We start from the raw sequence: 55382 nt of genomic DNA on the forward strand, positions 1-55382 counted from the left end.
TGCCGGCCGTTGGCCGACGCCTCCTCCTTGATTTCGTCCCCAGGGGTCCCCGCATCCGGCCCACCAGGCGTTCGGCGCTTTTCATCGAAAAGCTTTCCTTGCCGCGGCTCGGTTCGTCTCGCGAGCCGTGGTGCGCTGGCCATCGTCCGGAACCCTGGCGCGTCCGCGAAGCGCCACCGCTCCGTGTCCGGAAGCCGAGACGCGGCCTGGCCGGGGAGTCCCTGCAGCGAAATCAAGGAGGAGGCCTTCGCCGCAGGCGGAGGCCGGGGGACATTCGCGGAAGGGATTCCCCGGGCAGGCCGCGGCCCCAATGACGGCGCATGAACCGGGCACGGCCCATGCGCCCACCTCCACGCCTACCACGGCAGAAACGCTCAGCCGCGCGCGATCTCCACGCGCTTGCCGTCCGCCTTGGCCGAAGCGAACGCCGCGTCGACCACGCGCAGGTCGCGCAGGCCTTCCTCGCCGGGCACGCGCGGCGCGGTGCCGCCGATGATCGCCAGCGCGTCCTGGTCCATCTGCTCGGCCTGCATGCGCGGAAGCTTGCCCAGCTGGGGTTCGAACACGGTGCCGTCGCTGGCGCGACCGGCGTTGCCGTCGTAGCCCTGGAACGGGGCCATCGTGTACCAGCCGCGCTCGCAGTCCACCTGCAGGGTGTTGAGGTTGCGGCCGAAGCTGGTCACGCATTCGGCGACGATGTCCTCGGGAAACTCGAGGCGGAAGCGCATCGTCTCGTCCACCCCCTTGAACAGCTCGCGGCGCGCGGTCTCGTCCCAGGCCTGCACCGCGACGGGTTCCATGCCTGTGCAGTAGCGCGCCGCGTTGATGCAGTACACGCCCATGTCGTACATCGCGCCGCCGCCGCGCACCGGGTCCAGGCGCCAGGCATCGTCGGCGCCGTCGCGCCAGCCGAACCACCCCGCATCTGCCCGCAGCTTGATGATTTTCCCGAACGGCCGCTCCTTCGCCATCGCCATGAAGCGGCGCGTATTGGGCTCGTGCTGCATGCGGTAGCCGACCGCCAGCTGCACGCGGTTGTCGCGGCAGGCCTGGATCATCGCCTCGCCCTCGGCCGCGTTCATCGCCATCGGCTTCTCGCACCACACGTGCTTGCCGGCCTTGGCCGCGACCAGGGCCAGGTCCTTGTGCAGGTGGTTGGGGGTGGCGATGTAGACCACGTCGATCGCCGGGTTGTCGGCGATGCGATGGAAATCCTCGTAGGAGTACACGTTGCCATCGGGGATGGCGTACTTGCCCTGCCATTCGCCGAGCTTCGACGGGGTTCCGCTGACCAGGCCGGTGAGCCGGCAGTGTTTGGTCAGCTGCAGCGCCGGGGCCAGCAGATGCCCTGCGTAGTATCCGAGCCCGACCAGGGCCACGCCGATCTTGCGGTCCTGCGCCAGGCCGCGCGGTGTCCACGCCGCCGCCGCACCCGCCACCGCCATCGACTGCAGCGCTGCGCGCCGGGTCCAGCCGTTGCTGCCTTGCTTGCCCATCGTGTACTCCCTCCTCCCGGGTGTCGCCTGCATGTTAGCGCTCACCCGGGGCGGCCGGGGCCACGCGGCGGGCGATAATGCGCGCATGCATGGCCTGCACCCCCGTCGCGTCGCGGTGGTCGGCGGCGGCCCGGCCGGGCTGATCGCCGCCGAGCGCCTGTGCGCGGCCGGGCTGGCGGTGGACCTGTACGAGGGCAAGGGCTCGGTCGGGCGCAAGTTCCTGATCGCGGGCAAGGGCGGGCTCAACCTCACCCATTCCGACCCGCCCGGCCCGTTCGCCCGCCGTTACCGGGAGCGCGAGGCGGAGGTCTCGCGCTGGCTGGCGCGGTTCGACGCGCAGGCGTTGCGCGCGTGGGCGCGCGGCCTGGGCGTGGACACCTATGTCGGCACCTCGGGCCGGGTGTTTCCGCTGGACCGCAAGGCCGCGCCGCTGCTGCGCGGCTGGGTGCGGCGCCTGCGCGAGCAGGGCGTGGCTTTCCACGTGCAGCATCGCTGGCGCGGCTGGGACGCGGACGGGGCACTGCGCTTCGACACGCCCGACGGCGAGCGCCGCGTGGTGGCGGATGCCGCAGTGCTGGCGCTGGGCGGGGCCAGCTGGCCCGAACTGGGTAGCGACGGCGGCTGGGTGCCCGCGCTGGCCGCCCGGGGGGTGGAGGTGTCGCCACTGAGGCCGGCCAACTGCGGTTTCGATGTGGGCTGGTCGGCGCATTTCGCCCAGCGCCATGCCGGCGCGCCGCTCAAGCCGGTGATCGTGCACTGGACCGACCCCCGGGGCCACCCGCAGGCCCTGCAAGGCGAATGCGTGGTGACGGAAACCGGGCTGGAAGGCAGCGTGATCTACGCCATTTCAGCGACGTTGCGGGAATTGATCGAACGCGACGGGCACGCCGACCTCGCCCTGGACCTTGCCCCCGGGCGCGAACAGCCGGCCCTGCGCCAAGCGCTGGCGCGATCGCGCGGCGGCCGCAGCCTGTCCGAGCACCTGCGTCGCACGGCCGGGCTGCAGGGGGCGAAGGCGGGGCTGCTGCGCGAAGTGCTGGGTGCGGACGACATGCAGGACCCCGCGCGCCTGGCGGCGGCGATCAAACGGCTGCCGCTGCGCCTGCTGCGCCCCCGCCCGGTGGCCGAAGCGATCAGCAGCGCCGGCGGCGTGCGCCTGGAAGCGCTGGACGAAGGGCTGATGCTGCGCGCGCTGCCGGGCGTGTTCTGCGCAGGCGAAATGCTGGACTGGGAGGCGCCGACCGGCGGCTATCTGCTGACGGCCTGTTTCGCCAGCGGCCTGGTCGCGGCCGAGGGCGCACTGGCCTGGCTCGGCACTCCTCCGGGGTGACCCGGGCATCGGGCCGCGTGCGCGCGGACCGGGTGGCCTGATCCGCCGACGGTGGGCCGCTCAGCGCCTGCCAGGAGTTCTCAATGCGTGGTAGCGCTCGACCGCGTGCTCGAGTTCGGCATCGAGCGAGGCGCGCTCTTCCTGCTGCTGGCGCATGATCGCCTGCTGGCGCAGCAGGTCGACGTGCTGGGCGCGGATATTGCCGGCCAGGGTCTTGCCCACCGGCTTGCCCTGCAGCTCGAGGTCGTTGGCCTGGCGCAACAGCGACACCAGGCTCTGGCGCAGGTTGGTCACGCCCATGCGCGAGGTTTTCAGGCCTTCGTCCACCAGCACGATGCGGTCGTCGAAGGCGCGGCGCAGGTCTTCCTCGGTGTCGTAGGAGCCGGCCATCGCCAGCTCGCGGCGCAGCCGCGCGGCCTCGGCATTGGCGGCGATGCGGGCCTGGTGCTCGGCCTCCTCGGCGGCGGCCCGCTGCTCGGGCGTGAGCTGCTCGCCCAGCCGGGCCAGCGGCCGGCCGCTGCTGGCGCTCAACTCGGTACGGGCGGCATCCACCGCATCGGCGGGCAGCGCGTCGCCACAGACCTTGCGGCCGTTCTCGTTCCAGCAGTAGAGCTTCTTCTCGGCCTGTGCGGGCCGGTCCTGGCGGGCCTGCGCGGCCAGGGGCAGGACCGACAGCGCGGCGAGCACGAGCGTTGCCTGGATCTTCATCGAACGCCGCCCCCCGCGGCCCGAATCAGCGATGGATGTCGCGGACGCCATATTGCACCCGATAAGCCTGCAGGCGGGTGCGCTCGTCGGCAAGCGCGGCGCTTGCGTCGGCGAAGTCGAGCAGGTCGCCCAGGCTGGCGACGGCGATCACCGGAATCCCGGCCTCGCTCGCCACCGCCTGCGCGGCGGACTGGGTCTGGCCTTCGCCGGCGATCTCCTGGCGGTCCAGGGCGATGACGATGCCGGCCGGCGTGCCGCCGGCGGCGTGGATGGTGGCCAGCGCCTCGCGAATGGCGGTGCCGGCGGTGATCACGTCGTCCACCACCAGCACGCGACGGCCGTCCAGCGGCGCGCCGATCAGATGGCCACCCTCGCCGTGGGTCTTGGCTTCCTTGCGGTTGAACGCCAGCGGCAGGTCGCGCCCGCGCCTGGCGTATTCGCAAGCCAGCGCGGTCGCCAGCGGAATGCCCTTGTAGGCCGGGCCGAACAGCAGGTCGAACTGCGTGCCCGCCTGGTCCAGTGCATCGGCGTAGCAAGCCGCCAGCGCCGACAGCGCCGCCCCGGTATCGAACAGGCCGGCATTGAAAAAGTACGGGCTCACCCGCCCGGACTTGAGCGTGAACTGGCCGAAGCGCAGCGCCTGCGCCTGCAGGGCCAGTTCCAGGAAGCGGACGCGGTGGTCGTTCATGCGGCGCATTCTCCCACAGCCCTTGCGGGTCCCCGTCAACGGCTTGATCGCGATCAATGTCGGACCGGGCGCCGCGCGCTGCAATGGTGCCGGACCCGATCGACGACGAGGTGCGGCATGCGCTGGCAGAAAACGGGAATCGCGGCAGGGCTGGCACTCGGCCTGGCGGGCGCCGCAGGGCTGGCGCTGGGCCTGGCGAGCGCGGCCGCGCACGCGCAGCAGGGCGATGCGCTGCAGGCGACGGCCCGCGCGCTGTTCGGCGCGATCCCGGCAACCGTGGACCAGGTGCGCGGCCGGCCGCTCGACGCCGCCCAGGTCGAGCTGGGCCGCATGCTGTTCTTCGACCCGCGCCTGTCGCGCAGCCATGTCATCAGCTGCAATACCTGCCACAACCTGGGCACCGGCGGCGCCGACAACGTGCCGACTTCGATCGGCCACGGCTGGCAGAAGGGGCCGCGCAATTCGCCGACGGTGCTCAACTCGGTGCTCAACATCGCCCAGTTCTGGGACGGGCGCGCGGCCGACCTCGCCGAACAGGCCAAGGGTCCGGTGCAGGCCAGCGTCGAGATGAACAACACGCCCGCGCGCGTGGTCCAGACCCTGACCAGCATGCCCGAGTACGTGCGCCGGTTCGGCGAGGCGTTCCCGCGCGATGCCGATCCGGTGAGCTTCGACAACATGGCGCTGGCGATCGAGGCCTTCGAAGCCACCCTGGTCACGCCGGACGCGCGCTTCGACCGCTATCTGGCGGGCGAGGCCGACGCGCTCGACGCCACCGAGCGCCGCGGCCTGCAACTGTTCATCGAGAGCGGCTGCGGCGCCTGCCACTACGGCCCCAATCTCGGTGGCCAGGCCTACTTCCCGTTCGGCGTGATCGAGCGCCCGGGCGCGGACATCCTGCCCGACGACGACAAGGGCCGCTTCGCCGTCACCCAGACGGCCAGCGACGAGTACGTGTTCCGCGCCGCGCCGCTGCGCAACGTCGAGCTGACCGCGCCGTACTTCCACAGCGGCCAGGTCTGGGACCTGGAGCAGGCGGTGGCGATCATGGGCAATGCGCAGCTGGGACGGGAACTCGATGCCGGCGAGGCGCGCGCGATCGCCGCCTTCCTGCGCACCCTGACCGGGCGCCAGCCGCGTGTCGAGCATCCGCTGTTGCCGCCGAGCACCGCCGCCACGCCCCGTCCCGAGTAAGCGCCGACGCGGAGCGGGATGAGACAATGGCCGGCCCCGCCTGAACCAAGGAGTCCGGATGTCCGGCCTGCCCGCCTGCCCCCAGTGCGCATCCACCTACACCTACGAGGACGGCGCGCTGCTGGTCTGCCCGGAATGCGCGCACGAATGGTCGCCGGCCGAACTGGCCGAGCAGGCCGCGGCCGACGCCCGCGCCGCCCAGGTCTGCGATGCCAACGGCACGCCGCTGGCCGATGGCGACAGCGTGGTGGTGATCAAGGACCTGAAGGTGAAGGGATCCTCGCTGGTGGTGAAGGTCGGTACCAAAGTGCGCAATATCCGCCTGGTCGACGGCGACCACGACATCGACTGCAGGATCGACGGCGTTGGCCAGATGGGCCTGAAGTCGGAGTTCGTGCGCAAGGCCTGAAACCGGGCCCGCGCCAATGCCATCCATGCCACGGGCGCATGCCTGCCCGCGGGAGCGGCCTTGGTCGCGAAAGCTGTTCGCGCGCAAGCGCGCTCCCACAGCAGCGCCAGGCTGCGGGTGCTGTGCGGCCTGCCCGTGGCCGCGGTCCGTGGGAGCGGCCTTGGCCGCGAACTGCCCGTTCGCGCGAGCGGGTTTCCCGCGGACAGGCGCTGGGTTGACCGGCACCCGCCCGGCCGCGGGCGGCCACCGCGATTTCGGCTAGGCTTGCGCGACGTTTTCCCCGCAGGCCCTCGCATGCGCATCATCAGCTTCAACGCCAACGGCATCCGCTCCGCCTCGAACAAGGGCTTCTTCACCTGGCTCGAGGGCCAGCAGGCCGACGTGGTCTGCCTGCAGGAGACCAAGGCGCAGGAAGACCAGCTGACCGACCCCTGCTTCCGCCCGCTCGGCCATTGCGTCTATCGCGACGCGATCACCAAGAAGGGCTACAGCGGCGTGGCGATCTACAGCCGCCGCGAACCCGACGAGGTGCGCACCTCGCTGGGCTGGGCGCCGTTCGACGACGAGGGCCGCTACATCGAGGCGCGTTTCGGCAACCTCAGCGTGGTCTCGTTCTACATCCCGTCCGGCTCCTCGGGCGAGCTGCGCCAGGGCTTCAAGTTCGAGGTGATGGACTGGCTCAGGCCGATCCTGGACCAGTGGCTGGCCAGCGGCCGCGAGTATGTGCTCTGCGGCGACTGGAACATCGTCCGCGCCCGCAACGACATCAAGAACTGGACCAGCAACCAGAAGAACTCCGGCTGCCTGCCGCCCGAGCGCGCCTGGCTCAATTCCATGATCGCCGACGAACACGGCGACGGCCTGGTGACGCCACCTGCGCGCGGCTGGAAGGACAGCTTCCGCGTCGCCAAACCCGATGCGGTCGAATACACCTGGTGGAGCAACCGTGGCGCCGCGCGCGCCAACGACGTGGGCTGGCGCATCGACTACCAGCTGGCCACGCCGGGCATCGCCGAATCCATCACCGGCTGCGCCGTCGCGCGCGAGCCGCGCTTCTCCGACCACGCGCCCTACGTCGTGGACTACGACGCGTGAGCGCGGCCAAGCCGTCGGTCTGGAAGGCGTTCACGCAGCCGGCGGCGTGGACGATGTTCTTCTTCGGCTTCGCCTCGGGCATGCCGTTCCTGCTGGTGGCCGGCACCCTGGCCTACTGGCTCACGGAAAACGGGCTCGAGCTGAAGAACATCACGCTCATCGCCAGCGCCGGCATGTCCTACACGCTCAAGTTCCTGTGGGCGCCGCTGGTCGATCGCTGGCGGCTGCCGGTCCTGGGTCGACTGGGCCAGCGCCGCGGCTGGCTGCTGCTGGCGCTGTCCATCGTGATCGCCGGCCTGCTGCTGATGGCCCAGCTCACGCCCGACCGGCTCGCGGCCTTCGTGTGGATCACGTTGATGACCGCGTTCGCCGGCGCCACGCTCGACATCGCGGTGGATGCCTATCGCGTCGAGATCGCCCCGCGCGAATCGCAGGGCGCGCTGGTGGCGACCTATTCGCTGGGCTACCGCATCGCGCTGATCGTGACCGGCGCGCTGGCCCTGGTGCTGGCCGACCACGTCGCCTGGCCGGTGGTGTACCGGGTGATGGCGCTGGTGATGCTGGTGCCGGTGGTTGCGGTGTTCGTGGCGCGCGAGCCGGATGTGCTGCGGGTACGGGTCGAGACCTGGGCCCAGGGGCTGCGCGAGGGCGTGGTCGAGCCGTTCGCCGACTTCTTCCGCCGTTTCGGCGGGGCGCTGGCGCTGGCGCTGCTGGCCTTCATCCTGCTGGCCAAGATCTCCGACCAGTCGCTGGGCGGCGGCATCATGGCGCCGTTCTACCTCGGCCAGGGCTTCAGCAAGACCGAGATCGCGGCGGTGTCCAAGGTCTACGGCATCTGGGTGGGTATCGCCGGCGTGTTCCTGGGCGGCATCGCCGTGGCGCGCTGGGGCGTGAAATGGCCGCTGCTGGCCGGCGTGGTGCTGGGCGCGCTCAGCAACCTGCTGTACCTGTGGCTGATCGGTGCCGACGGCGATGTCTGGAAGCTCACCGTCGTGATCTCGGGCGAGAACCTCGCCCAGGGCTTCCAGGGCACCACCCTGGTGGCCTTCCTCTCGGCCCTGGTCAACCAGCGCTTCACCGCCACGCAGTACGCGCTGTTCTCGTCGCTGGTGATGCTGCCGGGCAAGGTCCTGAGCGCGGTCTCGGGCGGGATCGTCGAGCAGGTGGGTTACGGGGTCTACTTCGCCATCACCACCGCGGTGGCGGTCCCGGCGGTGCTGCTGTTCTTCTGGTTGAAACCGAGGCTGCTCCTGTCGGAGGATGGCGCCGCCACTTCGTCATCGACCTCGACATAGGGAAGCGCAGGGATGACCGACATCGTGCTCAAGGATGCCGACCCGATCCTGTTCGACCGCATCCGCCGCGTCGCCGACGCCCGCGGCTGGGACCTGCCGCACGCGCTGCACTACCTGCTCGAGCAGGGGCTGCACGTGTACGAGGGCGACGGTTCGGTGCGCTTCGACAATGCCGAGGCCGACGCGCTGCAGGCGATGATCCGCGCGCTGGAGGAAGTGCCCGACGATCCGGGCTACGCCTCGATCGGCCGGGTACAGCGACCCGACGCGGGCTGATCCGCCGCCGCGCCTGCAGGCCAGGCGGCAAGTGCGACGATTCTCGCTGTCCGACAGCGATGCCTCGACGCTGGAGAGCGTCTCGCGTCTCGCCAGCGCGACGCGCGCGATCGGGTAGGCGGCGCGCCGAAATAGTGCGCGTGCAGCGGATCGCGCGGGCCGCGAGGCTGCCGGTCTCTGGTGCAGCCTTTCTTCGACGATGCCGCAGCCGCTGTCCGCCTGCAACCGTCGGCGCACTGGCCGTATCTGCATGGTCGAGCCCTGCACACGGACCCACGCATGCCCCGCTTCCTGTTCGCCATTCTCCTGATCTGTTGCACTCTCGCCGCAACGGCCGCGGCCCAGGCGCCTGCGTCCGATGACGCGGCGCGCGCACGCGCCGTGGTCAAGGACCTGATGCGCATTCCCGGACCCGACGGGGTGCAGGAGACCTATCGCCAGCCGGTCAACGGCGTCGCCCACTGGATCAGCATCCGTGGCCAGGACCGGGCCAATCCGGTGATCCTGTTCGTGCATGGCGGCCCGGCCACGCCGACGATGCCGAGCCTGTGGCAGTTCCAGCGCCCACTGGAGGAATACTTCACGATGGTCAATTACGACCAGCGCGGCGCGGGCAAGACCTTCCGCGAGGACCATTCCGACGCCGTCGCCGGCACGCTGCGCATCCAGACCTACGTCGACGACCTGGTCGCGATCGCCGAACACGTCCGCGCGAAGCTCGGCAAGCGGCGCGTGCTGCTGGTGGGCCACAGCTGGGGGACGATCGTCGCCATGCGCGCGGCGCTGGCGCGGCCGGACCTGTTCCATGCCTATGTCGGCATCGGCCAGGTCATCAATGTGCGCGAGAACGAGCGCGTCAGCCTCGAATACGGCCTGGCCGAGGCCCGCCGTCGTGGCGATGCCGAGGCGCTGCGCGAAATGGGAGCGCTGCTGCCATACCCCGGCACCGCGCCGCTGACCCGCGAACGCATCGTCGCCGCGCGCAAATGGCCGCAGCACTACGGCGGCATGGCCGCGCACCGCGACGCCACCAACCTGTGGTTCTACGGCGCGGCCCGGCTGTCGCCCGACTACGATGCCGACGATCGCGCCGCGCTCAACGCCGGCAACCTGTTCACGCTCGAACGCGTCCTGGACGAGTTCGTCGAGGTGGACTTCAGCGACGTGCGCGAATTCGAGATTCCGGTGGTGATGTTCATGGGCCGCCACGACTACACCACGCCCTCGCAGCTCACCGCCGACTGGCTGGACGTGGTCGAGGCGCCGTTCAAGCGCGGCGTCTGGTTCGAGCGCTCGGCGCACATGGCGCCGTGGGAGGAGCCGGGCAAGACCCTGGTCAGCCTGCTCGAGGTGGTGCGGCCGCTGGTGCGCGAATAGCGCCTCCGGCCCGCGGGCCCGTGCCGGCGCGTCCTACGCCGGCGCGGCGCCGCCCAGCATCGCGGCGGCCCGCCGCTGCTCGAACTCCTGGCGCAGTTCGCGCCGGACCCGCGCGGCCGCATGGCGGCGGCACTCGTCCGGCGTCACCGGCTGCAGCGGCGGCACCGCGATGCTGTTGCCGTCCTCGTCGACCGCGACCATGGTGAAGAAGCAGCTGTTGGCGTGGCTGGCGGTGCCGGCCAGGATGTTCTCGGTCACCACCTTGATCCCCACTTCCATCGACGAGCGCCCGGTGTAGTTCACCGAGGCGAGGAAGGTGACCAGGTCGCCGACGTTGATCGGCTGGCGGAACGTCACCTGGTCCACCGACAGCGTCACCACGTAGCGGCCCGCGTAGCGGCTGGCGCAGGCATAAGCCACCTGGTCGAGCAGCTTGAGGATGGCGCCGCCGTGCACCTTGCCGGAGAAGTTGGCCATGTCCGGCGTCATCAGCACGGTCATGGACAGCTGGTGGTTGCGGGGAGGTTCCATGCCGGGATTCCGCCGGGACGTGGCGCGATGCTAGCGCAGGCCGCGCGGCCGGCTCAGGCCGGGTAGATCCCGCCCAGCACGCGCGGCCCGGCCGCGCCGGTCACGCTGGGCAGGTTGCCCGCCAGGCCTAGGAGGGTCTGGCGCGCCAGCCAGGCGAAGCCCATGGCCTCGACGTGGTCCGGGTCGAGGCCGTGCGCGGCGGTCGATTCCACCCGCGCCTCCGGCAGGCAGGCGGCCAGCGCCGCCATCAGCTGCGGGTTGTGCACGCCACCGCCGCAGGCGATCACCCGCCGCGTGCCGGGCTGGGTGGCCTGCAGGGCGTTGGCGACGGTGCGTGCGGTGAGCGCATTGAGGGTGGCCTGCACGTCGGCGGGCGCCTCGTCGCCGCGCAGCCGCGCCTCGACCCAGCCCAGGTGGAAATGGTCGCGCCCGGTGGACTTGGGCGGCGGTTCGGTGAACCAGGGATCGTCGAGCAGCCGCGCCAGCAGGTCCTCGTCGACGCGCCCGCTGGCGGCGAAGGCGCCGCCGCGGTCGAAGTCCTCCGACAGGTGGCGCAGGCACCACGCATCCATCAGCGCGTTGGCCGGCCCCGTGTCGAAACCGCGCACTTCGCCGCGCGCGGGCAGCAGGGTCAGGTTGGCGATGCCGCCGAGGTTGAGCACGGCGCGGTCCTCGTCCGGCGCGTGCAGCAGGGCGGCGTGCAGGCCGGGCAGCAGCGGCGCCCCGTGCCCGCCGGCGGCGATGTCGCGCCTGCGGAGGTCGGCGACCACGGTGATTCCGGTGCGCTCGGCCAGGGTGGAGGGATCGCCGAGCTGCAGGGTGAAGGGATAGGGCCCCCAGGGCCGGTGGCGCAGGGTCTGGCCGTGCGAACCGATCGCGCGCACGCGCGATGCGGCGATGCCGCTGTCGGCCAGCGCCAGGTTGGCGGCCTCGGCGAAGGCGCGCGCCACGCGCACGTCGAGTTCGGCGATCGCATCGAGCGAGAGCGAGGCGCCCTGCTGGCCGAGCGCGACCAGCTGCGCGCGCAGCGCGGGGTCCCAGGGATAGGTGCGGCCGAAGACCAGGCGCGCCTGCCCCTCGGCGAAGTCCACCAGCGCGGCATCGATGCCGTCGGCGCTGGTGCCGGAGATCAGGCCAAGGAAGAGGTCGGACATACCGCGATTCTAAGGGCGTACGCGGGGTGCGCGCCCGAGGCGTGCGCAGCACGGCCGTCGCGCGCAACGAGGGCGCAACCAGCGCTGTCTCCAGGGAACCAGCCCTGATCGGATGTGCTCCGTACGTGGCCAGCCCGGAGGGACCGGACTCCCGGTGCGCGGAATGACGGGCATGCCCGCGCGCGAGTGCCTGCCCCGGCGGCGGCAGTCCCAGTTGCCGCGTGACGGCCCGGCCCCAAGGGGTCGGAGCCGTAGGACCTGGCAGGGTCTGGGCGGGAGGTTCCCCGCTGTGCGCAGTTCAGCCCTTGCTGGCGCGCGGCGGTGCGACGGCCGCCACCTTCGGATCGTCCTGCGACGGCCGTGCCGGCACGGTCGCGTAGAGGATCTCCTCGACGTCGCGGATGCGCTCCAGCGCCGGCGCGGTCTGCTGGCGGAACTGTGCCAGGGCCGTGCCGCTCAGCGGCTCCGGCGGCGGCATGGTGTGCTGCAGCGGGTTGCGGTGCACGCCGTTGACGCGGAATTCGTAGTGCAGGTGCGGGCCGGTGGACAGGCCGGTCGAGCCCACGTAGCCGATCACCTGGCCCTGCGACACGCGCTGGCCGCGCTTGATCTTGGCCGTGCGCGACATGTGCGCGTACAGGGTGGTGTGGCCCTTGCCGTGGTCGAGCACGACGGTGTTGCCGTAGCCGCCCTGCCAGCCGGCCGAGACCACGCGCGCGTCGCCCGCGGCCATGATCGGGGTGCCGGTGCGCGCGGCGTAGTCCACGCCCTTGTGCATGCGCGAGGTGCCCAGCACCGGATGGCGGCGGTTGCCGAAACGCGAACTCAGGCGCGCGTACTGGATCGGGCTGCGGATGAAGCTCTTCTTCAGCGGCCGGCCTTCGGCGGTGAAGTACTCGCCCTTGCCGTCGCGCTCGAAGCGCACCGCGGTGAACGGCTTGCCCTTTGCGGTGAACACCGCCGCGGTCACCGGGCCGCTGCGGATCAGCTCGCCCTCGCGCCAGGTCTGCTCGACCACCACGCTGAAGCGGTCGCCGGAGGTGACGTCGCGGTCGAAGTCGATGTCGTACTTGAACACTTCATCGGTGAGCGTGTTGATCACCGACGGGCTCAGGCCCAGCTTGCGGGCCGAATGGAACAGCGACTTGCCGACTTTGCCGCTGATCACCGCGGTGCGCACCTCGACCGGGCGCTCGATCACCTTCTCCACCACCCGGTCGCCGGCCAGCGACAGTTCCACTCGCTGGGTGTCGTTGCGGTCGTAGCGGAAGGCGACCAGGGTGCCGTCGGCAGCGAGGTCGAAGCCCAGCTCGGCGCCGGGGCGCAGGCGGGCCAGCGCCTGGCGGTCGCTGGAGGATTCGAGCAGGCGGTGCAGGGTGGAGGCGGGGATGTTGCGCGCGGCGAAGATGGCGCCGAGGGTCTGGCCCTTCTGCACCTCGACCAGGTCCCAGGCGCGCTGCTGCGGGGCCTGGGCCCGGGGGCTGGCAGTGAGCGGCGGCAGCGGCAGCGACAGCGTGGTCAGGCCGGGCGCCTGGCCCTCCACCCGCATCGCATTGGAGAACCCGGGCACCATGCCGATGACCAGTGCGCCGAGGGTGGCGAACAGGCTGGCGTGGACCCAGTCGCGGCGGGTCCAGCGGCCATTGAACGGAAACCGGGCCGCGGCGTCGCGCGGGTCGGCGTAACGCGCTTCGTTGGCGGTGTTCTCGGCGGCAGCCCGCAGGTTCTGTTCCCGGATCGCCTGGTGCTGGACGTCATCCGGCGACATCTGGGGCGGCTGCGTCATGGTGGTGTCCAAAGGGCGTGACGGGCGCGTCAGCGCGGTACGATAAGCACATGAAATCCGAGCGTCAAACCCTTGTCGGCCAAGGCTTTTCAGTTCTTCAGCCGGTTTTACGGATATTTAATGGTTTCTTTTGACCGGAATCACATTCCGGGACATCCCTTGGACGATCCGCCCCGATGACCTCCCCCCAAGCCGACCCGACCGCCCTCGACCTGCTCGCCCGGGGCGCCGACGAGATCCTCAAGCGCGAGGACCTGGCCGCCCGCCTGGCCTCGGGCCGGCCGCTGCGGGTCAAGGCCGGTTTCGACCCGACCGCGCCGGACCTGCACCTCGGCCACACGGTCCTGCTCAACAAGATGCGCCAGTTCCAGGACCTGGGCCACCAGGTGGTGTTCCTGATCGGCGACTTCACCGGGATGATCGGCGACCCGACCGGCAAGAACGTCACCCGCAAGCCGCTGACCCGCGAGGACGTGCTGGAGAACGCGCGCACCTACGAGGCGCAGGTGTTCAAGGTGCTCGACCGCGCGCGCACCGAGGTGCGCTTCAACAGCGAGTGGTTCGGGCAGATGTCCGCCGCGGACATGATCCGCCTGGCCGGCCAGCACACCGTGGCCCGCATGCTCGAGCGCGACGATTTCGCCAAGCGCTATGCGGCGCAGCAGTCGATCGCGATCCACGAGTTCCTGTATCCGCTGGTGCAGGGTTACGACTCGGTGGCGCTGCAGGCCGACATCGAACTCGGCGGCACCGACCAGAAATTCAACCTGCTGATGGGCCGCGGCCTGCAGGAGGCGCACGGCCAGCCGCCGCAGGTGGTGCTGACCATGCCGCTGCTCGAGGGCCTGGACGGCGTCAACAAGATGAGCAAGTCGCTCGGCAACTACATCGGCATCGCCGAGCCCGCGATCGACATCGTCAACAAGACGATGAAGATCGGCGATGAGCTGATGTGGAAGTGGATCGAGCTGCTGAGCTTCGACATCTCGATCGAACAGGCCGCCCGGCTCAAGGCCGAGGTGGCGGGCGGACTCAACCCGCGCGAGGTCAAGCTGCGCCTGGCGCGCGAACTGGCTACGCGCTTCCACGACGCCGCTGCCGCCGAGACCGCGATCGCCGGCTGGCAGGCCGCGGTGACCGGCCAGGGCGATACCTCGCTGCTGCCGCTGCAGGACGTCGCGGTGCCGGCCGAGGGCCTGCGCATCGTCGCCCTGCTCACCGCGGCCGGCATCACCCCGTCCAACTCCGAGGCCAACCGCAAGCTCAAGGAGCGTGCGGTGAAGGTGGATGGCGCCGTGGTCGAGGACGCCGGACTGGTGTTCGCGCCCGGTTTCGAGGGCGTGCTGCAGGTGGGCAAGCGCAACTTCGCGCGGGTGCGGCTGGTCGCCGGCTGAGACGGACGGCTCAGGCCACGCGCATCGCCGCCAGCACCAGCAGCGCGAGCGCGCAGCCGTAGCCGCCGATCCAGACCAAGCTGCGCGCCATCGCGATGTCGGCGAGGTAGAACACGCCGTGCAGCACCCGCAGCACGACGAAGGCGAGCGCCAGCATCGCGATGGTCGCGTGGCCAACGCCTGCGAGCTGCGCCATGACCACGCCGGCCGCGAACGGCGCGAAGGCTTCGAAGGCATTGAGGTGGGCGGCGTTCGCGCGCTGCACCCGGTAGTTGCCTTCCTGCTTGGCGATCCAGGCGCGCGGGTTGCGATTGTTGTACTTCGGCGCGCCGGACTTGGCGAAACCGATCCAGACATAGGGCAGCAGCGCGGCGATCAGCACGCACCAGTAGGCGGTGGCGAGGGTCATGGCGGTCTCCTGGGTGGGAGTGCAGGGTAGGGCAGGTCCGGGTCGGTGCGCTGCGGGCGCTGCGCCAGGACCCTGCGGGAGCAGCCAGGCCGCCATGAACAGGAACGGAGCCTCGCGGCGCCGTTCCCTTGAAACGCATCGATGGAACCGGGGCGCCTAGTCCAGCGCCGCCCGCTGCGCGTCGCGCGCGGCCTTGAACGGATTGCCCTCGTACCAGTTGGGCCAGCTGGTGCCGCCGGCCAGCTCCTGGCCGACCGCGTGCAGCAGCTCCAGGTCCTCGGCGATGCCGTCGAAGCGCCAGCCCTCGTGAACCTCGTCGCTGGGCTGGTGGTAGCGGCGCGCGTACTCCTCGCCCGCCGCCTTGCCCGCGTCGCTGCCGCCCTCGAGCAGGTCGCTGCCGCCCTTGGCGTAGAGCGCCGGCACGCCGGCCTTGGCGAAGTTGAAGTGGTCGGAGCGGAAGTAGAAGCCGCCGGCCGGGTTGCCTTCCTCCACCAGCGTGCGCTGCTGGGCGCCGGCGTGGGTGAACAGGATGTCCTCCAGCTCGGAGTTGCCCTTGCCGGTCACCACCACGTCGCGCGCCCGCCCGCCGACGCTCATCGCGTCGAGGTTGATCACGCCGACGGTCTTCTCCAGCGGGAACGAGGGCTGGGCCACGTAGTACTTGGAACCGAGCAGGCCGGACTCTTCCAGCGTCACCGCCAGGAACACCACCGAGCGCCGCGGCGGCGAGACCATGAACTTCTCCGCGATCTCGATGATGCCGGCCACGCCGGTGGCGTTGTCGACCGCGCCGTTGTAGATCGTGTCGCCCTCGCCCTCGTGCTTGCCCAGGTGGTCCCAGTGGGCGAGGTAGATCACCGTCTCCTCCGGCGCCTCGGTGCCGGGGATGTAGCCGATCACGTTCTGCGAGGACTTCTCGGTGACCGTGCTGCGCAGGTCGAAGGACACCTTGGCCTTGAGCGGCACCGCCTTGAAGCCGCGGCGGTTGGCGGCCGCGTACATCTCCTGCAGCTCCAGCCCGGATTCGGCGAACAGCTGGCGCGCCACGTCGCCGCTGATCCAGCCCTGCGCCGGCACGCGCGGTTCCGGATCGTCCTCGGCGCGCAGGTCGAACTGCGGGCCCGACCAGGAGTTCTTGACCACGTCCCAGCCGTAGGACGCGCCTTCGTCGTCGTGGATGATCAGCGCCGCGGCGGCGCCCTGGCGGGCCGCTTCCTCGAACTTGTAGGTCCAGCGGCCGTAATAGGTCATGCGGTTGCCGTCGAACAGCGACTCGTCGTTGGCGTGGAAGCCCGGGTCGTTGACCAGGATCACCACCGTCTTGCCCTTGACGTCGAGGCCGGCGTAATCGTTCCAGTCCTGCTCGGGCGCGTTGACGCCATAGCCGACGAACACCAGCTCGCTGTCCTTGACCGAGACCTCGGCCTGGCCGGTGCGGGTGCCCAGCACCATCTCGGGGCCGAACTTCAGCTCGCGCACCTGCCCGTTGCTGTCCAGGCGCAGCACGGTCGATTCGTCGGCGGTGGTCTCGACCATCGGCACGGTCTGGAAGAAGGAATCGTTGTCGCCGCCCGGCTTCAGGCCGATGCGCTCGTACTGGGCCTTGATGTACTCGACCGTCTTCTCCTCGCCGGCCGAACCCGGGGCGCGGCCCTCGAACTCGTCCGAGGCCAGGGTGGTGATCATGCTGCGCAGGTCTTCGGCATCGATTTCCGGCTTGAAGACGTGGTCGGCAGCGGGCGCGGGATCGGCGCCGGTGGCATCGACGGCGGGCGCGGCCGGTTCGCGACTGCATGCGGCCAGCAGCAGGCTGCCGGCGCAGGCGAGGATCAGGGGTGAACGCATGCGATGAAGCTCCAGGAAACCAGAACCGGCGATTCTACGCCGGTCGCCGGCACCGGGTTCCCGGCTCCGGCACCTGGCGCCGAAGCCCCTCGATCCACCGCAGGAGGGACAGGCCCCGGCACGCGCGCCGGGACCGGCCTGCCGGACCGGAGCGGCCGCATCGCGGCGCGCCCCGGGGCGCCGGCCTCATTCCGCCGGCGACTGCGCCGTGCTGTAGGGCAGCGGCGTGGCGCCGCTGACCTTGCCGATGCGTGCGGTCTCGTGCACGTACAGGGTGACCTCGCGCTCGAACACCAGCTCGCCCTCGACCACGGCGCCGGGGCCGATGACGATCCTGGGCTTGCGCTTGCTGACCTGTACCGGGAACCAGTTGGCCGAGGGCTTGTCGATGCGGATGCCGCCGCGCACGTGCGAGCCGACCCCCACGGTGACGTCGCCGCTCACCGTCGCGATGCCACCGGCGAGGTCCACGTCGACCAGTCCGATCGCCCCGTTCACCGTCTCGACATTGCCGCCCACGCGGCCGCCCTCGCCGAGGAAGATGCTGCCGTTGACCGTCTCCACGCTGTCGCGCACGTTGGCGCGCTCGCCGGCGCGGATGCTGCCGTTGACCGTCGACAGGCTGTGGGCGCCGATGTCGTCCGCGGCGCGGATGCTGCCGTTAACCGTTTCGGCATCCTTCACGCTGGCGCCGCTTTCGATGGTGATGCTGCCGTTCACCGTTTCCACGTCGCCGTAGGGCCGGCCGGCCTGGGCCACGATGCTGCCGTTGACCTTGCTGATGTCCTGCTGCGCGAGCACGGGCGGGGCGCACAGCAGCACCAGCAAGGCCAGGGTCAGGGAAATGCGGGTGGCAGACATGGGCGATCTCCGGAAGGGCCGCGGTTGCCGCTGCAACGGTCGCGCGGCCTGTGGCGTTGTCCGACAGCTTGCGCCCGCTTGGCTACAATCGCACCGGTCGAAAGTCACCGGGACTCCCGTCCGTGCCAGCCGCCCCCGCTTCCCGTTCCGCGCGCCCCAGGCCCGTCGTGCTGCTGATCCTCGATGGCTGGGGCCACCGCGACGATCCCGACGACAATGCCATCGCCCTGGCCAACCTGCCCACCTGGCGGCGGCTGCTGGCCGAGTGCCCGACCACGCTGATCCACACCGAGGGCCGCCACGTCGGCCTGCCGGACGGGCAGATGGGCAATTCCGAAGTCGGGCACATGAACATCGGCGCCGGGCGCATCGTCTACCAGGACCTGACCCGCATCGACGCGGCGATCGAGGACGGCAGCTTCTTCGACAACGCCGAACTCGTGGCCGCCTGCGATGCGGCGAGCGCCGGCGGCGGCACCCTGCATGTGATGGGCCTGCTTTCCCCCGGCGGCGTGCACAGCCACGAGCAGCACCTGTTCGCGATGCTCGACCTGGCCGCGCGCCGCGGCGTGCCGCGGGTGGCCGTGCATGCCTTCCTCGACGGCCGCGACACCCCGCCGCGTTCGGCCGAACCCAGCCTGCGCGCGCTGCAGGACAGGTGCGAGGCGCTCGGCAATGCGCGCATCGCCAGCGTGTCCGGGCGCTACTACGCCATGGACCGCGACCAGCGCTGGGAGCGCGTGCGCCTGGCCTGGGATGCCGTGGTCGAAGCGCAGGGCGATGCCCCGGACGCACTCTCCGCGCTGCAGGCCGCCTACGCGCGCGGCGAGAACGACGAATTCGTCAAGCCGACCGCGCTGGCCGGTGCGCAACCGATGGCCGATGGCGATGCCATCGTGTTCATGAACTTCCGAGCCGACCGCGCGCGCCAGCTCAGCGCGGCCTTCGTGGCGCCGGGATTCGAGGGGTTCGGTGCAGGCGTGCGCCGGCCCGCGCTGTCGCGCTACGTCTGCCTGACCGAATACGACGCCACCTTGCCGGCGCCGCTGGCGTTCCTGCCGGACAACCTGCCCAACACCCTGGGCGAGGTACTGGGCGCGCAGGGCCTGACCCAGCTGCGCATCGCCGAGACGGAGAAGTACGCGCACGTCACTTTCTTCCTCAGCGGCGGCCGCGAGCAGCCCTATCCCGGCGAGGAGCGCATCCTGGTGCCCAGCCCCAAGGTCGCCACCTACGACCTGCAGCCGGAGATGAGTGCGCCGGAGGTGTGCGCCAGGCTGGTGGAGGCGATCGAGGCCGAGCGCTTCGACGCGATCATCTGCAATTTCGCCAACCCCGACATGGTCGGCCATACCGGCGTGCTGTCGGCCGCGATCACGGCGGTGGAGACGGTGGACCGGGCGGTCGGCGAGATCGTGGCCGCGGTGCGTGCCAGGGGCGGCGAACTGCTGGTCACCGCCGACCACGGCAACTGCGAAATGATGCGCGACCCGGAAACGGGCGAGCCGCACACCTCGCATACCGTGGGTCCGGTGGATCTGGTCTACGTCGGCAGTCGCGCGGCGCAGCTGCGTCGCGGCGGCGCCCTGCGCGACCTCGCGCCCACCCTGCTCGACCTGCTGGGGCTGGACAAGCCGGCGGAGATGACCGGCGCGACCCTGCTGGTTCCGGAGGGATGATGCCATCGGCGCGCGTGCGGCTGGCGTGCGCGGCGCTGGCGCTGCTCGCGGCCGGCCTGGCACCCGTGCCGGACGCCCTGGCACAGCGCGACAGCCGCGAGGCCGAGCGCCGCCTGGAGCGCGTGCGCAAGGAACTCGACGACGTCGCCAGCGAGCGGCGCAGGATCGAAGGCGAGCGCGGCGACGCGGCGCGGCAGCTGCGTGCGGCCGACGAGCAGGTGGCGCGCTCGGCGCGCACGCTGCGCGAGACCGAGGCCGAACTCGCACGCCAGCAGGCCGCCCTGGCCGAACTGGCCGCGCAGCGCGACGCGCTGCAGGCGCGGGCCGATGGCCAGCGCGCGGAACTGCACGCCCTGCTGCGCTCGGCCTACGCCACCGGCAGCGCGGCCCCGCTCAAGCTGCTGCTGGCCCAGGACCAGGTGGCCGATGCCAACCGCGCGCTGACCTACCACCGCTACCTGCAGCGCCAGCGCGCCGAGCGCATCGCGGCGCTGCGCGTGGAACTGGACGAACTCGACGCGCTCGAGCGCGGCATCGCCGAGCGCCAGGCGGCACTGGAGCAGACGCGCGCGCAGCAGCGCGCCCAGATGCAGGCGCTGGAAGGCGATCGCCGCACGCACGCGCAGGCCGTCGCCCAGCTCGATCGCCGCTACCGCGACCGCAGTTCGCGCGAGCAGGCGCTGGGGCGCGATGCGAAATCGCTGGAGCGCCTGCTGGCGCGGCTGCGCGCGGCGGCGGCCAAGGCCGAAGCCGAGCGCCGCGCTGCCGCCGCACGCGCCGCGCGTGCGCCGGCCGCCACCGCGCGCAGCCCGGCGCCTGCGGCGACCCGCGCAGCGCCGATCCAGGTCGGCGGCCTCGGCTGGCCGCTGTCGGGCACGCTGCTGGCCGGCTATGGCGGGCGCATGCCCGATGGCCGCAGCAGCAGCGGTGTGCTGATCGGCGCGTCGGCGGGGACGCGGGTGCAGGCGGTGGCGGACGGCACGGTGGTGTTCGCCGAATGGATGACCGGCTACGGCATGATCCTGATCGTCGACCACGGTAACGGCACGATGAGCCTGTACGCGCATTGCGAGACCCTGCTCAAGGACGCGGGTGCGCCGGTCAAGCGCGGCGATGCGGTCGCGACCGTGGGCAACTCCGGCGGGCAGGGCCAGCCGGCGCTGTATTTCGAGCTGCGCCGCAACGGGCAACCGGTCAACCCGAACAGCTTCCTGCAGCGGCGCTGAGCCAGGCGGAGCGGCTGGGCACCCCCGCAACCTGGACCTCCGCCCCGCAGGCGAGCTCGCCGCGACACGTGACGATTCCAAGCCGATGGCGAACGAAGCGTGGCGGGCGATGCGACTAAGGCCGTCTTCCGACAGGAAAGACGGGGGAAGGACCGGCGTTCGCGCGCAGGCGCGCCCCCGCGGGAGGCCGTGGCCGTGGCAGGACCGTCGGCGGTGTCGGCGCCCGCCGGGACCTTGCACGCTGCATGTGGGCTGCGGCCCGCAGGTCCGGGGGAGTTCCTGTCCTTCGCTGTATGGCTGCAGCGGTAGGGTTCCGTCGATGGCCTGCAGCTTGGGGCCAGGATGCGAACGGCCCCGCCCGTGGTGGTGGCAGCGGCATCGTCGATCCGGCCCGGATGGTGGCGCGGCCCTTACGGCACCGGTCCGGTGGCGGACCGCAGCCGGCGGGCTGCGCTTCACGAAAATTCCGGGCGCAGCCGCATAATCGGGCGCACCCTGCGCCAGAACGCACTGGCGCCGTCCCGTTCCGGAGTTTCCTGCATGCCCGTTCGCACCTCCTCGCTGTTGCTTGCCCTGTTGCCGCTGGCGCTGGCCGCCTGCCCGGTCCAGGCGCAGGATCCGGAGTTCCAGATCCAGGCGGGACCGGGGCATGGGACGCCGGAGCGGGGGCCGGCCCAGGAAGCGCAGGTCGCCGAGCCGCCCACGCAAGCGCCGCAGTGGCCGCAACAGCAGGAACGCCAGGCCCGCCCCGAGGCCACGCAGGACGCCACGCAAGCGCAGGACCCCGGCGAACCGCAGGAAGCGCAGTCTCCGCGCGAACCGCAACTGCCGGCATCGCAGCAGTCGCAGGAGGCGCTGCAGTCGCAGGAGGCGCAGGAAACGCAAGAGGGGCAGGAGCCGCAGGAGACGCAGGAGACGCAGGACCAGGACGCGCAGCCGTCGCAGGAAGGCGTTTCCGGCCCCAGCGACGACCCGGACGCGGTTGAAAGCGCGACGACCCGCGTGCCGCTGGAGGAGATCCGCCGCTACGTCGGCCTGTTCAATGCGATCCGCGCGGGATACGTGGATCCGGTCGACGACCGCAAGCTCATGGATGCGGCCATCCGTGGCCTGCTGCTCGACCTCGATCCGCACAGCGCCTACCTGGAAAAGAGCGCCGCCGAAGCCTTCAGCGAGGGCACCACCGGCGCCTACGACGGCATCGGCGTGGAAGTGATGCAGCTGCCCGATGGCAAGGTGCGCGTGATCGCGCCGATCGACGATACGCCCGCCGCCAAGGCCGGCATCCGTGCCGGCGACACCATCGTCTCGGTCGACGGCCGCGCGCTCACGCCTGCCGATGCCGAGGGCGCCGGCCCCCTGCGCGGCCCGCCCGGCAGCAGCGTGGTGCTGGGCGTGGTGCGCGAAGGGGCCGCGCAGCCGCTGCAGATCACCGTGCGGCGCGAAACCATCCGCGTGGCCAGCGTGCGCGGACGCATGCTCGAGCCGGGCTACGGCTACGTGCGCATCAGTGCCTTCCAGGTCGAGACCGGCGAGGATTTCTCCCGCACCGTGACCCGCCTGCAGGACGAGGCCGGCGGCCGCCTGCGCGGGCTGGTGATCGACCTGCGCAGCAACCCCGGCGGCCTGCTCACCGCCGCCGTCCGCGTGGCCGACGATCTGCTCGAGAAGGGCCGCATCGTCAGCACCCGCGGCCGCATCGACGCCAACGACACCGAGTTCAACGCCACGCCGGGCGACCTGCTGCAGGGCGCGCCGGTGGTGGTGGTGATCGACGCCGGCTCGGCCAGCGCCTCGGAGGTGCTGGCCGGCGCCCTGCACGACCATGGCCGCGCCCGCATCGTCGGCAGCCGCAGTTTCGGCAAGGGCTCGGTACAGACCCTGCTGCCGCTGGGCAATGGCGATGCGGTCAAGCTCACCACCGCCCGCTACTACACGCCCAGCGGCCGTTCGATCCAGGCGCGCGGGATCGACCCCGACGTGGTGCTGCGGCCCGAACCCGGCGATGGCGAGGACGCTGCCGCTCCGCGCACCACCGAGGCCACGCTGCCCGGTCATCTGCGCGGCGACGAGGAAGAAGGCGCCACCGCCGGCGACGTGCTGCCGGGCGAGGGCCCGATCCAGGCCGCGCTGGCGGAACTGAAGAAGCCGGCGGCGGCCGCGGCCAGGCCGGCGGCAGCGAGTCCGGCAGGCGAATAGCCCCTGCCTTGCCGGCGGACCGGTCGGCGCCGGGCGCCTGTCGTGACCCGTGCCGTTGGTTCGCGCGAAGGGCTGCAGCCGGCCGGGATCCGGCGATGCCTGCGTCCGGCGCCCGATTCGCCCGGAGCCCTGGTTTCCGGGCCCACTCGCGACTCGATCGCCCGCGCCGGCACCAGACCCTGGCGACACGCCCGGCGGCCAGCGCCGGTGGCTCCAGCGCGGCGGGTCCGATCCAGACGAAGCGCTGGATCGCCGCCCGCGCGCTGCAGGCAGCGCCGACGCGCCGCGTCAGCTCAGCGACCCGGCCCCGCCAGGTGGAGCCCCAGCAGCACCAGGGCCAGTCCCAGCAGCACGCTGGCGCCCACGTAACCGCCGGCCAGCAGCCAGTCGCCGCGACGGAGCAGCTGCGCGGTCTCCAGGCCGAACGCGGAAAACGTGGTGAATCCGCCCAGCACGCCGGTAAACAGCAGCAGCCGCAGCTCGTCCGTCAGCCAGGCTCCGTGCCGTTCGGCCGCGCCGGCCAGCAGCCCGACGGCCAGGCAACCGCCCAGGTTGACCAGCAGGGTGCCGAACGGGAACTTCTGCCCCGGGGCCGCGGACAGGGTCCAGCCCGCCAGCAGGTAGCGCGCGACCGATCCGGCGGCGCCGCCTGCGGCGACGAGAAGCAGGGCGTTGGGGGTGGGGACCATGGACGTGCGCGCAGCGGCTCGGCGTGCCCGGCAGGGCCTGGCCGGTCAGTATCGTCCAGGCAGCGCAGGAGTGCCGCGTCGCCAGGCGCGCTGCCACCCGGTGGCGACTAGGCGGCGGCCGCCGCGCTCCGGCCCGGCGAGCGCGTCCGCGGTGCCGGGATCAGCGCGGCTTGGCCGGCAGCGGGAACGGCGTCACCACCTTCTCGCCCGACTCGGCATCGCGGATCGCCGACTGGCCCTTCTTCTCCACTTCCTCCACCCGCAGGATCGCCTGCATCGGCAGGTGCAGGGCGCGGGTGCTGCCGAACTCGTCGCGCAACCGCTCCTCGGTGGGATCCACCACCAGCCCCTCGTGCACGTCGAACACCAGCTCGGCGACCTCGACGAAGCCCCACAGCCGGCCGCTCTCCACGCGCCGTGCGTACAGCTCGTAGACCTTGCCGTGGTTGAGGAAACTGACTTTGTAAAGCGTCTTGCCCATGCGGCCGGTTCAATGAGCGCGCCGTGGCGCGATGGTGTCCAGATGCGGGTCGCTCAGTAGCCTTTCAACCGCCGCAGCCGCCGTGCGATCGCCCCGCGCGACGCGATCGCGAACACGATGCCGAAGGCCAGGCCCGCCGCGTGTGCCGCCCAGGCCACCGCGCCGAAGGCGGGGCCGATGTAGGCGAACAACACCTGCAGCGCCGCCCACACGCCGATCAAGAGCGACGCGGGCGCGCGCACGAACTCCAGGAACAGCCCCAGCGGCACGACCACCCCCAGCCGCGCCTGCGGAAACAGCGCCAGGTAGGCCCCGATCAGCGCCGAGACCGCCCCGCTGGCGCCGATGATCAGCCGGTCCGGCGCACCGATCACCAGCACCGCGAACAGGTTGGCCAGCGCCCCGCCGACGAAGAACAGGGTGAGGAAGCGCCACGGCCCGATCACCCGCTCGGCCGGCAGGCCGAAGATCAGCAGGAATACCAAGTTGCCCAGCAGGTGGGCCCAGTCGGCGTGCAGGAACAGCGCGCTCAACAGGCGCAGCCAGTGCCCGGCATCCAGCCAGGGTTGCCAGATGCCGACCCCGGCCGGCCCCCCGGTCAGCGCGCCCCATTCGAGCATCAGCGCGCGCTGGGACGCGTCCGGACGCGAGATCGCCCAGACGAACGCCGCCCACAAGGCGGCGGCCAGCAGCGGCGTGGCCCAGGGCAGGGTGGCGCGGGTGCGGGTGGGAATGGACACGAACATGCCGGCAACCTTACCCGTTCAGCGCGCTCGCAGGGGTGCGCCCGGGAGGCGTGTCGCGTGCCGGAATGCACGTTTACCACACGCCGCAGTACGGTATAGTGCGGCGCGCGTCGTGGGTCGGGAGGGAAATTCCGGCGGCGAAGGCGGGCACCGCCCCCAAGCCACACGGCGCGGCACCCCCCGTCACCGGAGAGATCCCGCAATGCGCAAGATTCCCCACGTCACCGTCCTGGCACTCGGCATCGCCGGCGCCATGGCGTTCGCCTCCAATGCCCAGGCCGCCGGTTTCCAGCTCAAGGAGAACAGCGTCAAGTCCCAGGGCAGCTCCTTCGCGGGCACCGCCGCCAAGACCGGCGACTCCTCGGTGGTCACCAACAACCCGGCGGTGATGACCCAGTTCGAGGGCAACACCTTCCAGGTCGACGTGACCGCGATCGACCTCAACTACGAATTCGAAGGCACCGCCACCGATGCCTTCGGCCGTCCGATGACCGGCAGCAACGGCGGCAACGCCGGCGGCGTGACCCCGGTCCCGGCGATGTCCTACATCCGCAAGCTCGACAACGGCGTCGCGCTGGGCGCGATGGTCAGCGCCCCGTTCGGTCTGAAGACCGAATACGACGACAACTGGGTGGGCCGCTATTTCGCCCACACCTCCGACGTGCAGATCGTCGACCTGACCCTGTCGGGCGCGGTGGACATCACCGACCGCTTCTCGGTCGGCATCGGCGCGATCATCTCGCGCGCCGACGTAACCCTGTCGCGCTCGGTCGATTTCGGCACCCTGCTGTACTCCAACCCGCAGACCCGCCCGCTGCCGTTCGCGCTGCCGCAGGCGGCCGACGGCTTCGTCGAGATCCAGGGTGACGACACCGGCTTCGGCTGGCTGGTGGGCGCGCACTTCCGCCCGACCGACAGCTTCGCGCTGGGCGTGAGCTACCGTTCCGAGATCGACTACGAACTGGTCGGCACCGCGGACTGGACCGTGCCGGGCAACGTCGCGGCCGTGTTCGGCGCCAGCCCCGCCACCGCGCCGCTGTTCCTGGACGGCCCGGGCGGCGCCAAGCTGACCACGCCGTCGCTCCTGCAGGTCGGCGCGCACTGGCAGCTCAACGAGCGCTTCGCACTGTCGGCCAGCTGGGCCGAGACCGGCTGGTCGTCGCTCGAGGAAGTGCGTATCGAGTTCGAAAACCCGGATCCGGACGCGGTAGAGCCCTTCGAGTGGAGCGACTCGACCTTCGTCTCGCTGGGCGCCGAGTACAAGCTGAGCGACACCTGGACCCTGCGCGGCGGCATCGCCCAGGACGAAACCCCGACCAACCTCGAGCACCGCACCCCGCGCCTGCCCGACGACGATCGCCGCTGGTATTCGATCGGCGCCACCTGGGCGGTCAGCGACGCGCTGGACGTGAACTTCGCCTTCAGCCACCTCAAGCCCGATGACCCGAAGGTCGACGTGACCTCCAGCGGCAGCCGCATCGCCGGCCCGTTCGACGGCAGCGCCAACCTGTACGGCGTGTCGGCGCAGTACCGGTTCTGATCGGCGCCATCGCTGCAACGAAAAAGCCCCGCTTCGGCGGGGCTTTTTCTTGTGTCCGATCCGATCGGGAGAAGATGGGAGACGCTTCACGCGCGTCCGGGTGGGCGCGTACTCCCGTGGGCGAGCTGCCGCGCGTCTCCGATCATCGGTGGGCCGGCCTGGTAAGTCGAAAGGATCTTGCAGGCAGCCTCTCCGCCGAAGGCGCGGCCTGCGTCTCCAGCATCCGGAGCCGAGTCCGCCTTGCCCGGGGGGCCTCTGCGGCGAATCAAGGGGGAGGCATCCGCCTTGGCGGATGCCGGAGGACATTCGCCGCAGAGGCCCCCCCGGGGAAGGCGGGTCTGTCAGGTCGCATCGGGACGCGTCGCGCCATGCAGGTGTTGTCGATCGCGAGGCGTCGCGCTCACTGGCTGCGCCAAGCGCGCGCCTGTCCCTCCGGCCCGCCGCAGCGCGGAGGGCGTTCGCGGTTGCCGCGCGGCAGTGCCTCGCAAGCAGCAGCTATTCGATCCGGCCCGCTTCAGCGCAGCGGGCGTTCGTTCGTTATGCAGCCGTGCTCATTGATCGCGCCAAGCGTCCGGCCCGCTGCAGCGCAGCGGGCGTTCGTTCGTTACGCAGCCGGGCTCATTGATCGCGCCAAGCGTCCGGCCCGCCGTAGCACGGCGGGCGTTCGTTCGTACGCAGCCGTGCTCATTGATCGCGCCAAGCATCCGGCCCGCCGTAGCACGGCGGGCGTTCGTAGCTGCCGCGCGGCAGTGCCGCGCAAACGGCAGCTACTCACCCAACGTCAGCAGCGAGGCGTTGCCGCCGGCGGCGGTGGTGTTGATGGTGACGGTCTTCTCCGTGGCGAAGCGAGGCAGGTAGTGCGGGCCGCCGGCCTTGGGTCCGGTGCCGGACTGGTTCTGGCCGCCGAAAGGCTGCACCCCCACCACCGCGCCAATCTGGTTGCGATTGACGTAGACGTTGCCCACCTTCGCCCGCCGCACGATGCGCTCCACCGTCTCGTCGATGCGCGAATGGATGCCTAAGGTCAGGCCGTAGCCGGTGGCGTTGATCGCATCGACCACCGCGTCCAGCTCGCTGGCCTTCCAGCGGATCACGTGCAGCGCCGGGCCGAAGTTCTCGCGCGTGAGCTGCGACAGCGACTCGAGTTCCCAGGCGCGCGGCGCGAAGAAGGTGCCGTGCTCGGTGCCGGCGCCCAGGGGCGCCTCGGCGATCAGTCGCGCCTCGCCCTGCATGCGCCCCGCGTGCTCATCGAGCTGGCACTTGGCATCGGTGTCGATCACCGGGCCGACGTCGGTCGACAGCAGGGCCGGATCGCCGACGCTGAGTTCGGCCATGGCACCGGCGATCATCCCCACCACCTTGTCGGCGATGTCGGCCTGCACGAACAGCACGCGCGCCGCCGAGCAGCGCTGGCCGGCCGAGGTGAAGGCCGAGGCCAGCGCGTCCTTGACCAGTTGCTCGGGCAGGGCCGAGGAATCGGCGATCAGCGCGTTCTGGCCGCCGGTCTCGGCGATCAGCACGCCGATGGCGGCATCGCGCGCGGCCATGGCGCGGTTGATCGCGCGCGCGGTATCGGTGGAGCCGGTGAACGCCACCCCGGCCACGCGCGGATCGGAGGTCAGCGCCGCGCCCACGGTAGCACCGTCGCCGGGCACGAACTGCAGCACCGCCTCCGGAATCCCCGCCTCGTGCAGCAGCTTCACCGCCTGCCAGCCGACCAGGCTGGTCTGCTCGGCCGGCTTGGCGATCACGGCATTGCCCGCGGCCAGCGCCGCGGCCACCTGGCCGAGGAAGATCGCCAGCGGGAAGTTCCAGGGGCTGATGCAGACGAACACGCCGCGCCCGCCGAGCTGCAGGGTATTGGATTCGCCGGTCGGGCCCGGCAGCGCTTCGGGCGCGAACAGCTGGCGCGCCTGCGCGGCGTAGTAGCGCAGGAAATCGACCGCCTCGCGCACCTCGGCCACGCCATCGGGGATGGTCTTGCCGGCTTCGCGGGTGCACAGCGCGATGTACTGCGGCATGCGCTGCTCGAGCAGGCCGGCCGCATGTTCCAGGACTGCCGCGCGCGAGGCGGCGGGCGTCGCGTCCCAGGCCGGCTGCGCGGCCACCGCATTGGCCAGCGCGCGTTCGACGGTCGCGGCATCGGCGGCCTGCCACTGGCCGACGCGCTGGCGGCGGTCGGCTGGATTGGTCACCTCGATCATCGCCCCGGAAGCCGATGCCCCCGGCACCAGCGGCCCGGCGCGCCATTCGGCGGTCGCGGCCGCGATCTGTGCCGCCAGGTCGCGCAGCTGGTCGTCGTCGGCGAGGTTCACGCCCATGGAATTGCTCCTTTCAAGGCCGAAGCTGCGGTACAGGTCGACCGGCAGCGGGATGCGCGGGTGGGGAATGGCGTCGAAACCGGACACGACCTCGACCGGGTCGCGCACCAGATCGTCGATCGAGACCGCCTCGTCGCTGATGCGGTTGACGAAGCTGGAGTTGGCGCCGTTCTCGAGCAAGCGCCGCACCAGGTAGGGCAGCAGGTCCTCGTGCGAGCCCACCGGCGCATACACGCGGCAGGGCACGCCGAGCCGCTCGGGCGGGATCACCTCGGCGTAGAGGTCGTCGCCCATCCCGTGGAGCTTCTGGAACTCGAACGGTGCGCTGCGGCCCTCCCGCGCCGGGTGCGGAGGCAGCAGCGCCCGCGCCATGTGGTGGATCGCCGCGATCGTCTGCGCGTTGTGCGTGGCGAACATCGGATAGATCGCGTCGGTGTTGGACAGCAGCCGCACCGCGTTGGCCTGGTAGCTGACGTCGGTATTGGGCTTGCGGGTGAACACCGGATAGGTGGCGTGGCCTTCCACCTGCGCGCGCTTGACCTCCGAGTCCCAGTACGCGCCCTTGACCAGGCGCACCGGGATGCGCCGGCCGTGGCGCCGTGCCAGGCAGACGATCCAGTCGATCACGAACGGCGCGCGCTTCTGGTAGGCCTGCACCACGATGCCGAAGCCGTCCCAGCCGGCGAGCGAGGCGTCGCTCCAGGCCGCTTCGATCACGTCCAGCGACAGCTCCAGGCGGTCGGCTTCCTCCGCGTCCACGGTCAGGCCGATGTTGTAGTCCCGGGCTTGCCGCGCCAGCTGCAGCAGCCGCGGCGCCAGCTCGGCCAGCACGCGGCTGCGCTTGGCATGCTCGTAACGCGGATGCAGGGCCGAGAGCTTGACCGAGATCGAGGGCGCGCCGATCGCGTCGGCAAACGGCCCGGTGCCGCCGATCGCATCGATCGCGTCGCGGTAGGCCTTGAGATAGCGGTCGGCGTCGCGCGCGGTCAGCGCCGCCTCGCCCAGCATGTCGAACGAATAGCGGTAGGCGGCATTGGCGCCCTTGCGGCTGCGCGCCAGGGCCTCGCCGATGGTGCGGCCCATCACGAACTGGTGGCCCATGATCCGCATCGCCTGGCGGACGGCCAGGCGGATCACCGGCTCGCCGACCCGCCCGACCAGGCGCCTGAAGGCACCGTGCACGTCGCGCTTGGTCTCGTCGGCCAAGTCGACCAGGTGCCCGGTCAGCATCAGGCCCCAGGTCGAGGCGTTGACCAGCACCGAATCCGAGCGGCCCATGTGGCGCTTCCAGTCGGCCTCGCCGAGCTTGTCGCGGATCAGGCGGTCGGCGGTGTCCTCGTCGGGAATGCGCAGCAGGGCCTCGGCCACGCACATCAGCAGGACGCCCTCCTCGCTGCCCAGGTCGTACTGGCGCATGAAGGCCTCGATCGCGCCCTGGTCCGCGGCCCGGGCGCGCACCCGCCGCACCAGGTCGGTGGCCGTGGCGTGCACCGCGGCGCGGTCGGCCTCGCCCCAGCTGGGGCTGGGCTGGCGCGCGACTGCGAGCAGCGCCTGCACCTGCGCGGTTTCGTCGAGCGGCCAGGCGGCGGTGATCGCCGCGCGCAGCGACGTGATGTCGGAAGGGGGGGCGGGATCAGCGGACGGGTTCATTGGCGGGCCGGGAGCGGGCGACGCGGCCGGGGCCGCGCATGGGATGGCCATTCTCGCTTCGGCCCGGGCGGCGCGAATTGCATGTTTCCCGCGGCTCCGGTGCCTGCGCCGGCACAAATCCGCCCTCGCGGGCTCGCAGCCCGGCCCGGCCGGTGGCGCGGGCCAGGCTCTGCGGCCCGGGCCCGGGCCCGCAGCGGCGGCCGCGCAGGCCTGTCGCGGCGCGGCCTGCGGCCCCGGAAAGCGGTGCGCGCGCCGCGTCGCGGGGCGCGCCAGGACGCCTGCGCCGGCGCGGCGGCAGGATCCCGCGAAGCCGCCGCGGCTTGCCCCTCGAGCGCCGCGGCCGCTACCATTCGGAAGTTATCGCGCGCCCGCATGGCGGTTGCGCGTCGTTGCACGCGGTATCGCGTGGCGCGCGTCCGCATGCGGAGGCCGCCGCGGCGATTCATTACCAGTTCGCTGGCGGCCGGCAGGCCGCGACCGAAGACATTTGGGGTCCAGGCATGAGGCAGGCGCGTTTTTCGCGGTGGGGATTGGCAGTTCTGGCGGCGTTGCCGTTCGCGGCGCTGGCCGCGGATCCGAAGCCCTGGCAGCTGAACATGGGGCGCGGCGTGACCGCGTCGGCGCGCCATGCCTACGAGGCGCACATGCTGGCGTTCTGGATCTGCGCGGCCATCGGCGCGGTGGTGTTCCTCGCCATGGGCTATGCGATGTTCAAGTTCCGCCACTCCAAGGGCGCGGTGCCGGACACCAGCTTCACCCACAGCATGAAGCTGGAGGTGCTGTGGACCGTGATCCCGGTGATCCTGCTGGTGATCATGGCCGTGCCGGCCACCGCCAAGCTGATCGCGATGTACGACACCCGCGATTCGCAGATGACGGTCAAGGTCACCGGCATCCAGTGGATGTGGAAATACGAATACCTGGGCGAAGGCGTGGAGATCACCAGCCGCCTCGATCGCGAGAGCGACCGCCTGCGCCAGAACCCCGAGGCCACCCGCGCCGAGCTCGACGCGCACCCGGCCTACCTGCTCGACGTCGACAACCCGCTGGTGCTGCCGGTCAACACCAAGATCCGCTTCGTGATCACCGCCGACGACGTCATCCACTCCTGGTGGGTGCCGGCGCTGGGCTGGAAGCAGGACGCCATCCCCGGGATCATCAACGAGGCCTGGACCGAGATCCTCGAACCGGGCATCTACCGCGGCCAGTGCGCCGAACTGTGCGGCAAGGACCATGCGTTCATGCCGATCGTGGTCAAGGCCGTGTCGCAGGACGAGTACGCGCAGTGGCTGGCCGCGCAGAAGGCCGCCGGCCAGGCGCCGGCCGAACCCTCGCAGATCCCCGAGCAGGGCGACGGCACCCGGCAGCGCTCGGCCGACCCCGACATGGTCGATGACGTGCAGCAGGGCGAGGAGCCCGCCGCCCCGCAGGCGCCCGCCGCCGCCCCCGCCGACGCTGCCAGCGCCGGCTGACCGCTTATCCAAGGCAAGACCCTATGTCCACGCACACCGCCACCGCTGACCATCACCACGACGGCCACGGCCACCAGCAGTCGTTCATCGACCGCTGGTTCTTCTCGACCAACCACAAGGACATCGGCACGCTGTACCTGCTGTTCTCCTTCGTGATGTTCATCGTCGGCGCGGCGATGAGCGTGGTGATCCGCCTGGAGCTGGCGGTGCCGGGCCTGCAGCACGTCAGCCCGCACTTCTTCAACCAGATGACCACGATGCACGCGCTGGTCATGATCTTCGGCGGCGTGATGCCGGCCTTCGTCGGCCTGGCCAACTGGATGATCCCGCTGCAGATCGGCGCGCCGGACATGGCGCTGCCGCGCATGAACAACTGGTCGTTCTGGATCCTGCCGTTCGCCTTCGCGATGCTGCTGATGACGCTGTTCATGCCGGGCGGCGCGCCGGCCGGCGGCTGGACGCTGTATCCGCCGCTGTCGCTGCAGGGCGGCCACTCCACCGCGTTCGCGATCTTCGCCATCCACATGATGGGCATCAGCTCGATCATGGGCGCGATCAACGTGATCGCCACCATCCTCAACATGCGCGCCCCGGGCATCGACCTGCTGAAGATGCCGATCTTCTGCTGGACCTGGCTGATCACCGCCTTCCTGCTGATCGCGGTGATGCCGGTGCTGGCCGGCGCGGTGACGATGCTGCTGACCGACAAGTTCTTCGCCACCTCGTTCTTCAACGCGGCCGGCGGCGGCGACCCGGTGATGTACCAGCACATCTTCTGGTTCTTCGGGCACCCCGAGGTCTACATCATGATCCTGCCCGCCTTCGGCGTGGTCAGCGAGATCATCCCGACCTTCAGCCGCAAGCCGCTGTTCGGCTACCAGGCGATGGTGTACGCCACCGCGGCGATCGCGTTCCTGTCGTTCATCGTGTGGGCGCACCACATGTTCACGGTGGGCATGCCGCTGGGCGGCGAGATCTACTTCATGTTCGCGACCATGCTGATCGCGATCCCGACCGGCGTGAAGGTGTTCAACTGGGCCACCACCATGTGGCGCGGTTCGATCAGCTTCGAGTCGCCGATGCTGTGGTCGATCGCCTTCGTGATCCTGTTCTCGATCGGCGGCTTCTCCGGCCTGATGCTGGCGATCGTGCCCGCCGACTTCCAGTACCACGACACCTACTTCGTGGTCGCGCACTTCCATTACGTGCTGGTCACCGGCGCGCTGTTCGGCATCATCGCCGCGGTGTACTACTGGTGGCCGAAGTGGACCGGGCGCATGTACAACGAGACGCTGGCCAAGTTCCACTTCTGGTGGACCATGGTGTTCGTCAACCTGCTGTTCTTCCCGCAGCACTTCCTGGGCCTGGCCGGCATGCCGCGCCGCATCCCGGACTACAACGTGGTGTTCGCGGACTGGAACCTGGTCAGCTCGATCGGCGCGTTCGGCATGTTCGTCACGCCGTTCCTGATGTTCGGCATCCTGTTCCACTCGCTGAAGAAGGGCGCGATCGCCCCGGCGCGACCGTGGGATTCGGCGCGCGGCCTGGAGTGGACCGTGCCGTCGCCGGCGCCGCACCACACCTTCGCCACCCCGCCGGTGATCCGCGACGGCGACCTGGCGCACGGCGACATCAGCCACTGACGATGCTGGCCATGAGCGACCCGCAGCGATCCCCCGACGAGCTTGCGCAGCGCCGCCGGCGTGCCGTGCGCACGGCGCTGGTGGTCGGTGCGATCGCGCTGGCCATCTATGTCGCCTTCATCGCCTCGGGAGTCATCGGGCGATGAGCGCGCCGGGCATGACCAACAAGGGCATCCTCAAGCTGCTGGCGATTTCGCTGGGCGCGTTCGCCTTCACCTTCTCGCTCGTGCCGCTGTACCGCATCGCCTGCGAAAAGGTGTTCGGCATCCGCCTGGACAACAGCGCGGCGGATGCCTCGGCGGTCGGCTCGGCGGTGCCGGACGAGCGCTGGGTGACGGTCGAGTTCGACGGGTCGGTCAACTCCAAGCTGCCCTGGGGCTTCCGCCCCAACGAGACCCGCATGCGCGTGCGTGTGGGCGAGCAGTACGAGGCCACCTACGCCGCGCACAACAACAGCCGGTCCGCGGTGGTGGGCAGCGCCACGCCGTCGGTGGCGCCGGCCCGCGCCTCGGGCTACTTCAGCAAGACCGAGTGCTTCTGCTTCACCGCGCAGACCCTGCAGGCCGGCGAGACCCGCGACCTGCCGGTGCGCTTCATCGTCGATCCGGCGCTGCCGCCGGACGTCAAGACCATCACGCTGTCCTACACCTTCTTCAAGAACGACGTGCTCACCGACCGCCTCACCGCGGCGGCGCCGTCGTCCACCGTGCCGCATTCGGCACCCTGACCCACCGCAATCCGGACTTTTCGCCATGGCCCAGGCCCACGCCGACACCACAGCCCATCACGGCAGCGACCCGAACGTCTACTTCGTGCCGCACCACAGCAAGTGGCCGCTGTTCGCCTCGATCGCGCTGTTCGTGACCATGATCGGCCTGGCCAGCTGGTTCAACGAGATCAGCTGGGGCCGCACGACGTTCTTCGTCGGCGCCGCGGGGCTGGCCTTCATCCTGTTCAAGTGGTTCGCCGATGTGATCCTCGAATCGGTCTCGGGCTACTACAACAAGCAGGTCGACGTCTCGTTCCGCATGGGGATGGTGTGGTTCATCTTCTCGGAAGTGATGTTCTTCGCCGCCTTCTTCGGCGCGCTGTTCTATGCCCGCCAGTTCGCGCTGCCGTGGCTGGGCGGCTCGGGCGACGGCGTGGCCACCAACTATCTGCTCTGGGAGGGCTTCAGCGCGGCCTGGCCGAGCAGCGGGCCGGGCAGCGTGGGCGGTCAGTTCCAGACCATTCCGGCCTGGGGCCTGCCGCTGCTCAATACCCTGATCCTGCTCACCTCGGGCATCACCGTCACCATCGCCCACCACGCCCTCAAGGCGGGCCAGCGCACCAAGCTGCTGGTGGCGCTGGGCCTGACCGTGGTGCTGGGCTGCGTGTTCCTGTTCTTCCAGGTCGAGGAATACATCCACGCCTACCGCGACCTCAACCTGACGATGGGTTCGGGCATCTACGGCTCGACCTTCTTCATGCTGACCGGCTTCCACGGCGCGCACGTCACCCTGGGCACGATCATGCTGGCCATCATCTGGCTGCGCTGCGCCAAGGGCCATTTCACCAAGGAAAACCACTTCGCGTTCGAGGCGGTGGCCTGGTACTGGCACTTCGTCGACGTGGTGTGGCTGGGGCTGTTCCTGTTCGTCTATGTGCTTTGACGTCACGGACCCACGTCCGCGGATCGCCGGCCGGGTACGGCCCGGCCATCCGGATCCGACAGGGGAGGGCGCCGGCATGCCGGCGCTTTCCGCTTTTTCGCGCCGCGCAAATGCGCGGCGCGGCGGGCGCGGCCGCGCGGCGGCGTCAGGAGTTCGGGTTGCGGCCCACGCCGTGGAACTCGATCCAGCCCATGTAGTGGGCCAGGATCACCAGCAGGATCAGGCCGACCGACAGGGCGATGCGCTTGGTCAGGGCGTTGACGGTGCGCTTGCTCTGGCCCTTGTCGCTGAGCATGTAGTACAGCCCCGCGCCCAGGTTCCACAGGATCAGCGCGAGGAAGCCGACCACCACCAGGATTTTCAGCGAATCGTTCATGACCTGATCCGGAGGCGCGGCATGCGCCGGTGCCGGCCATTATCGCAGGCCGCCGCATGGCCGGGGTGAGCGGGTGGGCGCGGGGCACCTGGCTGTTCGGCTGGAGCCTGGCGCTGGTGCTGATCGTGCTGTTCGCCGCGCTCGGCCGCTGGCAGCTCGGGCGCATGGCGGAGAAGCAGGCGATGCTCGACCAGGTCGCCGCCACGCTCGAGCAGCGCCGGGCGCTGCCGCTTTCCGCCGCCGGGGAAGCCGCGCGCGCGCGCGATTTCGACTGGGCGCAAGGCCAGGGCCGCTTCCTCGACGCGCCGGCCGTGCTGCTGGACAACCAGCAACGCGATGGCCGCCCCGGCGTGCGCGTGTATCGCGCCTTCGCGCCCGATGGCGCGGCGCCGCTGCTGGTCGAACTGGGCTGGCTGCCGCTGCCCGGCGACCGCACCATGCCGGCGCCCGAACGCATCCCCGGCGAGCAGCGCATCCAGGGCCTGCTGGCGCCGCCGCCTTCCGCCGGCCTGGCGCAGGGCCTGTCGGCCGCGACCCCTGGCGGCAACGTGCTGGCCGTGCGCCTCGACGCGCCCGGCCTGCCCGCCCTGCTCGGCCTCGACGCGCTGCCGCCGCGCGTGCTCAAGCTCGATCCCGCGCTGCCGATCGGCCATGCCCGCGATCTCGACGTGCTGCCCAATACCCTGCCGCCGCAGAAGCACCTGGGTTACGCGGTGCAGTGGTTCGGCCTGGCCATCGCCGTCCTCGTCACCGCCCTTGTCCTGACCTTCCGGTTCCGCCGATGAATGCTCCCGTCTCCCCGCAGCAGCGCGGCCGCAACCGCGGCATGCTGATCCTGGTCGTCGCCGTGTTCCTCGGCAGTGCGGTGGTGGCTGGCGCGCTGCGCTTCTCCGGCTGGCGTCCGTCGGGCATGAAGAACCACGGCGAACTGCTCGATCCGCCCGGCGACCTGCGCCAGGTAGTGCCCACCCTGCACGAAGGAGGCGACTATGTCTGGAATCCGGCCGAGCGTACCTGGCGCATCGCGCTGGCGCCGCCAGCGGGCTGCAGCAGCGAGTGCGTGCAGCTGTCGCAGCAGCTCGACACGGTCTGGCAGCTGTTCACGCATCGCGCCGACCATGTGCACATCCTCTGGATCGGCACGCCGCCCGACGGCGTGCAGCGCAACGCCGCCTGGCGCCAGGTCGAGCCTTCGCCGGCGCTGCTGGCCGCGCTGCCGCGGCGCGACGACCCGGCCGGCACCCCCGTCTACGTGATCGACCCCAACGGCTTCGTGATCCTGCGCTACGCTCCCGGTTTCGATCCGGGCCACCTGCGCACGGACATGGCCCGCCTGCTCAAGCTGCGATGATGTCTTCCCCGTCCCCCAGGCCCTCGCGGCCGCAGGTGTACCGGCACTTCCACCGGATCGCCTGGCTGGCCGTCGTGCTCACCCTCGGCGTGATCGTGTTCGGCGCGTTCGTGCGCCTGTCCGACGCCGGCCTGAGCTGTCCCGACTGGCCCACCTGCTACGGCCGCGCCACCTGGCCGCAGGCCGCGCAGGAGGTCAGCGACCACGCCGCCAGCGCGATCCGCCCGTTCGAGACGCACAAGGCCTGGCGCGAGCAGGTGCACCGCCACCTGGCCGCCACCCTGGGCGTGCTGGTGCTGGTGCTGGCGCTGCTGGCCGCGCGGCGGCGGCGCTACGGCATCGCCCAGGTGCTGGGCGCCTCGGCGCTGGTAGGGGCGGCGATCCCGCTGTACATGCAGGGCCATATCGTGCCGGCGCTGGCGGTGGCGGCGCTGGGCGAAGGGCTGCTGCTGGTGGCCGCGCTGCGCTGGTCGAACGTCGACCTGGCGCGCGCCGGCGCGCTGACCCTGGCAGTGGTGATCTTCCAGGCCCTGCTGGGCAAGTGGACGGTGACCATGCTGCTCAAGCCGGTGATCGTGATGGGCCACCTGCTGGGCGGCATGCTCACCTTCTCGCTGCTCACCTGGATGGCGTGGCGCGCCACCCACCTGCCGATCGTGCTGGCCGACGCGACCGCCCTGCGGCGCTGGGTGATCGCCGCGATCGCGGTGCTGGGCGTGCAGATCGCGCTGGGTGGCTGGGTGAGCGCCAACTACGCCGCGCTGGCCTGCGGCGCCGGCGGCTGGACCACGGCCGAGCCGCACTACATGGATTTCCCGCGCTGCGTGGGGCAGTGGTGGCCACCGTCGGATTTCAGCGAGGGCTTCGTGCTGTGGCGCGGCGTGGGCGCGGACTACGAGGGCGGCGTGCTCGACGGCGCCTCGCGCATCGCCATCCAGATGGCGCACCGGCTGTTCGCGATCGTCGCGGCGGCGACGCTGCTGGCGCTGTCCTGGCGCACCATGCGCACGCCGGGCCTGCGCGGCTGGGCGCTGGTGCTGGGGCTGCTGACCTGCGCACAGGTGCTGCTGGGCGTGCTCAACGTCAAGCTGTCGCTGCCGCTGTCGGTGGCGGTGCTGCACAACGGCGGCGCGGCGCTGCTGCTGTTCGTGCTGGTGTCGCTGCTCGCGCGCCTGCGGCGGCCGGAGTAGGCATGGACGCGCCTGTGACGATGCCCTTGTCGAACACGCCGTGCACTGTCGCGGAGCGGCGATGAACCGTTCCCGGTCCAGCTGGCGCCAGTACTGGACGCTGACCAAGCCGCGCGTGGTCGCACTGATCGTGTTCACCGCGCTGGTGGGCATGTTCCTGGCCGTGCCCGGCCTGCCGCCGCTGCGCGAGAGCGTGTTCGGCCTGCTGGGCATCTGGCTGGCGGCGGCCTCGGCGGCGGCCATCAACCACCTGATCGACCAGCGCATCGACAAGGTGATGGTGCGCACCGCCGACCGGCCGCTGGCCACCGGCGCGCTCGCGCCGGCGCAGGTGCTGGCGTTCGCGGTGTTCCTCGGCGCGCTGTCGATGGCGATCCTGATCGCGCTGGTCAATCCGCTCACCGCCGCGCTCACCTTCGCCTCGCTGATCGGCTATGCCATCGTCTACACCGGCTTCCTCAAGCGCGCCACGCCGCAGAACATCGTGATCGGCGGCATCGCCGGGGCCGCGCCGCCGCTGCTGGGTTGGGCCGCGGTGACCAACATGCAGGGCCAGTGGGACTGGGCGCACGCGCTGCTGCTGGTGCTGATCATCTTCGTGTGGACGCCTCCGCACTTCTGGGCGCTGGCGATCTTCCGCCGCGAGGACTACCGGCGCGCGCTGGTGCCGATGCTGCCGGTCACCCACGGCGTGGCCTACACCCGCTGGCAGATCCTGCTCTACACCGTGCTGCTGTGCGTGGTGACGGTGCTGCCGGTAGCGATCGGCATGAGCGGCCTGTTCTACCTCGGCGGCGCGGTGGTGCTGGGCCTGACCTTCCTCTGGTACGCCTGGCGCCTGCTCGATCCGCCGGACGAGCTGTTCGCGATGAAGGTCTTCAACTACTCGGTGGTCTACCTGATGGCGCTGTTCGCCTTCCTGCTGGTCGACCACTGGCTGCTGCCGTGGCTGGATCCGTCGCCGGTGCAGGCGTTCCAGCTCGAGCGCGTGGACTGAGGACGGGGCCTGAGGCCGCCTGGATCGGCTGCCCGATCGTTGTTCCTTAGCCCGACGTCATTCCACCCCGACGTCGTCCCCGCGAGCGCGGGGATCCACTGGTCCGGTCGCCGAAGACGATGGACCTTGCGTTCGCCGGGACGATCTGCGGCACAGCGATGCCGTGCTGGCGCGTGACGGAGGGAGCGACTTGGCTGCGAAAGCTTTCGCGCGCGAGCGCGCTCCCACAAAGAGAAAATGCGTCGTTGCGGCCGACCGTCAGGCCGGCCTCGCCTGTTCCGCCACCTGGGCCAGCGTCGCCGGCGTCACCCGCCAGCGTGCGGCGTCGTCGTACACGAAGTCCGCATGCAGCTTGCCACCTGCGCGGCGCAGCTGGATCACGCACACCATCCACGGCGCCTTGCCGTCGACCTGCATGGCGCCGCGAAGTTCGTCGAGCCGCGCGCCGATCAGGTCGGCCTCTGTCTGCGGCGTGGCCGCCACCGGCGACTGGCCCTCGCGGTAGCCGAAGCCGCTGAGCCTGCGCGCGCCATCGCTGTAGTCGGCGATCAGCGCATAGCCATCCAGATCGTGCCCCGCGGTAGCGAGGTCGCGCACCAGCAGCTCGCCGATGCCGCGCACCAGTGCGTCGCGGTCGGTGGCGCTCAAGACGCCGTCCCGATCATCTCGTCCATGCCTTCCCGCGCAATCCGGTCGAACACCTGGCCAGCCTCGTTGTCGAACACGATCAGCGTCGGATCATAGACCGGGTTGCCGCTGGCCGGGTCGATCACCGCGTAGTCCACCCGTACCTGGTCGGGTCGTGCGCCCTCACCGGGCCCGAGCCGGATCTCCACGTGCACCTCCATGCCCGCCGCCAGCCAGTCGGACCATTCCTGCTCCATGCCCGCATACACGCGCTGGTTGAAGTGGCTCTCCTGCGGGAACATGTTCACCGGCCCGTGGCCGTTGACGAAGCGGTAGGCCAGCATGTGGCCCACGTCGTCGCCGCTGCCCTTCATGTCGTTGTCGCTGCGGAAGCGGCTCTGCGCATTGGCCTCGATGCGGTCCGAATCGCGCCCGCCGCTGTCCGGCTCCCAGGTCAGTACCGCGTCGGCCGACACCGGCCGGCCGGCATCGTCGATCGTCCACACCACTTCGTTGGACTCGCCGCTGCCGGTCTCGGTGACCACGCCGGTAATGCTGTCGCCTTCCACGTCCTCGCCGATGCGCACCGTCTGCGGTGGCGGCGTGCCGTCGAGCAGCATGCGGCGATAGGCGGCGCCATCGAGGCCGGCGGGATCGTCCAGCATCGCGGTGTGCCGGATGAAATCCTCGCGCTCCGCCGGAGCCGACGCCGGCCCGCCATCGCGTGGCGCATCGAACAGCTGCTGCGAGCCGGTCATCACCCGCAGTTCGCCGTCTGCAGTCATCTCCAGCGACAGGCGCAACTCCCCGATCGAATCCAGCCCGTTGGCCGCCGCCAGCGTGCGGAAGCTCGCTTCCAACCGGGTGCCGGCATAGTCGCGACCGTCCACCTCGATGCGCGTGCGCGGCGGGATCGTGGTCGGATCGAAGGGATTGAGCGCACGCATCCTGGCCGGCGTGGCCTCGTCGTTGTGCATCGTCGCCTCGAAGCGCAGCGGCACCATCTGCGCATCCGTCCCCGGTGCGGAGACGGCCAGCTCGCCGGTCGCGGTCCAGCTGGTGGTCCATTGCGCCGCGCGCTCGCCGGTGATGCGCACCGAGCCGCGGTCGAGCGTGAACTCGACCGCCGCAGGGTCGGCCGACAGCAGGGCCTCGTCGAAGCCCGTGCCGCCAGGATCGGCTGCACGGAGCGGCATCGACCCAGGCAGGCCGGGAGGCGGCAGCGAAGGCGGGAACCGGAGCGTCTCGAGCGACATGGCGGCCCATGCATGCGGCGCCGTATGGCACCTTCCGTCGACGAGACTACGCGGCGCTGCCGCGTGGCGACATTGGGGAAAACCCGGGGCCCGCCGGCAACGCGTTCACGGCGAGGCAGCCGGCGTCGCCGCATTGCAAAGGCCCGGCGAGGGTCCCTGCGAAGATCCGAGGCGGGGCCTTCCTTGTGGCCGCGACGGACAAGCCCGCCGGAGATCGCGGCGGGCGCCTACGGGCAAGGCGTGCCGCGCCCACCAGCCGCTGCGCCGGCCTAGGGCAGCGCGAACTTGCGCATCGGCCGTGCCGGCCACAGCGAGGTGAAGCGTGCGCCACCCACCAGGCGGAATGCCGCCGACACGCCCTGCTCGATGCCCAGCTCCTCCAGCACCCCGCGCACCCGCCGGAACGCATGCCGCGGGTCGGCGGTGGTCATGAACAGGTTGATCTCCTTGGCGCTGACGTCGTAGCCCTCCAGCGCCACCGCATCGCCCAGCACGCTCTGCAGGCGTGCCTCGATCGTGGCCAGGAAGTCCTCGCTCTGCAGCGACTTGCGCCAGAACTTGATCACGAGTTGGTAGTCCATCGCTGCTCTCCTGCCGGGCCCGGCCCACACGACCCGGCAGGATACGGCGCCGGGCGCGAGGATGCCGTGGTGCGCCGAGCCGCGCGCGGGAAGGGCGCACGTTCCGGCGCGTGCAGGGTCGTCGCAAGCGCCGTGCGGGCGGCTTGCAACCCGCGCGTTGCTAGGGCGCCGTCTGCCCCTTGCGGTACGCCACCAGCGCGTTGGCATGGCCATGGCCCAGTCCGTGGCTGTGCTTGAGAAAGGCCACTTGCTGCATGTGCGTGTGTCCGGCCACCGTATCCAGCAGCGCCAGCCAGTGCGCTATGGGCTGGCCATAGGTCTTCTCGATCGAGGGAAAGTACGAGGCCGGGCCTTTGCCGGGAGTTGTCGTGGTCATGCCAGATGCCTGTGCGGAAGTGGATGGGGCACGCCCTGCGCGCGGCCCTGTCTGTGCGACGAATGGCCATGCGCCGGATCGACGATCGCCCTGGTCAGCCGCGAGTCTCCGGCCGGCCTTCGAGCAGCGCCAGGGTCAACGGGTCTTCGCCGGCAAGCGCGTGCAGCGCCGCATGGAACACGCTGCCGGGCGCCGACACCCGCGCGAACAGCGTCATGCACGAACGGAACTTCGCAGCGTCCAGCGCGCCGAAGATCCGCGCAGGCGGCAGTGCGCTGTCCAGCACGCAGCGGGTCGCGGCCTCGAGCCGCGGACCCAGCAGCGGATGCGCCAGATAGGCCGGGCTTCCTCCTCGCCATCGATGCCGTAGTGCATCGACTGCAGGCTCCGCCCCAGGCCGCGCAGCTGCGGGAACACGAACCACATCCAGTGCGTGCGCTTGTGGCCCGCGCGGATCTCCTCCAGCGCACGCGCGTGCACACCCGCCTGCGCCTCGACGAACCGCGCCAGGCCCTCGCTCATGCGACCGTGCGCCATGCACGCCGCACGCTGCGCCGCCGGCAGGCCACTGGACGCAGCAGCACGCCCGCAGGCGCCACGTGCGGGCGGCGGCGCGCTGCCGGCATGGCGCGCCCCTGCCTCATGCCATCGGCTGGCGGATGATGGTCCGCCACTTCGCAGGGTCCGCGCGGCGCACGTCGCTGAGATAGATCTCGTGGTGCTTGCCGGCCAGCCGGCCGCGTTCGGCGATGAACGCGTGCAGGCATTCGATCGTCGGTCCTTCCTCGCTGAAAGGCCCCACGTGCAGCACCTGCGCACAGCGGCCTTCGGCGAACGGCTCCAGCCGCAGCCGCTCCAGCGCCGCCAGCGGCTTCTTCCCGCGCACCTGCGCCATGGCCGCCTCCAGCACCGCATCCTCCGCGACATCCGGCTGCAGGATCATCATCGTCCAGCGCCACTTCGCGCGATCGTCGCTCGCGAACACGGCGTGGTCGTCGGCCCACCACAGCCCCTCCAGCGGCATCACCGCGTAGTCGATGCCGCGGCCGCGCTTGAGCATGAACTTGGCTGTGTACGAGACCGAGAACAGCGCCTCCACCGCCTCGGCATAGGCGGGCGAGGTGTTCGGATCGCCCTGGCCGTCGATCATCAGGAAGCGCAGCCGCGGAACGTCCACCTCCGCCACCGCCTTCGCCGTTGGCGCATAGAGGTGCTTGAGTTCCCGCTTCAGGTCGATCCTGGACATGCTCGCGTTCGCCACCGCCGTCCGGGGCACGATCGTAGCCTCAGCGGACCGCCGCCGCACATCGTGCCGTCAGCGCGTCGAGGGTTTCGAACAGGGCCGCATCCACCACCGTGAAGTTGAAGCAGGACTTGCCCTGCATGCGCTGGCGCAAGGCCTGGGGAATGCCGTCCAGCAGGACGGGCTGCTCGTAGACCGGCATCAGGTGATAGCTGACGTAGGACTTCTTCGTCTGCACCGCGCCAAAGAACGCGGGTTTGGCCCCGGGCGTGGCAGGCGCCCGTTCCACGTACAGGTGGCCGGGCTGGTCGGTGCGGATCGACATGCCCTGGGCATGCCTGCGCAGGATGGCCGCAAGTGCGGCGAAGACCGGGTCGTAATTGCTCATGGCTGCCTCGATGCGCCCTGCGACGCGTGATGGTGGCGGGTCGTCCGGCCTGAATCAGGCCGCATCGCCGGCATCCAGCGCGGCTGCCAGGCGCTTGGGCGCCTTGTGGCGCCAGGCGGCGCGCACGAGCTGCTCGACGGCGCGGGCATCCGCACGCACCAGGTCAATGCGCAACCCCGGGATACGCTTGCCCCAGTACAGCGGCGCCATCGCATCGCCGTGCACCTCCAGCGCCAGCAGCCGTGTCTGCTCATCCACCATGACGTGCAGGTGGCGCTGGTCCGGCGGTACGGTGGCGAAGATCCGGCCCCCGACCCGGAACGCGCCATGGTTGAAGTGCGGCGCCTCGGTCACCTCGGGCGGCGCAAGGGCGATCTCGCGGACGCTCTCGATCTCCATCATCCTCTCCTGCGTCGAGTCGGTGCGTCAATCGTGGTGGTCGATGCCCACGGGCAGGGCCACCCAGGCATGCATCCGCGCCTCGTAGACCGACACCGACGGCGGTGGAAACATCGGGTCGGCGAAGGCGCCCACCGGCACCGCGACCACGTCCGGCAGCGCATCCAGCGTGTAGTACACCGTATTGCCGCAGACCGGGCAGAAGTGGAACCGCGCGCGGCCGCCCTCGTCGCCGACGCGGACGTACGCGGTGCTGTGTCCCGAGACCGTCACCGCATCGGCCGGAAACCTCGCCTGCGTGGCGAACACGCTGCCGGTGCGTCGCTGGCAGGCCAGGCAATGGCAGATCGAGATGCGGCCGGGCGCCGCCCGCGTGGCGACGGTGAGCTGGCCGCAGGTGCAGGAGGCGTGGCGTGTCTGCATCGGGATCTCCGGTGGTGGCTCGGCCGCCGCCCCGTGCTGGCGGCCCAGTATGGCGCGGCTGGGTTATCCGGGCAGGTGCGAGCGGATCAGCGCCGCGGTCTCGGCCATTTGCGCGGCCTGAGCAGGCAGCACATCGATACAACGTTCAACGCCAGAGCGGACAGGTAGCAAGCGGTCAGACCGTCCCGGAGAGAGCCTGACCAACAAGGTGGCGCCACCCCATGACACGGCTGATCCCCGTGCATGGGCCAAACCGATGAATGAGCGAGGCCTTCGGGTGCGGCTTTTACCTTGGTCCGGATCGGCAACTCCGATCCAACAAGACCGATTACCGGGTGCAGTCTGGCAACGCTTCGATCACCATCACTCTGGCGAGTGGCAAGCAGCAAAACGACAAACCGGCACAGCAAACGCCTGAAGCTCAAGGCAAGAGCGTCATGCACTCGGGGTTGACGGGAAGCTCCTTACGGAATGGTTAGACTCTGCGCCTACGTAAGCCACCCATGAGAAAGAATGCTGCCAGCATGGTCGAGATCGCAGCAAGCGCCGTGAGGATCACGTACTGGTAGATCGGCTTAGCGGTGCAAAGCTCGATTGCGGTGGCTCTCGACGAGTCCGTAAGGCCGAAGGTTGGTGCGCAGTAAACTGCTGCATCTGGCGGGTCCCAAACGGAGTAGTACCCAATGTACGCATGGGCTTCGTATGTGCGCTCGGAGAATCGCGCTTCGAACGGGACGAATATGAAAGCCAAAGATGTCAGCACCAAGCCGACCACCAAAACCGCACGTTGCGATGTCGTCAGATTCATAATTTTGTCTCGCAGAGCCTAGCACCGGGAATAAGCCGACTCGCGGAGCGGGTTCGGCTTGAATGAACTGTTAAACTTCAGGCCTGCCATTGGAAATCTCCATGAGTTCTCGGTCACTCATGTAATCCAGAGGGTTGGGCGTTCTTCCCTTCTTGAGCTCTTCGATCATCGCGTTGGCGGTAGTTAGCTGCGCCTCTGCCTTAGCGACTTTCTTAACTAGCTTTAGGTTCTCAGACTGCAATGCCTTGACGTACTCCTGGACTGCTTGATCCGCAGACTTGAGCGTACTCTCAAAATCATTAGATGCTGACATGCGCAGGCACTCCCCTCTGAGGTCTAACTACTAATAGACGGACGACGTCCGCATAAGCCGGATTCTCGTCTCCTGTCCAAGGCATCGTCAATCACAATAATTCCCGGCACTTCAACGGCTTGGCCGAGTTGCACGGGGCTGGTGACCAAGGGGCCAGTGTGGTTATGCAGTGGGGACAGCGATAGGACTTGACGCTGTCAGTGGCGCCGCATAACGCCGCGTAGCCTTGCAACAGTTTTCCGCTGCCAACTGATTGAAGTCATGGGCATGAAGAGCAGATCGGCTCGCGCGACCGCCTAACCCCCCAGCAGGTGTTGCTGCCAGAACAGGATTGACGCCGCGCCGAAGTAGTCGCTGTTGCTCTTCTTCCGGAATCCGTGCCCTTCGTCGTTGAACATCAGGAACCACACCGGCTTGCCGTTCGCGCGTACGGCCGCGGCGATCTGCTCGGCCTCGGTGTAGGGCACGCGCGGGTCGTTCCGGCCTTGGGCGACGAACAGAGGGGCATCGATGCGGTGGGCGTTCTTCAGCGGGGAGATGCGGTCGAACACGGCGCGCATGGCGGGGTCGCGCTCGTCGCCGTACTCGGCACGGCGCAGGTCGCGGCGGTATTCCTCGGTGTTGGTGAGGAAGGTGGTGAAATCCGAGATGCCCACGATGTCGATGCCGGCGCGGATGCGGTCGCTGTAGTGCATCAGCGAGGCGAGCACCATGTAGCCGCCGTAGCTGCCGCCGGTCACGCCCACGCGCGAGGCGTCGAGTTCGGGTTGCCCGGCGATCCAGTCGAGCAGGGCGCCGATGTCCTTGACCGAATCCTCGCGCTTCTCGGCATTGTCCAGGGTGAGCCAGGTCTTGCCGTATCCGGATGAGCCGCGCACGTTGGGAACCAGCACCGCCACGCCCAGCTCTTCGAGCAGGAACTGGGTACCGGCATTGAAGCCCGGCCGCGACTGCGATTCGGGACCGCCATGGATGCTCACCACCACCGGGTAACCGCCTGCAGGCGCAGGCTTCGCGGGCCGGTAGTAGAAGGCGGGGATGGTGCGCGGCTTGCCGTCCACGTGGTCGAAGGTGGGATAGCGCACCAGGGTGGGGGCGACGAAACGGCTGGTGTCCAGGCCGCCCACTTCGCTCTTCGTCCAGCGCTCGATACTGCCACCGCGCAGGTCGATGACGTGCGCGTCGCTGGGCGAGGTGGCGGTGTTGAGCGTCACCGCCAGCCGCCGGCCATCGGGCGAGAACTCGAGGCCGCCGATCAGGCCCACCGGCAGCTCTGGCAGGCGCACTGCCGTGTGGGCCGGCAGGGCCAGCACGGTGAGGCGGTGGATGCCGTCCTCGTTGGTGACATAGGCCAGGTGGCGTCCGTCATCGGACAGCTCGAATGCGTCCACGTCCCAAGGCGCGGTGCTCAGTTGCACCGGTTGGCCGCCGGGGCGATGGTGGCGCAGCGTCTGGAACTCGCTGGGCCGGCCGCCCACCGGCTCGTCCGACACGTAGTACACGCCCTCGCCGTCCGGGGCGTAGCGGAATCCACCAAAGCCCGCCTTGCCGCCGTCGATCGGGAACATGCGCACGCGGCCGCTGGCCACGTCCACTTCGCCGGGATACGACTCGTTGGCCGAGATGTACTTCATCACCAGCAGGCGGGCGCCGTCGGGCGAGAAGTCCTGGGCGCTCCAGCTGCCGCCTTCCTGCAGCAGCAGGCGCGCCTGCCCGCTGCGCATGTCGCGCAGCCAGATGTCGCGGTCGGTGCCATTGCGCGCGGTGCTGCTGTACGCCATCAGGCCGCCGTCGCGGCTCAGCACCGTGCCGCCGTTCTGGCTGCGCCTGCCATCGGTGAGGAGGGTGGTGTCGCGGGTCTGGTCGTCGAACCAGTACAGCTGCGAGAACTCGTCGCCGCCGCGATCCTTCGCGAACACGAACCCGCGTCGCGGTGCGGCGGATGGGGCGACGGTCACGCCGGCGAGGGGCTCGGGGTAGAACGTGAGCTGTTCGCGCATGCCCAGGGGTTGGCACACGCGATGGACCTGGCTGGTTTCGGCGAAACGGGTGGAGACGAGCAGGCAGCCATCGCCGGTCCAGCCGTCGACCGAGGCGCCTCGTGTGTTCTGGTAGCGGTTGAGGCGCTCGACGAGTTCGGCCGGAATCTCGGGGACGTGCTCGGTGACGCGGTTGCCCTGTTCCTTGCGTTCGACCTCGGCTGGCGCGGGCTGCGCGGTTTGGGCCATGGCGGGCAGGGCCAGCGCCAGGCCGAGGGCGAGGCTGGCAAGCGGCGGGGTCAGGCGCATGGGTGGCTCTCCCGGAGACTGGTGGGGACAGGCTAGTGCAGATCCGGCTGCGTGGCGCGCACTCCCTCGCCGGAGCGCGCTTCAGAGAGGGCGTCGGGCCTTTGGCACGGGTTCGTCCCGCCAAGTCCACGCGGCACCCCGGCCTTGTCCGCATCGGTTACGGAGCAGGCCGGCCGCCGGGCAGGGCGCAAGCCAACGATAACGGCGAGAGGGCGGATGATCGCTGTCCGCACCGCCCGGCTCTGACCATCGCGGGATCGGCGCTCTGCGCCTGCGCGGGGTCACACTGCGGCACGGTGCCTTCGCGCGTTCCTTCCAGCCTGTCCGCAAGCGAGGACGCAAGCGAGGACGCAAGCGGGAAGACCGGCCGCGGCCCTACTGCCGCGGCGTCAGCACCATCAGCACGGTGGCGCCGTCGCTGCCCGGGGGCTCGACCAGGGCGGCGGCAATGACCTGGCCATCGTTGCTCCAGGCCTGGCGCGGATAGCCACCGGTGCCGCTGGGGCTGAGGCCGGGCTGCGGCTCCCAGCCCGCGGCGCGGGCCTGGCGGTCGAGATCGTCGCGCACGCGGTTCCAGTCGCTGCCCTCGGCAAGCCGGTAGTAGGTGGGCGTCCAGTGGCCGTCGCCCAGCGTCCGCAACGACCCATGCAGGTCGGCGAACGCCAGCGACACGCGGTCAGTGCTGGCGTCGTCGGTGGCGTAGCGGGTGGCGCCCGCGGGCGGAGCCAGTTCGGGAAGGCTCATGTCGGCGCGGCGGCCGCAGCCCGTGGCGAGCGCGGCGCAGAGCAGGACGGCGGGAAGGAACCGGAGGGGCGCATGCATCGGCTGCGTGGACCGTGGCGGAACCGATAGCCTAGCGCGCCGCGCGTGCAGGCGGCATGGCGCGCAGGGCGGATCAACGGTTGGCTTCGGCCGCGGCGGCGTAGGCGGCGTTGAAGCTGTCGAACCCGGGACCGGCATCATTGATCGCGCCGCTGGCATCGCGCGGGATGCCCAGCTCGTACAGCGCCTGCTTGAGCTCCTTGTCGCCATCGGCCACGGCGCCGACCACCGAGTCGATGGTCTGCGCGGTAATGCCGTTGCCGACCGAAGCGATCACGCCGGCCACCGGATTGGCGGCGCCCGCCGCACCGAAGCCGGCGCCGAAGATGTTCTTCAGCATGTCGGCCTGGGCTTCGCGGTCGCTGGTGACGTTGTTGATGGCGGCGGCGGTGGTACCGGTGAAGTAGCCGAGGTTGCGCGAGACCACCGGATCCTGGAAGGCCTCGAAGGCGTGGCCGCTGCCGTCGTTGCCCTGCTGCAGGCGGACGATGGTGTCGCGCAGGCGGTCCTCCTGGCCGGTGGCGAGCAGGCCCGCGGTATAGGACACCATCGCCTGGCCGGCGGGATCGTTGTTGGTGCGCAGCTGGGTCACGATGCCGTTGGGATCGCTGTCGAGCAGGGTGCCGAGGGCATTGGCCACTGCGGCCACGTCGTCCTTCTGGCCGACATAGGGCGTCATCAGGCCGCCGGCATCCTGGATGTCCTGCAGCTGCCCGGCGGCGCCTTCGAACACGCGTGCCTTGGTGGCCGCGTCGCCGCTGCTGGCAGCGGCGGTGACGATGTCGGCCAGCAGGGACGGATCGTAGTCGACGCTGGTGCTGCTGGCCCGGCCCATGGAGGTCGTGGTCATGCTGCTGCCGGCGGCGCTCTCGAGCACCGAATCCAGCTGGCCGTCGCTGAGCGCGGCCACGGCGCGATCGAACGAGGCCGGATCGTCGGACAGGCTCGACAGCACATGGCCCACAGCAAGCGCCTCTGGATCGGCGCGGGTGGAGCTGGTGTAGCCGAAGCCGGCGTCGATATCGAGCGTGTCGCCGCTGTCGGTCTGCGCCGCCATGCGCTCCACATAATCGGCGCGCACCGTGGCAGGGGCGCGTTCGCCGATGGCGCGGCCGAGTTCGGCGATGCTGCCGCCGTGGCCTTCGAACGCGGCGGTGACGCGCGCCAGCTGTTCGGCGTCGAGGCCTTCGGCCAGGGAGTTGAACAGGTCCTGGCGTTCGCCGGCGCTCAGCTCGCCCAGGGTGCCGTTGATCTCGTCGGCCCACTTGTCGAGGTTGCCGTCGCTGAGTTCCTGGATGACCTGGTTGCGCTGTTCGGGGCTGAGCCCGGCGAGGACGCGGTTGTTCTCGGTGAGGTCGCCATGGCTGACGTCCCAGTCGGTCCAGCCTTCCGAGAGGTTGTCCTGGATGGTGCTGACGGCGTCGTTGACGGGATCGGACATGACGCATCTCCGTGGCGCAGGGCCGCATGGTCGATGCGGGGATGATCCCGCGGGCGCGCCCCGCCGGTCAGCTGGGGAGTGCCCTAGGGCGGCTGCACGGGATCTGCGGCGACATCGCCCCTGCGCCCCAAGGCGGCCCTCCGGGGGCGAAGCCGGCGTGAATGCGTCGTCGGCGCCCTGCTCCCGGCGGCTGGGCGGGGATCGGGCTGCATTGCACGGGGGTTGCGTAACGCGGTCCGGCTCACCCCCGTCCGCCCCTCGCAGCGGCGGACGGGCGGGGCGCCGGTGTGCCGGGCACGCGCTGTCGCGCCTGGCGCTTCTCAGCGCCGTGCCTGCAGCAGCTCCCGCAGTTCCGCCTTGTCGGCCTCGTCCAGGCCGGGTCCGCGCTGCTTGTCCTGCAGTTCGTCGATGCGTTGCTGCAGGGTCTGCCGGTCCAGCTGGGCGATGGCGTCCTGGAACTCCGCGCGCCAGTTGGCGGCATCGCCGGGCAGGCTCTGGGTGGCGAGCTTGTGCAGGGCGGCGCCATCCTCGCGGTCGGCGAAATGCTCGAGCAGCGCGCCGGTGGTGATGTCCGGCCGCATGCTCACCAGGGCGATGAGTTCGGTCAGCAGGTCGATGCCGGGCTGGCGCAACGCGACGAAGCGGTAGGGTGGCGCGAGATCCAGCGCCAGCGACGGCTGCTGCAGCAGCAGCGAGATCGCGCTGCGCACCAGGCTGCGCCGGGGCGGCGCCAGCGGCTGGCTGCCCTGGCGGCGGATCGGTGCGCGTGTCTCCGCCTGGGCCGCGCGCGCGCCCACGCCGGTGAGTTCGGTCAGCCGCTGCTGCATCAGGTCGCCAAAGGCGCCGTCGGGGATCTGCGCCAGCAGCGGCTTGGCGCGTTCCGCCAGCCGTGCCTTGCCGTCGAGCGTGGACAGCGAGACGCCTTCGGACAGCGTGTCGAACAGGAACTGCGACAGCGGCGTGCCCGCGCGCAGGCGCGCGTCGAAGCCCTGCGCGCCTTCCTTGCGGACGATGCTGTCGGGATCCTCGCCCTCGGGCAGGAACGCGAAGATGGCCTGACGGCCATCGCGCATGCGCGGCAGCACGGATTCCACCGCCTTCCATGCCGCGCTGCGACCTGCGCGGTCGCCGTCGAAGCAGAAATACACGTCCGGCGCGTTGCGGAACAGCAGCTCGGCGTGGTCGGGCGTGGTCGCGGTGCCGAGCGTGGCCACGGCCTGGCTCACCCCGTGCTCGAACAGGGCGACCACGTCCATATAGCCCTCGACCACGATCAACCGCTCGATCTTCTGGTTGGCCTGGCGCACCTGCCACAGGCCGTACAGCTCTCGCCCCTTGTGGAACAGCGCGGTCTCGGGCGAGTTGAGGTACTTGGGGCCGTCGTCCTTGCCGAGCACGCGCCCGCCGAAGGCGATCACCCGGCCGCGACGATCGAGGATGGGGAACATCACGCGGTCGCGGAACTTGTCGTAGACATGGCCGCGGTCGTTCTTCGACAGCATGCCTGCGCGCTCGAGCAGCTGCAGCCGGCGCGGGTCGGTGCCCAGCGCGTCCTTCAGCGCGGAGAAGCCTTCGGGCGCATAACCGATCGCGAACTGCGCGCGCACCGCCTCGCCCACGCCGCGGCCGTCGAGGTAGGCGCGCGCCTTGTCGCTGCCCGCCAGCTGGCGCTGGTAGTAGCGCGAGGCGGCCTCCAGCGCGTTGAACAGGTCCTGGGTGTCGGGATTGGCGTTGCGCTGCTGGGTTTCGCGCGGGACCTCGATGCCGGCCTGGCGGGCCAGCTCGTCGACCGCGTCGAGGAACTCCAGCCGGTCGTACTGCATGAGGAAGGAGATCGCGGTGCCATGCGCCCCGCAGCCGAAGCAGTGGTAGAACTGCTTGGTCGGCGACACCGTGAACGAGGGCGAGCGCTCGTCGTGGAACGGGCAGCGCGCCGAATACTCCTTGCCCTGGCGCTTGAGCGGCACGCGCGCGCCGACCACCTCGACGATATCCGTCCTGGCGAGCAGGTCATCGATGAAGGCGTCGGGGATGCGGGCCATGCGACTAGTGTATGCGGGCGCCGCATGGGGGCGCCGCCGCGACGCGACATCCAGGCTTTCGCAGCCCTGTGACGCGACCGCGCCGCGCGCTGGTGCCGGCACCAGGCCATGCAAGGACGACCTGGCCGGCGTCGGTCCCGCCCCGGGGGCCGCGCGGCGCGGCCGCTACAGCGTTCCCGCTGGCACCGGACGCGGCCGTTCGGCCTCGGGCCGGTGGTTTGCGCGTTCGTCGATCACGGCCGTGAGCAGCGCGCCGACGAAGAACACCACGCCGCCGTAGTAGATCCACACCAGCAGCAGCACCAGCGCGCCCATCGAGCCATAGGCGCTGCCCGGCGCGGCCTGGGCCAGGTACAGGCCGATCATCCAGCGGCCGATCGCGAACAGCCCGGCCGTGATCGCGCCCCCCAGGAAGGCCTGCGGCCAGGCCACGCGGCGGTCGGGCAGGTAGTGGTAGAGGAAGGCGAAGGTGATCACGTAGATCAGGAACGTCACGCTGTAGCCCACCGCCGGCAGCAACGAGGGCATGCGCGCGAACGCGATCTGCAGCGCGGTGGTCGCGACCATCGAAATGATCAGCAGGAAGCCGATGGCCAGCACGACGCCCAGCGAGAACACGCGCTTGCGCAGCCACGCCACCAGCCCGGTGAAGCGCTGCGCCTCGCTGCGGAAGATCAGGTTCAGCGCGCCCTGCAGCTGGGCGAACACCACCGTCGCGCCGACGAACAGCAGGATCGTGCTCCAGATGCCCGCCAAAGAGCCCATGTCGGGCTGGTCGGTGGCATTGCGGATCACGGTCTCGGCCACCTGCGCCGAGCCCGGCCCGGCCAGCTCGCCCACCTGGTCGATCAGCGACTGCTGCGCGGGCGGATACAGCGAGGCGGTGATCCACAGCAGCAGCACCAGCAGCGGCGCCAGCGACAGCAGCGCGTAGAAGGCCAGCGATGCGGCCTGGGTCATCAGCCCGGCCTCGACGAAGCGCTGCAGCAGTGCGCCCGCCAGGCTTTGCTGGAAGCGCCCGGTCAGCTGCTCGACCTTCTGTTTCGCGTGCTGCATGGCACGATCATCGCCGCGCCGGCGTCGACTGCGCGTCAGCGCGGCCGATCGGTCTGCGCCAGTTCGCCGAGCGCCTGGCCCAGCGACTGGAAGGCCTGTTCGGCCTGGCCCAGGTCTTCGAAGCGCTCGGCGCAGGCAACCACCACGGTGGCGCCGTCGCGGCCGCGCTCGGCGTCGAGGATGCCGACGTTGCAGGCGCGCGCGAGCTGGGTGCCGGTCTTCTGCGCGAAGTCGCTGCCCTCCGGCAGGCCAGCACTGATGCGGCGGGCGCCGGTGGTGATCGCGCGCATGTGCGAAAGCAGCAGGTCGGTACTCTCGGGAGACAGCAGCTCGCCCGCGGCCACGCGCTCGAGCAGGCGTGCGAACGCGCTCAACGTGGCCGTGTTCTTGCCGCCCTGGTAATAGGCTTCGAAGGCATGCTCGATGGATTCGGCACGCAGCTCGGAGCGTTCCACGCCCAGGGCATCGGCCAGCGCCTGCAGCCGCGGCTCGCCGGCCTCGGCGTTGCGCAGGGCCACGATCTGCATGTTGTCCAGCGTCTCCACGCCTGGATGGAGCGGGCCGTAGGCGTCGTAACGCACCTGCAGGATGGTGGTGATCGGGCCGAAGCCCTCGCCCACCCATTCGCCGATGCGCGCGTTGAGCCGGTCCTCGCCCAAGTGACGGATCAGCATGTCGGTGGCGGTGCTGTCGCTGTCGCGCAGCGATTTCTCCAGCAGCGTCGCGAGGCTGAAGCGGGTGCCGGGCGTGTGCTGCAGCATGTCGCCGGCGCCGTCGACGAAGTCGCTGCGCTGCAGCTCCATTTCGTCGTCCAGCGACATGCGCCCGGCGTCCACCGCTTCGAGGATCGCGATCGCCACCGGCACCTTGACCGTGGACGACAGGTACCAGGCGCGGCCGTTGCCGCGATCCAGGGTGCCGGCGTGCGGGCCGAAGCGCGAGACATGGACGCCGAACTCGCCGGGCATGGCCGCATCGATGCGCTCGATCTCCGTGTCCAGCGCGTCCACCCAGGCCGGAGCCTCGGCCTGCGTCGTGGTCGCGGCCTGCTGCTGCTCGACCGGCCCCTCCGGCTCACCGCGGCAGGCGGCCAGCGCGAGCAGGAGCAGGGCGAGCGGGAGGCGCGGCAGGCGAAACGGGGCAGGCGTCATGCGGGTGGGGTGGGCGACACCGTCGGGCGCGGCGGGGCCTGCCTGAATACCCCGGAGGCGGTGATGGCCGCGGCAACATCGCGCAGCGCGCGCTCGCCCGCCGCGGTGCCGGTGCCGCGCGTGCAGGCGGCGATCACCACCCGCGCCGGTGCGGTGTCGCGCGCGGCTGCGGGCACGGTCGCGATGCCGAGGTCGCAGGTGCGCAGGTGCTGGGTCCCGGTCTTGTGCTCGAAGCGCGTGCCCGGCGGCAGGCCGGCGCGCAGGCGGCGATGGCCGGTCTGCACCCGCGCCATCAGATCGAGCAGGTACACCGTCTCCCGCGGCGGCAGGGCGCGGCCATCCGAGAGCGCGGCCAGCATGCGGCCGAAGTCGACCAGGCTGGCGCTGTTCACGTGGCTGGCGTAGTAGGCCTCGAAGGCGGCGTCGAGGCTGTCGAGCCGCAGCTGCGCGGGCGTCAGCGACAGCCGCTGGGCGAAGGTGCGCACACGCGCCGGTCCGGCGCCGCTGGCGCGGATGGCGAGCAGGTCGGCCGCGCCCAGGCGCGACGCGGCCGGATGCAGCTGGCCATAGGCCAGGCGGCGCACATCGGCCAGGGTGGTGATGCGCAGGTCCGCTGCGCCGCTGAGTTCGGCGGCGACGGCGTTGACCTGGTCGATGCCCACGGTGCGGATCAGCACGTCGCTGGCGGTGTTGTCGCTGTGCACGATCATCTGCTCCAGCAGCCAGGCCACGCGCAGGCGCGCGCCGGGCTTGAAGGCATTGGTGCCGCCGGCGCCATCGACGTAGTCGTCCTCGCGCAGCGTCACCCGCGTGTCGAGCGACAGCGCGCCGCCCGCGACCGCGCGCATCACCGCGATCGCCACCGGCACCTTGATGCCCGAGGCCAGGTACCAGGGTTCTTCGGCGCGGTAGGAGAACGACTCGTCGCGATCCAGGTGGCGCACGTACACGCCGATGTCGCCGGGATGGCGTGCATCGACCCGTTCCAGCGCCGCCTGCAGCGCGCTGCTCCAGCCGGGCACCGGCAGGACCTGCGGCACACGGACCGGCAACCCGGTCGTAGACGGCCTGGCCGGCTGCGCGGACACCTGGGCCGCGGCCAGCAGCG

At 70.6% G+C, this 55382-nt stretch carries 52 protein-coding genes and 1 pseudogene (1 of these 53 running past the window's edge); 22 read left to right on the forward strand and 31 right to left on the reverse strand.

The annotated features are described in order from the left end of the window. Positions 1–374: 374 nt before the first annotated feature. Positions 375–1496: a Gfo/Idh/MocA family protein gene (locus tag ACQYVW_RS09440; protein WP_434946793.1), complete on the reverse strand. Its 1122-nt coding sequence runs from the start codon at positions 1494–1496 to the stop codon at positions 375–377. Positions 1497–1581: 85 nt separating this feature from the next. Between ACQYVW_RS09440 and ACQYVW_RS09445 the strand changes: the two genes are divergently transcribed. Beyond that, positions 1582–2826 carry a TIGR03862 family flavoprotein gene (locus ACQYVW_RS09445; protein ID WP_434946794.1) on the forward strand — a complete coding sequence of 415 codons (1245 nt, stop codon included), beginning with the start codon at positions 1582–1584 and terminating at the stop codon, positions 2824–2826. A 60-nt stretch (positions 2827–2886) separates the two neighbouring features. Here ACQYVW_RS09445 and ACQYVW_RS09450 read toward each other — a convergent pair whose 3' ends face one another. Both ACQYVW_RS09450 and pyrE read right to left on the reverse strand, forming a co-directional pair. Then, on the reverse strand, positions 2887–3534 hold the full coding sequence (locus tag ACQYVW_RS09450) for a hypothetical protein (RefSeq protein WP_434946795.1): 648 nt from the start codon (positions 3532–3534) through the stop codon (positions 2887–2889). A gap of 25 nt (positions 3535–3559) precedes the next feature. After that, positions 3560–4222, reverse strand: a complete 663-nt coding sequence (gene pyrE, locus ACQYVW_RS09455; RefSeq protein WP_434946796.1) for an orotate phosphoribosyltransferase — start codon at positions 4220–4222, stop codon at positions 3560–3562. A 117-nt stretch (positions 4223–4339) separates the two neighbouring features. Between pyrE and ACQYVW_RS09460 the strand changes: the two genes are divergently transcribed. From ACQYVW_RS09460 to ACQYVW_RS09485, 6 genes are all read left to right on the forward strand, one after another. Continuing rightward, on the forward strand, positions 4340–5416 hold the full coding sequence (locus tag ACQYVW_RS09460) for a cytochrome-c peroxidase (RefSeq protein WP_434946797.1): 1077 nt from the start codon (positions 4340–4342) through the stop codon (positions 5414–5416). Between the two features lie 58 nt (positions 5417–5474). Next, positions 5475–5825, forward strand: coding sequence for a zinc ribbon domain-containing protein YjdM (locus ACQYVW_RS09465; RefSeq protein ID WP_434934157.1), 351 nt, complete (start codon positions 5475–5477; stop codon positions 5823–5825). Between the two features lie 294 nt (positions 5826–6119). After that, a complete protein-coding gene (locus tag ACQYVW_RS09470; protein WP_434934158.1) occupies positions 6120–6920 on the forward strand; it encodes an exodeoxyribonuclease III in 801 nt (266 codons plus the stop codon). After that, a complete protein-coding gene (locus ACQYVW_RS09475) occupies positions 6917–8215 on the forward strand; it encodes an AmpG family muropeptide MFS transporter (RefSeq protein WP_434934159.1) in 1299 nt (432 codons plus the stop codon). Before ACQYVW_RS09470 ends, ACQYVW_RS09475 begins: the two co-directional genes overlap by 4 nt. Positions 8216–8227: 12 nt before the next feature. Then, on the forward strand, positions 8228–8491 hold the full coding sequence (locus ACQYVW_RS09480; protein ID WP_434934160.1) for a hypothetical protein: 264 nt from the start codon (positions 8228–8230) through the stop codon (positions 8489–8491). 279 nt (positions 8492–8770) lie between these two features. Then, positions 8771–9868, forward strand: coding sequence for an alpha/beta fold hydrolase (locus ACQYVW_RS09485; RefSeq protein WP_434946798.1), 1098 nt, complete (start codon positions 8771–8773; stop codon positions 9866–9868). Between the two features lie 33 nt (positions 9869–9901). Here ACQYVW_RS09485 and ACQYVW_RS09490 read toward each other — a convergent pair whose 3' ends face one another. The 3 genes from ACQYVW_RS09490 to ACQYVW_RS09500 form a co-directional block, all read right to left on the reverse strand. Then, positions 9902–10399: an acyl-CoA thioesterase gene (locus ACQYVW_RS09490; RefSeq protein ID WP_434946799.1), complete on the reverse strand. Its 498-nt coding sequence runs from the start codon at positions 10397–10399 to the stop codon at positions 9902–9904. A 53-nt stretch (positions 10400–10452) separates the two neighbouring features. Beyond that, positions 10453–11553, reverse strand: a complete 1101-nt coding sequence (locus ACQYVW_RS09495) for an anhydro-N-acetylmuramic acid kinase (protein ID WP_434946800.1) — start codon at positions 11551–11553, stop codon at positions 10453–10455. Between the two features lie 298 nt (positions 11554–11851). Next, positions 11852–13339: a M23 family metallopeptidase gene (locus tag ACQYVW_RS09500; RefSeq protein ID WP_434946801.1), complete on the reverse strand. Its 1488-nt coding sequence runs from the start codon at positions 13337–13339 to the stop codon at positions 11852–11854. A gap of 176 nt (positions 13340–13515) precedes the next feature. Here ACQYVW_RS09500 and tyrS point away from each other — a divergent pair, with 176 nt between their 5' ends. Beyond that, positions 13516–14733 carry a tyrosine--tRNA ligase gene (gene tyrS, locus ACQYVW_RS09505; RefSeq protein ID WP_434946802.1) on the forward strand — a complete coding sequence of 406 codons (1218 nt, stop codon included), beginning with the start codon at positions 13516–13518 and terminating at the stop codon, positions 14731–14733. A 10-nt stretch (positions 14734–14743) separates the two neighbouring features. On the opposite strand, the gene ACQYVW_RS09510 is transcribed toward tyrS, so the two are convergent. From ACQYVW_RS09510 to ACQYVW_RS09520, 3 genes are all read right to left on the reverse strand, one after another. Beyond that, positions 14744–15142, reverse strand: a complete 399-nt coding sequence (locus ACQYVW_RS09510) for an MAPEG family protein (protein ID WP_434946803.1) — start codon at positions 15140–15142, stop codon at positions 14744–14746. Between the two features lie 156 nt (positions 15143–15298). Further along, positions 15299–16987 (reverse strand): M28 family metallopeptidase, encoded by a 1689-nt coding sequence (locus ACQYVW_RS09515; RefSeq protein WP_434946804.1) that lies wholly within the window; start codon positions 16985–16987, stop codon positions 15299–15301. Positions 16988–17173: 186 nt separating this feature from the next. After that, positions 17174–17848 (reverse strand): DUF4097 family beta strand repeat-containing protein, encoded by a 675-nt coding sequence (locus ACQYVW_RS09520; protein ID WP_434946805.1) that lies wholly within the window; start codon positions 17846–17848, stop codon positions 17174–17176. Between the two features lie 167 nt (positions 17849–18015). Between ACQYVW_RS09520 and gpmI the strand changes: the two genes are divergently transcribed. The 3 genes from gpmI (at position 18016) to ACQYVW_RS09535 (ending at position 22952) form a co-directional block, all read left to right on the forward strand. Next, positions 18016–19527, forward strand: a complete 1512-nt coding sequence (gpmI, locus tag ACQYVW_RS09525) for a 2,3-bisphosphoglycerate-independent phosphoglycerate mutase (protein WP_434946806.1) — start codon at positions 18016–18018, stop codon at positions 19525–19527. Then, positions 19527–20753 carry a murein hydrolase activator EnvC family protein gene (locus ACQYVW_RS09530; protein ID WP_434946807.1) on the forward strand — a complete coding sequence of 409 codons (1227 nt, stop codon included), beginning with the start codon at positions 19527–19529 and terminating at the stop codon, positions 20751–20753. The genes gpmI and ACQYVW_RS09530 overlap by 1 nt, the downstream gene beginning before the upstream one ends. A 540-nt stretch (positions 20754–21293) precedes the next feature. Further along, the gene (locus ACQYVW_RS09535; protein WP_434946808.1) at positions 21294–22952 is read left to right on the forward strand and encodes a S41 family peptidase; all 1659 of its coding nucleotides are present in this window, start codon (positions 21294–21296) and stop codon (positions 22950–22952) included. 293 nt (positions 22953–23245) lie between these two features. Here the strand turns inward: ACQYVW_RS09535 and crcB are convergent, their stop codons facing one another. The 3 genes from crcB to ACQYVW_RS09550 all read right to left on the reverse strand — a co-directional run bounded on the left by crcB (position 23246) and on the right by ACQYVW_RS09550 (position 24868). Then, positions 23246–23641 carry a fluoride efflux transporter CrcB gene (gene crcB / locus ACQYVW_RS09540; protein ID WP_434936276.1) on the reverse strand — a complete coding sequence of 132 codons (396 nt, stop codon included), beginning with the start codon at positions 23639–23641 and terminating at the stop codon, positions 23246–23248. A gap of 160 nt (positions 23642–23801) precedes the next feature. Further along, the gene (locus ACQYVW_RS09545; protein WP_434936279.1) at positions 23802–24122 is read right to left on the reverse strand and encodes a DUF1820 family protein; all 321 of its coding nucleotides are present in this window, start codon (positions 24120–24122) and stop codon (positions 23802–23804) included. A 53-nt stretch (positions 24123–24175) separates the two neighbouring features. Then, positions 24176–24868 (reverse strand): rhomboid family intramembrane serine protease, encoded by a 693-nt coding sequence (locus ACQYVW_RS09550; protein WP_434946809.1) that lies wholly within the window; start codon positions 24866–24868, stop codon positions 24176–24178. 202 nt (positions 24869–25070) lie between these two features. Here ACQYVW_RS09550 and ACQYVW_RS09555 point away from each other — a divergent pair, with 202 nt between their 5' ends. Next, positions 25071–26408 carry an OmpP1/FadL family transporter gene (locus ACQYVW_RS09555; protein ID WP_434946810.1) on the forward strand — a complete coding sequence of 446 codons (1338 nt, stop codon included), beginning with the start codon at positions 25071–25073 and terminating at the stop codon, positions 26406–26408. Between the two features lie 767 nt (positions 26409–27175). On the opposite strand, the gene putA is transcribed toward ACQYVW_RS09555, so the two are convergent. Beyond that, positions 27176–30430 (reverse strand): bifunctional proline dehydrogenase/L-glutamate gamma-semialdehyde dehydrogenase PutA, encoded by a 3255-nt coding sequence (gene putA, locus ACQYVW_RS09560; RefSeq protein WP_434946811.1) that lies wholly within the window; start codon positions 30428–30430, stop codon positions 27176–27178. Between the two features lie 449 nt (positions 30431–30879). Here putA and coxB point away from each other — a divergent pair, with 449 nt between their 5' ends. Genes coxB through ACQYVW_RS09585 form a run of 5 tightly spaced genes read left to right on the forward strand, consistent with a single transcriptional unit; the run spans position 30880 to position 35146 of the window. Beyond that, complete coding sequence (gene coxB / locus ACQYVW_RS09565; RefSeq protein WP_434946812.1) at positions 30880–31851, forward strand: cytochrome c oxidase subunit II; 972 nt, start codon at positions 30880–30882, stop codon at positions 31849–31851. Positions 31852–31874: 23 nt separating this feature from the next. Then, a complete protein-coding gene (gene ctaD, locus ACQYVW_RS09570) occupies positions 31875–33494 on the forward strand; it encodes a cytochrome c oxidase subunit I (RefSeq protein WP_434946813.1) in 1620 nt (539 codons plus the stop codon). Positions 33495–33505: 11 nt separating this feature from the next. After that, positions 33506–33640, forward strand: coding sequence for a hypothetical protein (locus ACQYVW_RS09575; RefSeq protein ID WP_434936519.1), 135 nt, complete (start codon positions 33506–33508; stop codon positions 33638–33640). After that, on the forward strand, positions 33637–34221 hold the full coding sequence (locus ACQYVW_RS09580; RefSeq protein WP_434946814.1) for a cytochrome c oxidase assembly protein: 585 nt from the start codon (positions 33637–33639) through the stop codon (positions 34219–34221). Before ACQYVW_RS09575 ends, ACQYVW_RS09580 begins: the two co-directional genes overlap by 4 nt. Positions 34222–34246: 25 nt before the next feature. Continuing rightward, complete coding sequence (locus ACQYVW_RS09585) at positions 34247–35146, forward strand: cytochrome c oxidase subunit 3 (protein ID WP_434946815.1); 900 nt, start codon at positions 34247–34249, stop codon at positions 35144–35146. A 145-nt stretch (positions 35147–35291) separates the two neighbouring features. Here ACQYVW_RS09585 and ACQYVW_RS09590 read toward each other — a convergent pair whose 3' ends face one another. Continuing rightward, a complete protein-coding gene (locus tag ACQYVW_RS09590; RefSeq protein ID WP_434936526.1) occupies positions 35292–35522 on the reverse strand; it encodes a twin transmembrane helix small protein in 231 nt (76 codons plus the stop codon). Between the two features lie 56 nt (positions 35523–35578). On the opposite strand from ACQYVW_RS09590, the gene ACQYVW_RS09595 reads away from it, so the two are divergent. The 4 genes from ACQYVW_RS09595 (at position 35579) to cyoE (ending at position 39060) form a co-directional block, all read left to right on the forward strand. Then, complete coding sequence (locus tag ACQYVW_RS09595) at positions 35579–36307, forward strand: SURF1 family protein (RefSeq protein WP_434946816.1); 729 nt, start codon at positions 35579–35581, stop codon at positions 36305–36307. After that, positions 36304–36873 (forward strand): redox-active disulfide-containing membrane protein, encoded by a 570-nt coding sequence (locus tag ACQYVW_RS09600; protein ID WP_434933020.1) that lies wholly within the window; start codon positions 36304–36306, stop codon positions 36871–36873. The genes ACQYVW_RS09595 and ACQYVW_RS09600 overlap by 4 nt, the downstream gene beginning before the upstream one ends. Further along, positions 36873–38063 carry a COX15/CtaA family protein gene (locus ACQYVW_RS09605; protein WP_434946817.1) on the forward strand — a complete coding sequence of 397 codons (1191 nt, stop codon included), beginning with the start codon at positions 36873–36875 and terminating at the stop codon, positions 38061–38063. The genes ACQYVW_RS09600 and ACQYVW_RS09605 overlap by 1 nt, the downstream gene beginning before the upstream one ends. A 61-nt stretch (positions 38064–38124) precedes the next feature. Then, complete coding sequence (gene cyoE, locus ACQYVW_RS09610) at positions 38125–39060, forward strand: heme o synthase (RefSeq protein WP_434946818.1); 936 nt, start codon at positions 38125–38127, stop codon at positions 39058–39060. Between the two features lie 258 nt (positions 39061–39318). Here cyoE and ACQYVW_RS09615 read toward each other — a convergent pair whose 3' ends face one another. The 9 genes and pseudogenes from ACQYVW_RS09615 to ACQYVW_RS09655 form a co-directional block, all read right to left on the reverse strand. Then, positions 39319–39708, reverse strand: coding sequence for a hypothetical protein (locus tag ACQYVW_RS09615; protein ID WP_434946819.1), 390 nt, complete (start codon positions 39706–39708; stop codon positions 39319–39321). Next, entirely contained in the window at positions 39705–40883 is a 1179-nt protein-coding gene (locus ACQYVW_RS09620; RefSeq protein ID WP_434946821.1) for a DNA/RNA non-specific endonuclease, read from the reverse strand. Before ACQYVW_RS09620 ends, ACQYVW_RS09615 begins: the two co-directional genes overlap by 4 nt. Positions 40884–41212: 329 nt before the next feature. Next, entirely contained in the window at positions 41213–41524 is a 312-nt protein-coding gene (locus ACQYVW_RS09625) for a hypothetical protein (protein ID WP_434946822.1), read from the reverse strand. 160 nt (positions 41525–41684) lie between these two features. Continuing rightward, complete coding sequence (locus ACQYVW_RS09630) at positions 41685–41900, reverse strand: DUF4287 domain-containing protein (RefSeq protein WP_434946823.1); 216 nt, start codon at positions 41898–41900, stop codon at positions 41685–41687. A gap of 94 nt (positions 41901–41994) precedes the next feature. After that, positions 41995–42437: pseudogene (locus tag ACQYVW_RS09635) on the reverse strand (DUF1810 domain-containing protein). A gap of 103 nt (positions 42438–42540) precedes the next feature. Then, positions 42541–43146 (reverse strand): GyrI-like domain-containing protein, encoded by a 606-nt coding sequence (locus ACQYVW_RS09640; protein WP_434946824.1) that lies wholly within the window; start codon positions 43144–43146, stop codon positions 42541–42543. Between the two features lie 40 nt (positions 43147–43186). Then, positions 43187–43531 (reverse strand): hypothetical protein, encoded by a 345-nt coding sequence (locus ACQYVW_RS09645; protein WP_434946825.1) that lies wholly within the window; start codon positions 43529–43531, stop codon positions 43187–43189. A 54-nt stretch (positions 43532–43585) separates the two neighbouring features. Further along, positions 43586–43930 (reverse strand): MmcQ/YjbR family DNA-binding protein, encoded by a 345-nt coding sequence (locus ACQYVW_RS09650; protein WP_434946826.1) that lies wholly within the window; start codon positions 43928–43930, stop codon positions 43586–43588. Between the two features lie 27 nt (positions 43931–43957). Further along, positions 43958–44353 (reverse strand): GFA family protein, encoded by a 396-nt coding sequence (locus ACQYVW_RS09655; protein ID WP_434946827.1) that lies wholly within the window; start codon positions 44351–44353, stop codon positions 43958–43960. Positions 44354–44613: 260 nt separating this feature from the next. On the opposite strand from ACQYVW_RS09655, the gene ACQYVW_RS09660 reads away from it, so the two are divergent. After that, complete coding sequence (locus ACQYVW_RS09660) at positions 44614–44832, forward strand: hypothetical protein (RefSeq protein WP_434946828.1); 219 nt, start codon at positions 44614–44616, stop codon at positions 44830–44832. A gap of 399 nt (positions 44833–45231) precedes the next feature. Here the strand turns inward: ACQYVW_RS09660 and ACQYVW_RS09665 are convergent, their stop codons facing one another. The 8 genes from ACQYVW_RS09665 to ACQYVW_RS09700 form a co-directional block, all read right to left on the reverse strand. Further along, positions 45232–45474 carry a hypothetical protein gene (locus tag ACQYVW_RS09665; protein WP_434946829.1) on the reverse strand — a complete coding sequence of 81 codons (243 nt, stop codon included), beginning with the start codon at positions 45472–45474 and terminating at the stop codon, positions 45232–45234. Between the two features lie 296 nt (positions 45475–45770). Continuing rightward, positions 45771–47762 (reverse strand): S9 family peptidase, encoded by a 1992-nt coding sequence (locus ACQYVW_RS09670; RefSeq protein WP_434946830.1) that lies wholly within the window; start codon positions 47760–47762, stop codon positions 45771–45773. A 375-nt stretch (positions 47763–48137) separates the two neighbouring features. Then, positions 48138–48506 carry a hypothetical protein gene (locus tag ACQYVW_RS09675; RefSeq protein WP_434946831.1) on the reverse strand — a complete coding sequence of 123 codons (369 nt, stop codon included), beginning with the start codon at positions 48504–48506 and terminating at the stop codon, positions 48138–48140. A gap of 151 nt (positions 48507–48657) precedes the next feature. Next, on the reverse strand, positions 48658–50025 hold the full coding sequence (locus ACQYVW_RS09680) for a hypothetical protein (protein WP_434946832.1): 1368 nt from the start codon (positions 50023–50025) through the stop codon (positions 48658–48660). Between the two features lie 320 nt (positions 50026–50345). Continuing rightward, complete coding sequence (gene dnaG, locus ACQYVW_RS09685; RefSeq protein ID WP_434946833.1) at positions 50346–52067, reverse strand: DNA primase; 1722 nt, start codon at positions 52065–52067, stop codon at positions 50346–50348. Positions 52068–52232: 165 nt separating this feature from the next. After that, entirely contained in the window at positions 52233–53123 is an 891-nt protein-coding gene (locus ACQYVW_RS09690) for a YihY/virulence factor BrkB family protein (protein ID WP_434946834.1), read from the reverse strand. Positions 53124–53158: 35 nt separating this feature from the next. Beyond that, positions 53159–54274, reverse strand: coding sequence for a serine hydrolase (locus ACQYVW_RS09695; protein ID WP_434946835.1), 1116 nt, complete (start codon positions 54272–54274; stop codon positions 53159–53161). Further along, positions 54271–55382, reverse strand: partial view of a serine hydrolase gene (locus tag ACQYVW_RS09700; protein WP_434946836.1) — the 3' portion only. The gene runs 34 nt beyond the window's last position; the window shows 1112 of its 1146 coding nt (coding positions 35–1146); its start codon lies beyond the right edge, outside the window — the gene reads right to left on this strand; the stop codon is at positions 54271–54273. The genes ACQYVW_RS09695 and ACQYVW_RS09700 overlap by 4 nt, the downstream gene beginning before the upstream one ends.

This window comes from Luteimonas campi (assembly GCF_051162505.1).
Lineage (GTDB): Bacteria > Pseudomonadota > Gammaproteobacteria > Xanthomonadales > Xanthomonadaceae > Luteimonas.

Coding starts and splice junctions, on each gene's coding strand:
- ACQYVW_RS09440 (WP_434946793.1), bottom strand. CDS start 1,496: ATGGGCAAGCAAGGCAGCAACGGCTGGACCCGGCGCGCAGCGCTGCAG.
- ACQYVW_RS09445 (WP_434946794.1), top strand. CDS start 1,582: ATGCATGGCCTGCACCCCCGTCGCGTCGCGGTGGTCGGCGGCGGCCCG.
- ACQYVW_RS09450 (WP_434946795.1), bottom strand. CDS start 3,534: ATGAAGATCCAGGCAACGCTCGTGCTCGCCGCGCTGTCGGTCCTGCCC.
- pyrE (WP_434946796.1), bottom strand. CDS start 4,222: ATGAACGACCACCGCGTCCGCTTCCTGGAACTGGCCCTGCAGGCGCAG.
- ACQYVW_RS09460 (WP_434946797.1), top strand. CDS start 4,340: ATGCGCTGGCAGAAAACGGGAATCGCGGCAGGGCTGGCACTCGGCCTG.
- ACQYVW_RS09465 (WP_434934157.1), top strand. CDS start 5,475: ATGTCCGGCCTGCCCGCCTGCCCCCAGTGCGCATCCACCTACACCTAC.
- ACQYVW_RS09470 (WP_434934158.1), top strand. CDS start 6,120: ATGCGCATCATCAGCTTCAACGCCAACGGCATCCGCTCCGCCTCGAAC.
- ACQYVW_RS09480 (WP_434934160.1), top strand. CDS start 8,228: ATGACCGACATCGTGCTCAAGGATGCCGACCCGATCCTGTTCGACCGC.
- ACQYVW_RS09485 (WP_434946798.1), top strand. CDS start 8,771: ATGCCCCGCTTCCTGTTCGCCATTCTCCTGATCTGTTGCACTCTCGCC.
- ACQYVW_RS09490 (WP_434946799.1), bottom strand. CDS start 10,399: ATGGAACCTCCCCGCAACCACCAGCTGTCCATGACCGTGCTGATGACG.
- ACQYVW_RS09495 (WP_434946800.1), bottom strand. CDS start 11,553: ATGTCCGACCTCTTCCTTGGCCTGATCTCCGGCACCAGCGCCGACGGC.
- ACQYVW_RS09500 (WP_434946801.1), bottom strand. CDS start 13,339: ATGACGCAGCCGCCCCAGATGTCGCCGGATGACGTCCAGCACCAGGCG.
- tyrS (WP_434946802.1), top strand. CDS start 13,516: ATGACCTCCCCCCAAGCCGACCCGACCGCCCTCGACCTGCTCGCCCGG.
- ACQYVW_RS09510 (WP_434946803.1), bottom strand. CDS start 15,142: ATGACCCTCGCCACCGCCTACTGGTGCGTGCTGATCGCCGCGCTGCTG.
- ACQYVW_RS09515 (WP_434946804.1), bottom strand. CDS start 16,987: ATGCGTTCACCCCTGATCCTCGCCTGCGCCGGCAGCCTGCTGCTGGCC.
- ACQYVW_RS09520 (WP_434946805.1), bottom strand. CDS start 17,848: ATGTCTGCCACCCGCATTTCCCTGACCCTGGCCTTGCTGGTGCTGCTG.
- ACQYVW_RS09530 (WP_434946807.1), top strand. CDS start 19,527: ATGCCATCGGCGCGCGTGCGGCTGGCGTGCGCGGCGCTGGCGCTGCTC.
- ACQYVW_RS09535 (WP_434946808.1), top strand. CDS start 21,294: ATGCCCGTTCGCACCTCCTCGCTGTTGCTTGCCCTGTTGCCGCTGGCG.
- crcB (WP_434936276.1), bottom strand. CDS start 23,641: ATGGTCCCCACCCCCAACGCCCTGCTTCTCGTCGCCGCAGGCGGCGCC.
- ACQYVW_RS09545 (WP_434936279.1), bottom strand. CDS start 24,122: ATGGGCAAGACGCTTTACAAAGTCAGTTTCCTCAACCACGGCAAGGTC.
- ACQYVW_RS09550 (WP_434946809.1), bottom strand. CDS start 24,868: ATGTTCGTGTCCATTCCCACCCGCACCCGCGCCACCCTGCCCTGGGCC.
- ACQYVW_RS09555 (WP_434946810.1), top strand. CDS start 25,071: ATGCGCAAGATTCCCCACGTCACCGTCCTGGCACTCGGCATCGCCGGC.
- putA (WP_434946811.1), bottom strand. CDS start 30,430: ATGGCCATCCCATGCGCGGCCCCGGCCGCGTCGCCCGCTCCCGGCCCG.
- coxB (WP_434946812.1), top strand. CDS start 30,880: ATGAGGCAGGCGCGTTTTTCGCGGTGGGGATTGGCAGTTCTGGCGGCG.
- ctaD (WP_434946813.1), top strand. CDS start 31,875: ATGTCCACGCACACCGCCACCGCTGACCATCACCACGACGGCCACGGC.
- ACQYVW_RS09575 (WP_434936519.1), top strand. CDS start 33,506: ATGAGCGACCCGCAGCGATCCCCCGACGAGCTTGCGCAGCGCCGCCGG.
- ACQYVW_RS09580 (WP_434946814.1), top strand. CDS start 33,637: ATGAGCGCGCCGGGCATGACCAACAAGGGCATCCTCAAGCTGCTGGCG.
- ACQYVW_RS09585 (WP_434946815.1), top strand. CDS start 34,247: ATGGCCCAGGCCCACGCCGACACCACAGCCCATCACGGCAGCGACCCG.
- ACQYVW_RS09590 (WP_434936526.1), bottom strand. CDS start 35,522: ATGAACGATTCGCTGAAAATCCTGGTGGTGGTCGGCTTCCTCGCGCTG.
- ACQYVW_RS09595 (WP_434946816.1), top strand. CDS start 35,579: ATGGCCGGGGTGAGCGGGTGGGCGCGGGGCACCTGGCTGTTCGGCTGG.
- ACQYVW_RS09600 (WP_434933020.1), top strand. CDS start 36,304: ATGAATGCTCCCGTCTCCCCGCAGCAGCGCGGCCGCAACCGCGGCATG.
- ACQYVW_RS09605 (WP_434946817.1), top strand. CDS start 36,873: ATGTCTTCCCCGTCCCCCAGGCCCTCGCGGCCGCAGGTGTACCGGCAC.
- cyoE (WP_434946818.1), top strand. CDS start 38,125: ATGAACCGTTCCCGGTCCAGCTGGCGCCAGTACTGGACGCTGACCAAG.
- ACQYVW_RS09620 (WP_434946821.1), bottom strand. CDS start 40,883: ATGCCGCTCCGTGCAGCCGATCCTGGCGGCACGGGCTTCGACGAGGCC.
- ACQYVW_RS09625 (WP_434946822.1), bottom strand. CDS start 41,524: ATGGACTACCAACTCGTGATCAAGTTCTGGCGCAAGTCGCTGCAGAGC.
- ACQYVW_RS09630 (WP_434946823.1), bottom strand. CDS start 41,900: ATGACCACGACAACTCCCGGCAAAGGCCCGGCCTCGTACTTTCCCTCG.
- ACQYVW_RS09640 (WP_434946824.1), bottom strand. CDS start 43,146: ATGTCCAGGATCGACCTGAAGCGGGAACTCAAGCACCTCTATGCGCCA.
- ACQYVW_RS09645 (WP_434946825.1), bottom strand. CDS start 43,531: ATGAGCAATTACGACCCGGTCTTCGCCGCACTTGCGGCCATCCTGCGC.
- ACQYVW_RS09650 (WP_434946826.1), bottom strand. CDS start 43,930: ATGGAGATCGAGAGCGTCCGCGAGATCGCCCTTGCGCCGCCCGAGGTG.
- ACQYVW_RS09655 (WP_434946827.1), bottom strand. CDS start 44,353: ATGCAGACACGCCACGCCTCCTGCACCTGCGGCCAGCTCACCGTCGCC.
- ACQYVW_RS09660 (WP_434946828.1), top strand. CDS start 44,614: ATGAGCGAGGCCTTCGGGTGCGGCTTTTACCTTGGTCCGGATCGGCAA.
- ACQYVW_RS09665 (WP_434946829.1), bottom strand. CDS start 45,474: ATGTCAGCATCTAATGATTTTGAGAGTACGCTCAAGTCTGCGGATCAA.
- ACQYVW_RS09670 (WP_434946830.1), bottom strand. CDS start 47,762: ATGCGCCTGACCCCGCCGCTTGCCAGCCTCGCCCTCGGCCTGGCGCTG.
- ACQYVW_RS09675 (WP_434946831.1), bottom strand. CDS start 48,506: ATGAGCCTTCCCGAACTGGCTCCGCCCGCGGGCGCCACCCGCTACGCC.
- ACQYVW_RS09680 (WP_434946832.1), bottom strand. CDS start 50,025: ATGTCCGATCCCGTCAACGACGCCGTCAGCACCATCCAGGACAACCTC.
- dnaG (WP_434946833.1), bottom strand. CDS start 52,067: ATGGCCCGCATCCCCGACGCCTTCATCGATGACCTGCTCGCCAGGACG.
- ACQYVW_RS09690 (WP_434946834.1), bottom strand. CDS start 53,123: ATGCAGCACGCGAAACAGAAGGTCGAGCAGCTGACCGGGCGCTTCCAG.
- ACQYVW_RS09695 (WP_434946835.1), bottom strand. CDS start 54,274: ATGACGCCTGCCCCGTTTCGCCTGCCGCGCCTCCCGCTCGCCCTGCTC.